The 55,382-nt window shown below is 60.9% G+C and carries 59 protein-coding genes and 1 tRNA gene (2 of these 60 running past the window's edge); 37 read left to right on the plus strand and 23 right to left on the minus strand.

All coding sequences use genetic code 11. The features are described 5' to 3' along the window. From B5E56_RS05290 to B5E56_RS05305, 4 genes are all read right to left on the minus strand, one after another. A protein-coding gene (locus B5E56_RS05290) for a DUF2812 domain-containing protein (protein ID WP_087266199.1) crosses the window boundary here: on the minus strand, window positions 1-1,052 show its 5' portion. The gene continues 79 nt to the left of window position 1, outside the view; the window shows 1,052 of its 1,131 coding nt (coding positions 1-1,052); it begins with the start codon at window positions 1,050-1,052; the stop codon falls past the left edge of the window. After that, window positions 1,049-1,945 (minus strand): hypothetical protein, encoded by an 897-nt coding sequence (locus tag B5E56_RS05295; RefSeq protein WP_087388933.1) that lies wholly within the window; start codon window positions 1,943-1,945, stop codon window positions 1,049-1,051. Before B5E56_RS05295 ends, B5E56_RS05290 begins: the two co-directional genes overlap by 4 nt. A 90-nt stretch (window positions 1,946-2,035) precedes the next feature. Beyond that, window positions 2,036-2,290 (minus strand): DUF2812 domain-containing protein, encoded by a 255-nt coding sequence (locus B5E56_RS05300; RefSeq protein ID WP_087388934.1) that lies wholly within the window; start codon window positions 2,288-2,290, stop codon window positions 2,036-2,038. Beyond that, window positions 2,287-2,610: a PadR family transcriptional regulator gene (locus B5E56_RS05305; RefSeq protein WP_087187117.1), complete on the minus strand. Its 324-nt coding sequence runs from the start codon at window positions 2,608-2,610 to the stop codon at window positions 2,287-2,289. The genes B5E56_RS05300 and B5E56_RS05305 overlap by 4 nt, the downstream gene beginning before the upstream one ends. A gap of 168 nt (window positions 2,611-2,778) precedes the next feature. On the opposite strand from B5E56_RS05305, the gene B5E56_RS05310 reads away from it, so the two are divergent. Together B5E56_RS05310 and B5E56_RS05315 are read left to right on the plus strand one after the other, a co-directional pair. Next, a tRNA-Leu gene (locus tag B5E56_RS05310) sits at window positions 2,779-2,866 on the plus strand. Between the two features lie 71 nt (window positions 2,867-2,937). Then, window positions 2,938-3,366, plus strand: coding sequence for a PaaI family thioesterase (locus B5E56_RS05315; RefSeq protein ID WP_087187116.1), 429 nt, complete (start codon window positions 2,938-2,940; stop codon window positions 3,364-3,366). 41 nt (window positions 3,367-3,407) lie between these two features. On the opposite strand, the gene B5E56_RS05320 is transcribed toward B5E56_RS05315, so the two are convergent. The 4 genes from B5E56_RS05320 to B5E56_RS05335 form a co-directional block, all read right to left on the minus strand. Beyond that, window positions 3,408-4,568 carry a DUF4358 domain-containing protein gene (locus B5E56_RS05320; protein WP_087388935.1) on the minus strand — a complete coding sequence of 387 codons (1,161 nt, stop codon included), beginning with the start codon at window positions 4,566-4,568 and terminating at the stop codon, window positions 3,408-3,410. After that, on the minus strand, window positions 4,565-6,610 hold the full coding sequence (locus B5E56_RS05325) for a sensor histidine kinase (RefSeq protein ID WP_087388936.1): 2,046 nt from the start codon (window positions 6,608-6,610) through the stop codon (window positions 4,565-4,567). Before B5E56_RS05325 ends, B5E56_RS05320 begins: the two co-directional genes overlap by 4 nt. After that, window positions 6,585-7,283 (minus strand): response regulator transcription factor, encoded by a 699-nt coding sequence (locus tag B5E56_RS05330; protein WP_087388937.1) that lies wholly within the window; start codon window positions 7,281-7,283, stop codon window positions 6,585-6,587. Before B5E56_RS05330 ends, B5E56_RS05325 begins: the two co-directional genes overlap by 26 nt. Window positions 7,284-7,430: 147 nt before the next feature. After that, window positions 7,431-8,375, minus strand: coding sequence for a S1 RNA-binding domain-containing protein (locus B5E56_RS05335; RefSeq protein ID WP_242958777.1), 945 nt, complete (start codon window positions 8,373-8,375; stop codon window positions 7,431-7,433). Between the two features lie 134 nt (window positions 8,376-8,509). Here B5E56_RS05335 and B5E56_RS05340 point away from each other — a divergent pair, with 134 nt between their 5' ends. The 8 genes from B5E56_RS05340 to B5E56_RS05375 all read left to right on the plus strand — a co-directional run bounded on the left by B5E56_RS05340 (window position 8,510) and on the right by B5E56_RS05375 (window position 14,466). Then, window positions 8,510-8,704: a DUF951 domain-containing protein gene (locus tag B5E56_RS05340; RefSeq protein WP_087266101.1), complete on the plus strand. Its 195-nt coding sequence runs from the start codon at window positions 8,510-8,512 to the stop codon at window positions 8,702-8,704. Beyond that, window positions 8,701-9,765: a histidinol-phosphate transaminase gene (gene hisC, locus B5E56_RS05345; RefSeq protein ID WP_087388938.1), complete on the plus strand. Its 1,065-nt coding sequence runs from the start codon at window positions 8,701-8,703 to the stop codon at window positions 9,763-9,765. The genes B5E56_RS05340 and hisC overlap by 4 nt, the downstream gene beginning before the upstream one ends. Window positions 9,766-9,767: 2 nt before the next feature. Further along, window positions 9,768-10,109: a DsrE family protein gene (locus B5E56_RS05350; RefSeq protein ID WP_087187109.1), complete on the plus strand. Its 342-nt coding sequence runs from the start codon at window positions 9,768-9,770 to the stop codon at window positions 10,107-10,109. A gap of 142 nt (window positions 10,110-10,251) precedes the next feature. Then, a complete protein-coding gene (locus B5E56_RS05355) occupies window positions 10,252-11,100 on the plus strand; it encodes a sigma-E processing peptidase SpoIIGA (RefSeq protein WP_087388939.1) in 849 nt (282 codons plus the stop codon). Window positions 11,101-11,112: 12 nt separating this feature from the next. Beyond that, a complete protein-coding gene (gene sigE, locus B5E56_RS05360) occupies window positions 11,113-11,835 on the plus strand; it encodes an RNA polymerase sporulation sigma factor SigE (RefSeq protein ID WP_087187107.1) in 723 nt (240 codons plus the stop codon). Window positions 11,836-11,906: 71 nt separating this feature from the next. Beyond that, window positions 11,907-12,347 carry a MarR family winged helix-turn-helix transcriptional regulator gene (locus B5E56_RS05365; RefSeq protein WP_087266093.1) on the plus strand — a complete coding sequence of 147 codons (441 nt, stop codon included), beginning with the start codon at window positions 11,907-11,909 and terminating at the stop codon, window positions 12,345-12,347. Between the two features lie 119 nt (window positions 12,348-12,466). Then, a complete protein-coding gene (locus B5E56_RS05370; protein ID WP_087388940.1) occupies window positions 12,467-13,870 on the plus strand; it encodes an MATE family efflux transporter in 1,404 nt (467 codons plus the stop codon). Window positions 13,871-13,887: 17 nt separating this feature from the next. Next, on the plus strand, window positions 13,888-14,466 hold the full coding sequence (locus tag B5E56_RS05375) for an AAA family ATPase (protein WP_087388941.1): 579 nt from the start codon (window positions 13,888-13,890) through the stop codon (window positions 14,464-14,466). A gap of 52 nt (window positions 14,467-14,518) precedes the next feature. Here B5E56_RS05375 and B5E56_RS14710 read toward each other — a convergent pair whose 3' ends face one another. After that, window positions 14,519-14,695, minus strand: a complete 177-nt coding sequence (locus tag B5E56_RS14710) for a hypothetical protein (RefSeq protein WP_164475006.1) — start codon at window positions 14,693-14,695, stop codon at window positions 14,519-14,521. A 211-nt stretch (window positions 14,696-14,906) separates the two neighbouring features. Between B5E56_RS14710 and B5E56_RS05380 the strand changes: the two genes are divergently transcribed. From B5E56_RS05380 to rbr, 11 genes are all read left to right on the plus strand, one after another. Further along, on the plus strand, window positions 14,907-16,190 hold the full coding sequence (locus B5E56_RS05380; protein ID WP_087388942.1) for a dihydroorotase: 1,284 nt from the start codon (window positions 14,907-14,909) through the stop codon (window positions 16,188-16,190). A gap of 30 nt (window positions 16,191-16,220) precedes the next feature. Continuing rightward, window positions 16,221-17,147, plus strand: coding sequence for an orotidine-5'-phosphate decarboxylase (gene pyrF, locus B5E56_RS05385; RefSeq protein WP_087187103.1), 927 nt, complete (start codon window positions 16,221-16,223; stop codon window positions 17,145-17,147). 12 nt (window positions 17,148-17,159) lie between these two features. Further along, window positions 17,160-17,414: a hypothetical protein gene (locus B5E56_RS05390; protein WP_087271580.1), complete on the plus strand. Its 255-nt coding sequence runs from the start codon at window positions 17,160-17,162 to the stop codon at window positions 17,412-17,414. An 18-nt stretch (window positions 17,415-17,432) separates the two neighbouring features. Beyond that, complete coding sequence (locus B5E56_RS05395; protein WP_087388943.1) at window positions 17,433-18,212, plus strand: dihydroorotate dehydrogenase electron transfer subunit; 780 nt, start codon at window positions 17,433-17,435, stop codon at window positions 18,210-18,212. Further along, a complete protein-coding gene (locus B5E56_RS05400) occupies window positions 18,205-19,122 on the plus strand; it encodes a dihydroorotate dehydrogenase (protein WP_087271574.1) in 918 nt (305 codons plus the stop codon). The genes B5E56_RS05395 and B5E56_RS05400 overlap by 8 nt, the downstream gene beginning before the upstream one ends. 33 nt (window positions 19,123-19,155) lie before the next feature. After that, a complete protein-coding gene (locus tag B5E56_RS05405) occupies window positions 19,156-20,316 on the plus strand; it encodes a bifunctional histidine phosphatase family protein/GNAT family N-acetyltransferase (protein WP_087388944.1) in 1,161 nt (386 codons plus the stop codon). Between the two features lie 12 nt (window positions 20,317-20,328). Then, a complete protein-coding gene (locus B5E56_RS05410) occupies window positions 20,329-22,293 on the plus strand; it encodes a YgiQ family radical SAM protein (RefSeq protein ID WP_087388945.1) in 1,965 nt (654 codons plus the stop codon). Window positions 22,294-22,431: 138 nt separating this feature from the next. After that, window positions 22,432-23,979: a stalk domain-containing protein gene (locus tag B5E56_RS05415; protein ID WP_158098670.1), complete on the plus strand. Its 1,548-nt coding sequence runs from the start codon at window positions 22,432-22,434 to the stop codon at window positions 23,977-23,979. A 174-nt stretch (window positions 23,980-24,153) separates the two neighbouring features. Further along, window positions 24,154-24,537: a Fur family transcriptional regulator gene (locus B5E56_RS05420; RefSeq protein ID WP_087187096.1), complete on the plus strand. Its 384-nt coding sequence runs from the start codon at window positions 24,154-24,156 to the stop codon at window positions 24,535-24,537. A 73-nt stretch (window positions 24,538-24,610) separates the two neighbouring features. Then, on the plus strand, window positions 24,611-24,997 hold the full coding sequence (locus B5E56_RS05425; protein WP_087187095.1) for a desulfoferrodoxin family protein: 387 nt from the start codon (window positions 24,611-24,613) through the stop codon (window positions 24,995-24,997). A 52-nt stretch (window positions 24,998-25,049) separates the two neighbouring features. Then, complete coding sequence (gene rbr / locus B5E56_RS05430; protein WP_087187094.1) at window positions 25,050-25,583, plus strand: rubrerythrin; 534 nt, start codon at window positions 25,050-25,052, stop codon at window positions 25,581-25,583. Between the two features lie 347 nt (window positions 25,584-25,930). On the opposite strand, the gene B5E56_RS05435 is transcribed toward rbr, so the two are convergent. The 10 genes from B5E56_RS05435 to B5E56_RS05480 form a co-directional block, all read right to left on the minus strand. Next, on the minus strand, window positions 25,931-26,425 hold the full coding sequence (locus B5E56_RS05435) for a GNAT family N-acetyltransferase (protein ID WP_087388947.1): 495 nt from the start codon (window positions 26,423-26,425) through the stop codon (window positions 25,931-25,933). Between the two features lie 98 nt (window positions 26,426-26,523). Beyond that, window positions 26,524-27,360: a DegV family protein gene (locus B5E56_RS05440; RefSeq protein WP_087187092.1), complete on the minus strand. Its 837-nt coding sequence runs from the start codon at window positions 27,358-27,360 to the stop codon at window positions 26,524-26,526. 126 nt (window positions 27,361-27,486) lie between these two features. Then, window positions 27,487-28,845: an alpha-amylase family glycosyl hydrolase gene (locus B5E56_RS05445; protein ID WP_087388948.1), complete on the minus strand. Its 1,359-nt coding sequence runs from the start codon at window positions 28,843-28,845 to the stop codon at window positions 27,487-27,489. A 21-nt stretch (window positions 28,846-28,866) separates the two neighbouring features. Beyond that, entirely contained in the window at window positions 28,867-29,616 is a 750-nt protein-coding gene (gene trmD, locus B5E56_RS05450) for a tRNA (guanosine(37)-N1)-methyltransferase TrmD (RefSeq protein ID WP_087326882.1), read from the minus strand. Further along, window positions 29,609-30,109 carry a ribosome maturation factor RimM gene (gene rimM / locus B5E56_RS05455; RefSeq protein ID WP_087388949.1) on the minus strand — a complete coding sequence of 167 codons (501 nt, stop codon included), beginning with the start codon at window positions 30,107-30,109 and terminating at the stop codon, window positions 29,609-29,611. The genes trmD and rimM overlap by 8 nt, the downstream gene beginning before the upstream one ends. A 99-nt stretch (window positions 30,110-30,208) precedes the next feature. Next, window positions 30,209-30,439, minus strand: coding sequence for a KH domain-containing protein (locus B5E56_RS05460; protein ID WP_087271545.1), 231 nt, complete (start codon window positions 30,437-30,439; stop codon window positions 30,209-30,211). Between the two features lie 18 nt (window positions 30,440-30,457). Further along, a complete protein-coding gene (gene rpsP, locus B5E56_RS05465) occupies window positions 30,458-30,697 on the minus strand; it encodes a 30S ribosomal protein S16 (RefSeq protein ID WP_007489428.1) in 240 nt (79 codons plus the stop codon). 68 nt (window positions 30,698-30,765) lie between these two features. After that, window positions 30,766-32,124 (minus strand): signal recognition particle protein, encoded by a 1,359-nt coding sequence (gene ffh / locus B5E56_RS05470; protein WP_087187087.1) that lies wholly within the window; start codon window positions 32,122-32,124, stop codon window positions 30,766-30,768. Window positions 32,125-32,128: 4 nt separating this feature from the next. Then, window positions 32,129-32,497: a YlxM family DNA-binding protein gene (gene ylxM / locus B5E56_RS05475; RefSeq protein ID WP_087187086.1), complete on the minus strand. Its 369-nt coding sequence runs from the start codon at window positions 32,495-32,497 to the stop codon at window positions 32,129-32,131. A gap of 111 nt (window positions 32,498-32,608) precedes the next feature. Further along, window positions 32,609-33,376, minus strand: a complete 768-nt coding sequence (locus tag B5E56_RS05480; protein WP_087388950.1) for a formate/nitrite transporter family protein — start codon at window positions 33,374-33,376, stop codon at window positions 32,609-32,611. A gap of 141 nt (window positions 33,377-33,517) precedes the next feature. Between B5E56_RS05480 and B5E56_RS05485 the strand changes: the two genes are divergently transcribed. Then, window positions 33,518-34,780, plus strand: a complete 1,263-nt coding sequence (locus tag B5E56_RS05485) for an Ig-like domain-containing protein (RefSeq protein ID WP_087388951.1) — start codon at window positions 33,518-33,520, stop codon at window positions 34,778-34,780. A 43-nt stretch (window positions 34,781-34,823) separates the two neighbouring features. On the opposite strand, the gene B5E56_RS05490 is transcribed toward B5E56_RS05485, so the two are convergent. Next, window positions 34,824-35,963, minus strand: a complete 1,140-nt coding sequence (locus B5E56_RS05490; protein WP_087388952.1) for an MFS transporter — start codon at window positions 35,961-35,963, stop codon at window positions 34,824-34,826. Between the two features lie 307 nt (window positions 35,964-36,270). Here B5E56_RS05490 and B5E56_RS05495 point away from each other — a divergent pair, with 307 nt between their 5' ends. Next, the gene (locus B5E56_RS05495) at window positions 36,271-37,320 is read left to right on the plus strand and encodes a D-alanine--D-alanine ligase (RefSeq protein WP_087388953.1); all 1,050 of its coding nucleotides are present in this window, start codon (window positions 36,271-36,273) and stop codon (window positions 37,318-37,320) included. A 40-nt stretch (window positions 37,321-37,360) separates the two neighbouring features. Continuing rightward, window positions 37,361-38,752, plus strand: a complete 1,392-nt coding sequence (gene murF, locus B5E56_RS05500; RefSeq protein ID WP_087388954.1) for a UDP-N-acetylmuramoyl-tripeptide--D-alanyl-D-alanine ligase — start codon at window positions 37,361-37,363, stop codon at window positions 38,750-38,752. A 54-nt stretch (window positions 38,753-38,806) separates the two neighbouring features. Here the strand turns inward: murF and mtnA are convergent, their stop codons facing one another. Next, a complete protein-coding gene (mtnA, locus tag B5E56_RS05505) occupies window positions 38,807-39,796 on the minus strand; it encodes an S-methyl-5-thioribose-1-phosphate isomerase (RefSeq protein ID WP_087388955.1) in 990 nt (329 codons plus the stop codon). Window positions 39,797-39,884: 88 nt separating this feature from the next. Between mtnA and abc-f the strand changes: the two genes are divergently transcribed. The 11 genes from abc-f to B5E56_RS05560 all read left to right on the plus strand — a co-directional run bounded on the left by abc-f (window position 39,885) and on the right by B5E56_RS05560 (window position 50,741). Then, entirely contained in the window at window positions 39,885-41,786 is a 1,902-nt protein-coding gene (abc-f, locus tag B5E56_RS05510) for a ribosomal protection-like ABC-F family protein (protein ID WP_087388956.1), read from the plus strand. Continuing rightward, a complete protein-coding gene (locus B5E56_RS05515; RefSeq protein ID WP_087388957.1) occupies window positions 41,783-42,418 on the plus strand; it encodes a YdcF family protein in 636 nt (211 codons plus the stop codon). Before abc-f ends, B5E56_RS05515 begins: the two co-directional genes overlap by 4 nt. Window positions 42,419-42,430: 12 nt before the next feature. Next, complete coding sequence (prfA, locus tag B5E56_RS05520) at window positions 42,431-43,495, plus strand: peptide chain release factor 1 (RefSeq protein WP_087187078.1); 1,065 nt, start codon at window positions 42,431-42,433, stop codon at window positions 43,493-43,495. 40 nt (window positions 43,496-43,535) lie between these two features. After that, window positions 43,536-43,793, plus strand: a complete 258-nt coding sequence (locus tag B5E56_RS05525; protein ID WP_087187077.1) for a hypothetical protein — start codon at window positions 43,536-43,538, stop codon at window positions 43,791-43,793. 147 nt (window positions 43,794-43,940) lie between these two features. Beyond that, on the plus strand, window positions 43,941-44,966 hold the full coding sequence (locus B5E56_RS05530) for an L-threonylcarbamoyladenylate synthase (RefSeq protein WP_087388958.1): 1,026 nt from the start codon (window positions 43,941-43,943) through the stop codon (window positions 44,964-44,966). Between the two features lie 106 nt (window positions 44,967-45,072). Beyond that, window positions 45,073-45,321: a hypothetical protein gene (locus tag B5E56_RS05535; RefSeq protein WP_087388959.1), complete on the plus strand. Its 249-nt coding sequence runs from the start codon at window positions 45,073-45,075 to the stop codon at window positions 45,319-45,321. 33 nt (window positions 45,322-45,354) lie between these two features. Beyond that, window positions 45,355-45,837, plus strand: a complete 483-nt coding sequence (locus B5E56_RS05540) for an RNA polymerase sigma factor (protein WP_087388960.1) — start codon at window positions 45,355-45,357, stop codon at window positions 45,835-45,837. After that, the gene (locus B5E56_RS05545; RefSeq protein ID WP_087388961.1) at window positions 45,830-46,558 is read left to right on the plus strand and encodes an anti-sigma-I factor RsgI family protein; all 729 of its coding nucleotides are present in this window, start codon (window positions 45,830-45,832) and stop codon (window positions 46,556-46,558) included. The genes B5E56_RS05540 and B5E56_RS05545 overlap by 8 nt, the downstream gene beginning before the upstream one ends. A gap of 351 nt (window positions 46,559-46,909) precedes the next feature. Then, window positions 46,910-47,503, plus strand: a complete 594-nt coding sequence (gene coaE / locus B5E56_RS05550) for a dephospho-CoA kinase (RefSeq protein ID WP_087388962.1) — start codon at window positions 46,910-46,912, stop codon at window positions 47,501-47,503. A gap of 26 nt (window positions 47,504-47,529) precedes the next feature. Beyond that, window positions 47,530-48,939, plus strand: coding sequence for an aminopeptidase (locus B5E56_RS05555; RefSeq protein ID WP_087388963.1), 1,410 nt, complete (start codon window positions 47,530-47,532; stop codon window positions 48,937-48,939). A 152-nt stretch (window positions 48,940-49,091) separates the two neighbouring features. Continuing rightward, window positions 49,092-50,741: a stalk domain-containing protein gene (locus B5E56_RS05560; RefSeq protein ID WP_087388964.1), complete on the plus strand. Its 1,650-nt coding sequence runs from the start codon at window positions 49,092-49,094 to the stop codon at window positions 50,739-50,741. Window positions 50,742-50,786: 45 nt separating this feature from the next. Here the strand turns inward: B5E56_RS05560 and B5E56_RS14390 are convergent, their stop codons facing one another. Together B5E56_RS14390 and B5E56_RS05580 are read right to left on the minus strand one after the other, a co-directional pair. Then, on the minus strand, window positions 50,787-52,232 hold the full coding sequence (locus B5E56_RS14390; protein WP_143383135.1) for an SH3 domain-containing protein: 1,446 nt from the start codon (window positions 52,230-52,232) through the stop codon (window positions 50,787-50,789). A gap of 12 nt (window positions 52,233-52,244) precedes the next feature. Further along, window positions 52,245-52,658 (minus strand): S-layer homology domain-containing protein, encoded by a 414-nt coding sequence (locus B5E56_RS05580; RefSeq protein ID WP_087388967.1) that lies wholly within the window; start codon window positions 52,656-52,658, stop codon window positions 52,245-52,247. A 182-nt stretch (window positions 52,659-52,840) separates the two neighbouring features. On the opposite strand from B5E56_RS05580, the gene B5E56_RS05585 reads away from it, so the two are divergent. Both B5E56_RS05585 and B5E56_RS05590 read left to right on the plus strand, forming a co-directional pair. Next, the gene (locus B5E56_RS05585; protein ID WP_242958779.1) at window positions 52,841-53,689 is read left to right on the plus strand and encodes an undecaprenyl-diphosphate phosphatase; all 849 of its coding nucleotides are present in this window, start codon (window positions 52,841-52,843) and stop codon (window positions 53,687-53,689) included. Between the two features lie 49 nt (window positions 53,690-53,738). Beyond that, on the plus strand, window positions 53,739-55,382 hold the 5' portion of the coding sequence (locus B5E56_RS05590; RefSeq protein ID WP_087388968.1) for a DNA translocase FtsK. The gene runs 1,014 nt beyond the window's last position; 1,644 of the gene's 2,658 nt are visible here — the first part of the coding sequence; the start codon lies at window positions 53,739-53,741; its stop codon lies off the right edge, out of view.

Raw genomic sequence — 55,382 nt, forward strand, 5'->3', positions numbered from 1 at the left:
GTAAGGTTCAGTTTTTCCGCCTCGATGTGGACCACCCGGTCCCCCTGCCGGAAGATCAGGCCGTTGCCTTCGTCCCAGTGGTAGGTCCAGGCCTGGTCGTAGCCCAGTTCCGCCTGGGTCAGCGCTGCAGGGTCGTGCAGGTGGAAATAGCGGTCCAGGCGGCCCTGGTCGCCCTCGATGGCCCGCAGATCGTCACAGATGATACCGGCCAACCAGCTTGTGCGGCAGTCATAGGATTCCACCCACAGATCCCCATCTTTCTCTGAGAACCGGCGATACTCTGCTGTCTGTCCGAACACGGAGTCTCCAGTGGTCAGGGTGCTGCCTCCTTCAAAGGTTGTATGGCTGTCGGAGATACTTATGAAAAGGCTGATCCCGATGCCCAAGGCTATGAGCGCATAGCACAGGGGTGCAGCGCCCCGGAATCGGGCAGTGCTCCGGCTGGGAATCGGTATGGGAGCGTTATGTTCCACTGCCCGGCGGCATTTCCTCCGGTAGCGGACCACACGCAGCCCCAGATACAGTACCAGGGCGGCCCATGCCAACAGAAGCAGCTGAGCTAACATAGCCCCGTTGGAGAAAAACATCTCCCACACCCGGGGCTGATCCCGGAACAGGTTGATTGCCCCATAGACCGACCAATAGATCACCAAGTAAAAAAAGGTATTGGCCTGATTCCGAAGGCTCTTTTTTAAAACCTCTTCCCATTCCATGCTGCCGTCGGTCTGAATGGGGGCGGGATGGGTACCGGGTTTGGCCTGGAAATAGAACAGACCGCCTGCCTCATCCAACAGATCCCAGCCTGCCTCATTACACAGGGCCAGATAATCCGCCCGGGACTGTTCGTCCTTCCGGCTGCTGCTCTTCCACCGAGCGGGCTCCACCCAGCAGCGGCGGGGCTGCTCTGAGCGGTGGAAGGCGGCGGTGAAAATGCCCAGCTCCGCCAGCTCCCAGCCGTTGTCTGCCAGCTGGTCCAGCTCCGCCTGAGCGGCTTTGGCGTCCTCGACAGTGTAGCGGAACCAGCGGATACAAGTTTGTTTCTCCTGTTTCATGCCGTGGAAGCCTCCAAATGAATGAGTACCTGATCCAGCCACTGGCTGGCGGGTGGTCCGCTCTCCACCCACAGGATCGTATTACCCCGGCGGAGCACGTAGCTGTCCCCGTCAGTCCATACGCCGTCATAGCCGGGGAGGGGGGACATATTCTGTTTTGTCAATGCGTTCTGCACATCGTTGGCCAGCCAGTTCCAGGGCAGCACCCAGCCCTGGCCCTCCAGCGCAAGCGTGTAATCTGTCCCATCCGGCGACCACCACTCGGTCCATTCCGTGTGGGCGGCCAGGAAAGTGGCGCTGTCCTCCCGGAAGGTGGCCTCCGCTGTTGGCAGGAGCCGCTGTTCTGCCAGGGGAGGAGCCACCTGGAGCCGGGCGGTCAGGGGAGACAGGGGCAGCAGACTGACTGCCAGCAGAACCGCCGCACCCCCGGCCATGATCCAGTTTCCCCGCCGGGCCCGCCGGTACTCCGGACCCTGTTTGAGCAGGCCGTAGAGGAGAGCGCCGATGACACTGCCAACCATCCATGCACGGGAGTATACTCCGGCATTCACATCCAGCAGCAGAGCCAGGAGGAAAAGGGGGATCAGCAGGCAGCCCAGCACCACCAGCAGGCGGGCCGCCATGGCGCTTTTAGGTCCTGGCGTGGGGAAGGGGAGGCCTGCACTTGCCGCCTGCCGCCACTGGATCAGCCGCAGCAGCAGCCGTCCGGACCACAGCAGTCCTCCGGCCAACAGGAGGGGCAGACACAGAAAGACCAGCGCCGCAGTGTTGTACCTGGTAAGAATCCATACCCAGAAGAGCAGGGCCGTCCCTGTACCTGTCCAGTTGGTGGCCACGCCCAACAGGGGCAGCAGCAGAAAACAGATCAGGCAGACCGCCCAGCCGAACATCATACGGTGAAGGGATTTTTTCCGGAACCGCCGGTACTCCAGTTCACCGTCTGTCTGGATGGGAGGTGTGCCCGCCGGGGCCTCATAGATGTTTCAGTAGCCGGTCTGGGCCGCCTGATACCACCCGGCGTCGGCCAGCAGACGGAGGTAGTCCGGCCCATCCTCCCGAGCGGGGTCGTACCAGTCCAGACTGTAGGTCACCGGCTTCTCCGCCGGAACAAAGCGGGCCAGCAAGTTGAGCCACAGCTTTTCCAGCCGCCAGCCTTCTTCAGCCCGGCGGTTGAGCATAGCCTCCGCCGCCTTGATGTCCATGACAGGATAGGCAAAGAGCGTCCATTTCCGCTTCATGTCGTTTCCTCCTCACGCAATACCTGTTCCATATCCGCCGCCTGCTGGCGGATGCGCTGGTACTCGTCCTGAAGCACCTTGTCTCCCTGGGGGGTAAGCTGATAGTATTTCCGGTTGAGTTCCGTCCGGGTGAGCAGGATCAAACCATCCTTTTCAAATCGCTCCAGCAGGGCGTACAGGGTACCGGCTCCCACGTTCACCCGGCCATTGGTGAGGGCGGTGATGGACTGCATGATACCGTAGCCGTGGCGCTCCTGCCGCAGGACCAGCAATACATAGAACATCTGCTCCGTCAGCGTCTCCAGCTTCTTGCGTGCCAATGGTAACCACCCCCCTTTGTCAGCTTCATTATATAGCGATATTCGATACAAAGTCAATAGCGAATATCGATATAAAAAGAAATTTAAAAAAAGTGAAAAAGAGTGTTGACAACCTGGATTCGACGTGGTAATATATATCTCGCGCTGAACGACAGCGCAACGCCAAATGCGCGAGTGGTGGAATTGGCAGACTCGCTAGATTCAGGTTCTAGTGTGCATTACGCACGTGCGGGTTCAAGTCCCGCCTCGCGCACCAGATGAAAGGACATCCGAAAGGATGTCCTTTTGTTTTTACTCTGATGATGTCGCAGGAAAGGAGATTGATCTATGCCTGAGCTGAATGAGATCCGGAGCCGCTTTGCAGGGGACCGTTTTGCCACCGAGGCCGCCGGCGCTGCCATCCGGGAGGCCGGGCCCGGACGGGCGGTGTGCGTGATGCCCATCCGGCCGGTTCACCTGAACGCCAACTCCGCCCCTATGGGAGGCGCGGTGTTCACCTTGGCCGACTTTGCCTTTGCGGTGGCTGCCAACGGATTCAGTGACCGTATCACCGTTACCCAGCAGGTGTCGGTCAGCTTTCTCTCCGCCGCCCGGGGGAGCACCCTGATCGCTGAAGCCAGATGCCTGAAGGCCGGCCGTACCACTTGCCTCTATGCCGTGGAGGTGACTGACGATCTGGGGGCCAAGGTGGCCTACCTCACCGTCAACGGCTATACCGTGGGGGCCGCCCCCGGGGCCGGGAAAAATCCTGTCTGAGCGCAAAAAAATGGCTGCCGCCGGCAGCCATTTTTTGCGTTTCAGCGTCTCCGGGTGAGGTGCCGCCAGGTCCAGTAAGTACCCTCCGCCTCCTGGACGGCGTCGTAGTCCCACTGGTGGTCGGTCTGCCGGAGAAAATCGCTGGTCACATTAAAGTAAGTGTGGTGCCCCAACTCATTGGCGGCGGGTACATCCACAAAGCCGCCCAGAGGATCGTCCCAGGTGGTGTCCACTGCATACCAGTCCCCATCCAGCTGTACCAGGTTCCAGGCGTGGTCCTGCCGGGAGTCGCTGGAGGCCCCGATCACCGTGACGCAGGGGATATCCAGCAGGTCCATAAACAGCTGGAACGTGTTGGCGTACCCCATGCAGATGGCCTGCCCCTCCACCAGAAGGCCGTAGGGATGGCTGCGGTTGGGGGAGGAATGGGTCTCGTCATAGGCGGCGTGGTCAATGATCCAGTCGTGGACCGCCAGTTCCTGCTCCGCCGGGGACATATCGTTGTCAATCTCCGCCTCCAGCACCTGCCGGCATATCTCCAGAATGGCGGCGTCCTCTTCGGACAGGGCGGAGGTATCCCCAGTGCGGTAGGCCTCCACCACAGGGGCGGTGTCGTAGAGGGGCATCTCCTCCTCATTGGGAGGATCAAAGACCACATAGCCCCGGCTGTCCCGCTCCACCGTATAGGGGCGGGCCGCTGTCTGGGTGGTATCGCCGTCAAAGCGGGTCAGGAAGGCATCCTTGGCGGCCTCGGGATCGGGGCAGATGGCCAGCAGAAGCCAGCTGCCCTGCCGGAGCAGCAGAGCGTCCTCCACCAGGGCAGCCTGGTCGGGGGCGTAGCCTGTAAAGTCGGCCTGGCGGCCTTCCAGATAGGCCAGCAGCAGCTCCTCCGCCGACCCGGCATCCACGCCGTCAGCCAGCTGGATCACCGCCAGCTCATAGGCCTGGAGCCCTTCAGAGTAGGCTGCTACGGCGTCCACCCAGTCCTCCCGGTCCAGGCCGTAGGCCGCCGTCAGATAGGCCTCCAGCCCCTCTGGGTCAAGTTCGCTGGAGAGGGGCGTCAGGCCATTGGAGAATTCCTCCGGCTGGGACTCTGCCACCACGCCTCCCAGATCGATGGCGGAGGCGCCTGTGGTGGGTTCCTTGGGGGCGCAGCCCGCCAGCAGCAGAAGGGACAGCAGAAGCAAAGTCACTCGTTTCATGGTGACACCTCCGGTTGGGGTCTGGTCTGGGTCAGGGGGAAGGTTACTGACGCGGTGAACAGATCGGCCTGAGTGCGGATGGAGAAGGAACCGCCGCAGGCCTCGGTAAAGGTACGGGCAATGGACAAGCCCAGGCCGCTGCCCCCATCGGTGCGGCTCTGGTCCCCCCGGACAAAGCGCTCGGTGAAGTCCACGCCGTAGGGAAGCTCCTCCCGGGAGGTGTTCTGAATGACAGCGGCGGCCCTGTCCCCCTCCACGGAGAGGGTGAGGTAGATCCGGGAGCCGTCCAGAGCATATTTCAGGGCATTGCCAATAAGGTTCTGGAACACCCGGTACAGCCGGTCCCCGTCAGCCATAATCCACACCGGCCCGTCGGGCAGGGTGGAGCGGAGAACAAGGCCGGAGGCCTGGATGTCCTCGTCCAGGTCGGCCAGAGTTTGGCGGAGCAGCTTGGCGAAGTCCAGGGGCCGTATGGTGACCGGCAGATTGCCGGTGGCCGCCTTGCTTACGTCAAACACGTCCTGCACCATGGCCTGGAGCCGCAGAGTCTTTTGATAGAGCACCAGAATATAGTCCCGGACATGGTCGGGCAGGTCCTCCTCCTGGCGCAGCAGCTCGGTGTAGCTCACCATGGAGGTGAGGGGGGTCTTGAGGTCGTGGGACACGTTGGTGATGAGCTCCAGCTTCAGCTTTTCACTCTTCATCTGCTCAGACAGGGCGTCTTTCAACCGTACCTCCATCTGGTCCAGCCCCTCCACCGCAGCCCGCAGGTCAGAGTCTTGGGGCAGAGGTGCGGCTGAGGCTTGACCAGTCCCAGCAGCCTGGATGCGGGAGAGCAGGGTATCCACGTCGGCGGCGGTGCGGCGGTTCTGGCTCATAAGCCACAACTGGGCGGCGATGAGGAAGAGCCCTGCCAGGGCCAGCAGCAACAGGAGAAAGAAAATAGGGAGGCGGGACATGGTGGGGCCGAACAGAAGAAAAAAGACCACGATACAGCCCAGAATAAAGGGCACAGCCGCCAGGAACTGTAGGGCAGAGCGGCGCATCATCCGCTGTCCAGCGGGCCAGGACAGCTCCCCGCCCCGGTACAGCCGGGCCAGAAGGGCGCACAGGCTGTTGGCGGTGATGTGGCCGAAGTTGTATCGCAGGTCGTTGAGATAGAGGTAGGCCCACCATAGGGCCACCGGTACCGACAGATAGAACCAGATGGTGTAGTACCGGGCGGTATACAGGCTCACCAGACAGAAAAAGGCGGCGATGCAGGCCAGAAAGAAGGGAATGAGCAGCACCAGCTTGACCTCTAGCCAGATCTTCCCGGTGAACCATGCAATGGCCTGGTCTGCCCGCACCTTGTGTTTGTGCCACAGGATGGACCAGAGCAGCAGCACAGCTCCCACCGCCAGCGGGACCACCACGAACAGGATCAGGGGAAACTGCAGGCGGGCGGCATAATCCATTGTGGAGTAGAGGCCGCTGTCGGTTATGACATCACCGGTCAGAGCAGCGGTGTCCGCAATATAGGCCACCGGTTCTTTGGCCACAGCCATAGTGATGGTGAGCCCGGCGTAGGACTGGGGGACCGGTATATTGTGGTAGCCGGGCAGGTTCCACTGATCTTCCCCCCGATAGTAGCCGTCGCCGTAAATGTCTATTTCCTGGCCGTCCTTTTGAATGGTGACGGTCTCCCCGTCGAAATAGAGCAGGAAGTTGTATCCCTCCGGCAAAGCGTCGGGGGAGAGGCCGTCGGCGTTGGTGGTCACCGTCTGACCGTCTTTGGTTACCTTGTAGAGCAGATTTTGATCGCTCAGCTGGTAATGTTCCTGCCAGTCCGGGTCGGCAAAGCTGTAAAACCACTGTGAGATGGTGCGCCGAAAGTCGGCGGTATTCTGATAATCGGACTGGAAAGCGTCGCTGATGCCGTGCCAGCCCAGGGTGTGGACTGCTGAATAGCCGGCGGCCAGGGCCAGTATGAGCAGATTGACGCCGAAAAACAGGGCCCAAAAGGCCAGGGCGGGCTTAATGCTTCTCGATTTTGTATCCAATGCCCCACACCACCTTTAAATATTCCGGCTCTTTGGGATTGAGCTCGATTTTTTCCCGAATGCGGCGAATATGTACCATCACCGTGTTTTCTGCGGAATAGGGCTCCTCGTTCCACACCCGGCGGTAGATCTCCTCGGCGGGGAACACCCGGCCCAGGTTGCGCATCAGCAGGTCCACGATCTTCAGCTCGGTGGCGGTGAGCCGCACCGGCACGCCGTCAGCCAGCAGCGTCTTTTGGTCGGGCAGATAGCATAGCCGCCCGGTGACCAGTTCCGCCTTCTGGCTGGGAGCGTTCACGTCTCCCAGTTGGGTGTACCGCCGCAGGTGGCTGCGTACCCGGGCCACCAGCTCCTGGGGGTGGAAGGGCTTGGCGATATAGTCGTCTGCCCCCATGGACAGGCCCAGGATCTTGTCGGTATCCTCCCCCTTGGCGCTGAGGATGAGAATGGGCAGGTTGCGCTGCTCCCGGATCTTGAGCACGGCAGACAGCCCGTCCAGCTTGGGCATCATCACATCCATCAGGATGAGCCGCAGAGACGGGTCCATAGCCAGATCCAGGGCCTGGAGGCCGTTGTAGGCCTTCAGCACCCGGTAGCCCTCTTTTTCCAGCAAAATCGCGATGGCGCGGACGATTTCAGCGTCGTCGTCCACCACAAGAATGGCTTCATTCATATTGATCCCTCCATGGGTACAGCATAGCAGAGGTTTCTTTCAAAGTCGGGGAGGAAACCTTTCGTATTTCTTACGATTTTATCATACCCAAGGAGGGATGGGCAATAACAGAAGCCCCCGGACAGCAAAAGCTGTCCGGGGACTTGCTCAGTCGGCAAAGATGGTCTCTGCGCCCACCTTCACGCAGCCGGGGGGTGCGTATTTCCAGTGGTCCAGCCGCCCCTCCCGGATGAAGTAGTGGAGGGGCTGGGGGTCTCCCAATGGAGGCAGGGGCTCAATGGCCAGCAGCTTGATCTTCATCCGCTCGGGCAGGATGGCCTTGATGTACACCGACACCCGAGCGCCCTCGGTGAGGCGGCAGTCCTGCTCCGCCAGTCCGGACAGGTTGGGGGTCAGTTCCACGAACACGCCATAGTCCTTGACCCCACGCACCACCCCAGGCACCGTCATGCCCGGCTGGAAGGGGGCCACGTTCTCTGCCCAGGTGCCCAGCAGCTCCTTGTGGGTCAGGTAGATCCGGCCCAGGGCCGGGTCCAGGTCCAGCACCGCCGCCAGAATGTCCTGCCCCACCCGGAACCGGACGGCGGGGTGGGGGATGCGGGACACCGAAATATTTTCCACCCCAATGAGTGAGGGTACCCCGCAGCCTATGTCCACAAAGGCGCCAAAGGGCTCCAGATGGGTGACCCGGGCGGAAATGACCTGACCGGACTTCCAGTGCTCCAGCAGGTAGGACAGCGCCTTCTGCTGGGCCCGCCGCCGGGAGAGCAGGGGGCGGGGCTCCCCGTCGGATTCCTCCATAGAAGTGACTGTAAAGCAAACTGGCTTGCCAACTCTGGAGAGGATGGCAATGTCCCGGGTGACCCCCTCGGCAATGCCCAGGGCGGCCTCCGTCCGGGGAATGAGCCCCCGATAGGGGCCTACGGCCACGACGAGATCGTGCTCCGGCGTACACAGCAGGGCGGTCCCCTCCAGCACCGCCTCCGACTCCATAGCCTGCCTGAGCCCTTGGGCGTCGGCGCAGGCAGCCTGATTTTCCGGGGTGTGGAGCAGCCGCCCCTCGGGTGGAAAACGGTTCGTCAATCTGACCAAATCCTTTCTGCGTTGGGGTGATTTTTTTCTTACCAGACAATGATATGCAATGGGGAACCTTGAATTGACAGAGGAGGACCGGGAATTTATAATATTCTTTACACGGATAAAGTGAAGCAAAAGGGGGAGAACCCATGGACATCCATGTAGGCGACGTGCTGGAGCTGAAGAAAGAGCACCCCTGCGGCAGCCGGCGGTGGCAGGTGCTGCGGGTAGGGATGGATTTCCGTCTGCGATGCGCGGGATGCGGCCATGAGCTGATGATCCCCCGGAGCAAAGCGGAAAAAAGCATTAAGAAGATCATTCGGCCGGGGGAGGACGAGACATGAACCAGTATTGGAGCGCGCGGGCCAGAGCACTGACCCCCTATGTGCCGGGGGAGCAGCCCCGGGACCGGAAATTCATTAAGCTGAACACCAATGAGAACCCCTATCCGCCCTCTCCCATGGCCCTGGCCGCCATCCGGGAAGCGGCCTGCGACACCCTGCGGCTCTATCCCGACCCGGATTGCACCACCCTGCGGGAGCTGCTGGGGGCCACCTACGGCCTGAAACCCTCCCAGATCTTTGTGGGCAACGGTTCCGACGAGGTGCTGGCTATGTGTTTTCAGGCCTTCTTTGACCCGGACCGGCCCATCCTCTTTGCGGACATTACATACAGCTTTTATCCCGTCTATGCCGACCTGTACGGCCTGACCTACCGGGAGGTGCCGCTGGACGAGAATTTTGCTCTGCCTCTGGAGTCTTTCCTGGAGCCCAACGGCGGCGTAGTGATTGCCAATCCCAACGCCCCCACCGGACGGGAGCTGTCCCTGTGCGGCATCCGGGCGGTGCTGGAGGCCAACCCCGATGCTGTGGTGGTGGTGGACGAGGCCTATGTGGACTTCGGCGCCCACTCCGCCGTGGAGCTCATTGACCGATACCCCAACCTGGTGGTGGTGCAGACCATGTCCAAATCCCGGTCCCTGGCCGGACTGCGGGTGGGCTTTGCCATGGGCAACGAGGAGCTGATCGCCGCCCTCAACTGCGTGAAGAACTCCTTTAACTCCTATACCCTGGATCGCCTGGCCCTGGCGGGAGCCGAGGGGGCCCTGCGGGACCGGGATTATCTGCGGGCCACCTCTATGAAGATCCAGAACACCCGGGAGTGTACTGCCGCCCACCTGAAGAAGCTGGGCTTTATTGTTACCGACTCCGCCGCCAATTTCCTCTTTGTCTCCCATCCCGATGTGCCCGCCAAGACCCTGCTGGACGGCCTGCGGGAGCGGGGTATTCTGGTGCGCTGGTGGAACAAGCCCCGCATCAGCAACTACCTGCGGATCACCATCGGCACCGACGAGGAGATGAAAGCCCTGCGCGCCGCTATGGCGGAACTGGTGGGGGGAAACTGACCATGGATGAGAATCACCTGCATATTTTGTGGACCAACGCCGACCCTACTGTCTTTGACAAGATGGTGCTGATGTACGCTGTCAACAGCCTGGTCCGGGGCTGGTGGGAGAAGGTGACCGTCATTATCTGGGGAGACACGGCGGCCCTGGCCGCCCATGACCCGGCGGTGCGGGAGCGCATCACCCTGGCCATGGAGCAGGGGGTGGCCTTCTCGGCCTGCGTCACCTGCGCCCGGGAGCTGGGAGTGGAGCAGGAGCTGCGGGATATGGGCCTGGAGGTGATCCCCTGGGGTCCGCCCCTCACCGAGCTTATCAAGAGCCGGGCGCCCCTGCTCACCATCTGATTCCATCAAATCCTGTCATAAAATGGCCCGCCGCGGAGTGTAAATCCGCGGCGGGCCATTTTTGCGCCCTGTCCCCAATCTGACCTTTTTTATGGAGACAGGCAGGTATAATAATGCCTGCACGCTGGAAGGGGGGAGGGGCATGAGGGTGGTCTATCTGGACCAGGTGTTTCTGCTGAACTTTGTGGTGGACTATCTGCTGCTGCTGGCCGCCGGCCGGCTGGCGGGGGAGGTGCTTCGCCGGGGCCGTCTGGCCCTGGGGGCCGCCCTGGGAGCCATCTACGCCGGGGCGGTGTTTCTGCCGGGGCTGGGCTTTCTGGTCCACCCCCTGTGCAAGGTGGGGGCGGGGGTAGCCACGGTGCTGGTGGGCTACGGCGGCAGCCGACGGCTGCTGCGGGCATGCCTGGTGTTCTTTGTGGTGTCCGCTGCCTTTGGCGGAGGTATCTTTGCCCTTCAGATGCTGGGCAGCCGCAGCCTTACTATGGCCAATGGGGTGTTGGCATCTCCCCTTGACCTGAAGCTGGTACTGCTGTCGGCGGCGGGGTGCTATGGGCTTGTTACCCTGCTCTTTCAGCGTGCCGCCCGCCACAGCTCCCGGCGGGAGCTGGCCCCGGCAGTCGTGGAACTGGGGGGACGACGGGCGGTCCTCACCGCATTGGTGGATACGGGCAACACGCTTACCGACCCGGCCACCGGCAGGCCGGTATTGGTGGCAGAGGGGGAGAAGGTAAAGGCCCTGTTTCCGCCGGGGACCGCCCCCTGTCAGGCGGAGCTCCGCGACCCTTCCGCTGCTCTGGAGCGGCTGAGCAACGCAGGCCTGCGGTGCCGGCTGTTATCCTATCAGGCCGTGGGGGTAGAGTGTGGGCTGCTGCTGGCCCTGCGAAGTGACAAGGTAAAGGTGGGCGGGGAGGACTACGGTCCTCTGTTGGTGGCGCTGTCGCCCACCGGGCTCACCGACGGGGGCGGCTACTGCGCCCTCATCGGAGCATAAAGGAGGATGGCTATGAAGAGCTGGAAGACGCGCTGGTATGGGCGCATACAAAAGCTGCTGGCGCGGCTGGGGCTGAGGCTGCCGGGCAAAATCATGTACATCGGGGGGAGCGACACCCTGCCGCCCCCACTGTCCCGGGATGAGGAGGCGGAACTCATCCGCCGCCTGGATGAGGGGGACGAGGGGGTGAAATCCCAGCTTATCGAGCGCAACCTGCGGCTGGTGGTGTATATCGCCCGCCGGTTTGAAAATACGGGGGTAGGTATTGAGGACCTCATCTCCATCGGCACCATCGGGCTCATCAAGGCCATCAACACCTACCAGCCTGCCAAAAACATCAAATTGGCTACTTATGCCTCCCGATGTATCGAAAATGAGATTTTGATGCATCTGCGCAAGACCACCAATCTGAAAAGCGAGGTATCCTTTGACGAGCCGCTAAATACCGACTGGGACGGCAACGAACTGCTGCTCTCCGACATTCTGGGCACTGACAGCGATCTGGTGATGAAACCCATCGAGGAGGATGTGGACCGCAAGCTGCTCTCCGACGCTCTGGAGCGGCTGGAGGAGCGGGAGCGGCATATCATCACGCTTCGCTTCGGCCTGGACGGCAAGCCGGAGCGCACCCAGAAGGAGGTAGCCGACAGCCTGGGCATCTCACAGTCCTACATCTCCCGGCTGGAAAAGCGGATCATCGCCCGGCTCAAGCGGGAGATTTTACGGCTGATGTGACCAGCCGCCTTGACAAACCGCAGGAAAGGGTATAATATGTAACTAGTTACTTATTTGGATGAGGTGGAAGCATGACGGGAAGGATGCCCTTTGGCCTGAAGATCGCAGTCATCAGCCGGGAATTCCGCAGGCGGATGGATGAGAAGGCAGCTGACATGGGTCTGACCTGGGCCCAGCTGCGGGTACTGGGATCGGTGAGCCGTCTGGAGGCGGCCGGGAAAGAGGAGATCCACCAAAACGACCTGGAGCACATTGAGCACGTGACCCATCCAGCCATGACCAAGATGCTCCAGCGGCTGGAGAGCAAGGGCCTGGTTCGGTGCGTGCCCAGTGAGAAGGACCGGCGATATAAGAAAATTACCTGTACCGAGCGCTCTGCGGGAATCCATGAGACCATTCTGGAGCAGGACAGGGAGGTATTGGAGGAGCTGTGCCGGGATTTTACGCCCCAGCAAAAGGAAATGCTGGGGGAGGCCATTGATCTGATCTTGAGCAACATCGATCTGGAGTGACCCTTTCCGTCAGAAAAAGTGAATTCCCAGGCAGTGTGCTGAGGAGATAACTCAAGCGCGCTGCCTGCTTTTTTATCGCTAAATAAGTAACTAGTTACCTAAAAGGAGTGCAAGTCAAGATGGAAAAAGAAGTACCAGAGCGCGAGAGTCCCTTTGCCACGGAGCCCATTGGCCGGTTGATCCTGAAATTTGCCGTTCCCAGCGTCATTGCCCTGCTGGTCAATTCCCTGTACAACATCGTGGACCAGATCTTCATCGGCTGGGGCGTGGGCTACCTGGGCAACGGCGCCACCAATGTGGTGTTTCCCATCACCATCATTGCCCTGGCACTGGCTATGATGATCGGCAACGGCGGCGCAGCCTTTCTGAGCCTGAAGCTGGGTGAGGGCAAGGTGGACGTGGCCAAGAAGGGCGTGGGCAACGCGGTTGCCCTGGTGACCGTGGTCAGCATCGTCCTGGCTGTGGTGTTCCTGCTGTTCATCGACCCGATCCTGACCCTCTTCGGCGCAACCGACCTGCTGCGGTCTCTGGCCTTGGAGTATGGCTTCATCATTGGCCTCGGTCTGCCTTTTATGATGATATCAGCCGCCATCAATTCCATGATCCGTGCGGATGGCAGCCCCAAATACGCCATGTTTTCCATGATCATCGGTGCGGTCCTCAACGTGATTCTGGACCCGGTCTTTATCTTTGTTTTTCATATGGGGGTACAGGGTGCTGCCATCGCTACGGTGATCGGGCAGGTGGCCTCCTTTGTGGTGTCGGCGGTCTATCTGCCCCGGTTCAAGACCGTCCATCCTGATGCCGCCTCCTTCCGCCTGAACGGCCGGACCTGCGGCAATATCCTTACCTTCGGCCTGAGCAGCTTTATCACCCAGTTTGCCATCACCATTGTTATGGCGCTGACCAATAACCTGCTGGCGGTTTATGGTGCTACCTCTGTTTATGGTGCAGAGATCCCTCTGACCGCCACCGGTATTGTGATGAAGGTCAACCAGATCATGATTGCTATTCTGCTGGGCATCGCCACCGGTACCCAGCCAATCATCGGTTTCAACTACGGTGCCAAAAACTTCAAGCGGGTGAAAAAAGCCCTGGAAATTTCCCTCATCGCCTCTGAGGTGGTGTCCATCGTAGCCTTTTTGATTTTCCAGTTCGCGCCCATGAGCGTAGTCATGCTGTTTGGCTCCGAGGAGGGGCTTTATAACGAGTTTGCTGTAAAGGCCTTCCGCATTTTCCTGATGCTCTGCCCCCTTACCGGGTTCCAGACGGTGGCGGCAGTCTATCTCCAGGCGGTAGGCAAGCCTGTTAAATCCTCCATTCTCTCCCTGGCCCGTCAGATCATTTTCTTTGTGCCCGCGGCTTTGATCCTGCCCCTGTTCCTGGGGGTGGAAGGGGTGCTGTGGACCGGCCCTGTAGCCGACGGCCTGGCCTTCCTGCTCTCTCTGGGCCTGCTGATCCATGAGCACAGCCACCTGAAGCGGGAGCACCGGCTGCAATCCGAAGCGCCTGAGATCGCATAAAAAGGAGTGGATCAATCATGAAAAAACGGATCATCACCATCAGCCGTGAATTTGGCAGCGGCGGCCGTACCATTGGCAAAAAGGTGGCCGAGGCTCTGGGCATTGCCTGCTATGACAGTGAGCTGATTGAGAAGATTGCGGCGGAGAGTGGTTTTCACAAAAATTATATCAAGGAGGCGGGGGAGTATGCCCCCGGCGGGATACTGGCCTCCGCCTTTGCCCACGGTACCGCGGGCCCCACCAACGAGGACTATATCTGGAAGATCCAGTGCAGGATCATCATCGAACTGGCGGAGAAGGAATCCTGCATCATTGTGGGCCGGTGTGCCGACTATATCCTTCGGGACAAGGCCGACTGCCTGCGGGTATTTATCCACGCGGATATGGCCTTCCAGGCCAAACGGATCGTGGAGGTGTACGGTGAGCGGGAGGCCTCTCCGGAGCAGCGGCTGAAAGAGAAGGATAAGCGCCGGGCGGCCTACCACCGGTTCTATACCGATATGAAGTGGGGCCACGCCCAGAACTATGACCTTACCCTCAACAGCGGAACCCTGGGCATCGACCGCTGTGCGGAGCTGATCCGGCAGCTCTACTGAGTAATTGCAGCAAAAAAGACCGCCAACGGCGGTCTTTTTTGCTGTTTTTGGCTTAAAAGCCCATGGTGTCGGCCAGATCATCCTTCATCTGGTCCATCTTCCGGGTGGCCTTTTTGGCCATGCGGCGCATTTTGGGATTCTGCATCCCCTTGGCGGCTACCGCCATGCCCATAGCGGCCCCGGCCAGAATGCCAAGGCCCATGCCGCCTAAAAAGGTGTGATTAGTCATTTGCTCAGCTCCCTTCCTTGGATGTCCGTATTTATTATTGCCCGGAATGCTGAAAAATCCATTGCTAAAATATGCGATTCAAGTTATAATGAAGGGCGAAGAACAGAGTGGCTTGCAGGAGGGGACGGGGGAAGGACCTGTACCCTTTTTTGCTGTGCAAATGTGGGTTTCGGCCACAGAGCCGGCCCGCGGAACGGAAAGGAGTGATCCAGTGAAACTGTTGATTCGTCAGGGACGCCTGGTGGACCCTGTGGGGGGCATCGGCGGTGTCATGGATATCCTGATGGAAGACGGAAAGGTGACTGTCATCGGCAGCAACATCAATGAGCCGGGCGCTCAGATCATCGATGCGGCAGGACTGACCGTGTGCGCCGGACTGGTGGATATGCACGTCCACCTGCGGGAGCCCGGATTTGAGTACAAGGAGACCATCGAGACCGGCGCGGCAGCCGCCGCCCGGGGCGGCTTTACCTCCATCGCCTGTATGCCCAACACCAGGCCCACGGTGGACTGCCCCGAGCAGGTGGACTTTGTCCGCAGAAAGGCGGCGGAGGCCTGCGGGGTCCATGTCTGGCCCATCGGCTCGGTGTCCAAGGGACAGCGAGGCCAGGAACTCACCGATTTTGAGGCTCTGAAAGGTGCGGGAGTAGTGGCCCTGTCCGACGACGGTGTGCCCATCCAGAACGCCAACCTGATGCGGGACGGCCTCATTATGGCCCACCGGCAGGATCTCACCATCCTGTCCCACTGTGAGGACGCGGATATGGTGAAAAACTACGCCGTCAACGAGGGACGGGTATCCCGCCAGCTGCGGCTGAACGGACGGCCCGCCATCGCCGAGGAGTTGATGGTAGCCCGGGATGCCATGCTGGCCGAGGAGACCGGCGCGGCGGTCCACATCTGCCACATCTCCACCGCAAAATCGGTGGCCATTGTCCGGCGGTACAAGCGCAAGGGCGTACAGATCACCTGTGAGACCTGCCCCCAGTATTTCTCCCTCACCGAGGATGAGATTTTGGCCCAGGGCACCATGGCCCGTGTCAACCCGCCTCTGCGGACCTGGTCCGATGTGGAGGCAATCATCGAGGGCCTGAAGGACGGCACCATCGACGCCATCGCTACCGATCACGCCCCCCACTCCGCCGAGGAGAAGGCCCGGCCCCTCACCGAGGCCCCTAGCGGCATGGTGGGCCTGGAGACTGCCCTGGGCGTTACCCTGACCTATCTGTACCACACTGGGGAGCTGCCCCTGTCCGATATTCTGCGGAAAATGACCATCAATCCTGCCTGCATCCTCCGTCTGCCCACCAAGGGCCGGCTGGCCATCGGCGCTGATGCCGACGTGGTTATCTTCGACCCGGATGAGGTGTGGACGGTGGACCCGGAGCAGTTTGCCTCCAAGGGCCGCAACACCCCCTTCGCCGGCAAGGAGCTGAAGGGAAAGATCAAGTACACCATCGTGGGCGGAAAGATCATTTATCAGGATGAGAAATAAGAGATTTTAAGAGATAAAGGAGAATGAACTATGTCCTTCGATCGTCTGCAGGAAGCCATCATTGCCAAGAAAAACCCCACTGTGGCGGGTCTGGACCCCAAGCCGGAGTATGTGCCCGCCCACATCCGCAAGGAGTGCTATGACAAGTACGGCGAGACCCTGGAGGGTGCCGCCGAGGCCATTTACCGCTTCAACTGCGGTCTGATGGACGCACTGAAGGACATCGTGCCCGCCGTCAAGCCCCAGTCCGCCTATTATGAGCGCCTGGGCTGGCGGGGTATGGAGGTGCTGGAGCGCACCATCCGCTATGCCAAGGAGCAGGGCCTGTATGTCATCGCCGACATCAAGCGCGGCGACATCGGCTCTACCGCCGAGGCCTATTCCGACGGCTGGCTGGGCAAGACCAAGGTAGGGGAGCAGATGCTCAGCGTCTTTGATGCCGACTGCGTCACCCTCAACGGCTACATGGGCGCCGACAGCGTCAATCCCTTCCTCAAGACCTGCAAGGAGATGGACAAGTGCGCCTTCATCCTGGCCAAGACCTCCAACCCCGGCTCCGGCGAGCTGCAGAACGTGTCCGCCGGTGAGGGCGACACCGTGTACGGCCTGATGGCCGACCTCATTGAGAAGTGGGGCGCGGGCACCGAGGGCAAGTATGGCTATACCATGGCCGGTGCGGTGGCAGGCGCCACCTATCCGGAAGAGCTGCAGAAGCTGCGCGCCCGGATGCCCCACACCTTCCTGCTGGTGCCCGGCTATGGCGCCCAGGGCGGCACTGCCGAGGATGTGCAGTATGCCTTCCAGAAGGACGGCCATGGCGCCATCGTCAACTCCTCCCGCGGCATCATCTGCGCCTGGCAGAAGACCGGGAAGGACGGCATGGATTACCAGGAGGCCGCCCGCAACGCCGCGATCGCCATGCGGGACGACATCGCCCGCTTTACTACCATCGCGTAATCGGAGCGGCCTATGTCAGAGCAAGAGAGAGAGAAACAAGGTGTCCGTGAGGACGAGGTCAGCAAATGGAAGATCGGCCAGCACCGGGAATGGAACTGGCAGGAGATCCTTCAGCAGCAGATCGCGGCGGGACTGGTGGCAGCGGAGCCCTTCCGCTGCCCCACCTGCGGTACCATGCGCCGCAACCGGATCTGTCCGGTGTGCGGCAGCATCATGGATCTGAAGACCATGACTGAGACCGTCCACGGGGACGAGTCTGCCAAATAAGTGGAAATGAGGGATAGTATGCCCATTGAACAGATCTGTACCATCGTTGAGGCGGCCAAGCTGAACGAGTATGCCTATTCCTTCACCCTGGAGGTGGGGGATATGGTGAAAAAGGAGGGCCTGATGGCCGGTCAGTTCCTCCATATCGCCTGCGGGGAGGGTTTGCTTCTCCGCCGGCCCATCTCGGTTTGCATGGTCCAGGAGGACGAGCCCCAAGACACTGCCCGCGTGGTCTTTGAGGTGCGGGGTGAGGGTACCAAGTGGCTGGCTCAGCGCCAGGTGGGGGACAAGGTGAATGTGCTGGGCCCTCTGGGCAACGGCTTTACCGTTACCCCCAATGACCGGCTGCTGCTGGTGGGCGGCGGCATCGGTGTGCCCCCGCTGCTGGGTCAGGCAGCCTTTACCGCCAAGAACTCCACCGCTATACTGGGCTTCCGGTCTGCCGACCGGGCCATGCTGGTGGAGGATTACCGGGACTACTGCGAGGCGGTTTACCTCTGCAGTGACGACGGTTCCCTGGGCCGCCACGGCTTTGTGGACGCCCAGCTGAAGGATATCCTTGAAAAGGATAAAAACTTTACAGCTGTTCTGGTCTGCGGCCCCAAGCCCATGCTGAAGAATGTGGCCAAGGTAGCGGCCGAGTACGGCGTGCCCTGCCAGGTCTCCCTGGAGGAGCGGATGGCCTGCGGCGTGGGTGCCTGCCTGGGCTGCGCCGTCCAGATGGCCGACGGCACCATGAAGCACGTCTGCAAGGACGGCCCGGTATTCGACGCCAAGGAGGTGGACTGGAATGTCTAAGGTGGATCTGTCCGTCGATCTGGCGGGCGTCAAGATGAAAAATCCGGTGGTGGTGGCCTCCGGTACCTTCGGCTTCGGCCGGGAATACGGCCAGTTCTATAACCTGAATGAACTGGGCGGCATCTGCTGTAAGGGCCTTACCCTTCACAGAAGAGAAGGCAATCCGCCCCCCCGGATCGCCGAGACTCCCATGGGTATCCTCAACTCCGTGGGTCTGCAGAACCCCGGTGTGGACGCCTTTATCGAGCACGAGCTGCCCGAGCTGAAGAAGCACGATCTGGCTATCATCGCCAACATCTCGGGCAACACGCCTGAGGAGTATGGCATCATGTGCGAGAAGCTGTCGGCAGCGGGTGTGGATATGATCGAGGTCAACATCTCCTGCCCCAACGTGAAGGCGGGCGGTCTGGCCTACGGCACCAAGCCCGAGCTGGCTGCCGAGGTCACCAAGATGGCCAAGAGCCATTCCACCATCCCTGTGATGGTGAAGCTGTCTCCCAACGTCACCGACATCACCGAGATCGCCCGTGCGGTGGCTGATGCCGGCGCTGACGCTCTGTCCCTCATCAACACCCTGCGGGGTATGCGCATCGACCTGAACACCCGCCGCCCCATCCTGAAGATGAACACCGGCGGCCTGTCCGGCCCTGCCGTGCTGCCTGTGGCGGTGCGGATGGTATGGGAGGTAGCCTGCGCCGTGGATCTGCCCATCCTGGGCATGGGCGGCGTGGCCAAGGGAGAGGACGCGGCCCAGCTGATGCTGGCGGGCGCCTCCGCCGTGGCGGTGGGCACCGCCTGCTTCGCCGATCCCTACGCCCCCATCAAGGTGCGGGACGGCCTGGCGGCAATCGCCTCTGCCCAGGGCCTTGATAAGGTTTCTGACCTGACAGGCGGCGTGCGCCCCTGGTAATGCTTTTATCCTGATCCGAAGAGGGTGCCTACTGTGACTAAGGTTTATATCATCCGCCACGCGGAGGCGGAGGGCAACCTGTACCGCCGGGTTCACGGCTGGTACAACAGCCTCATTACTGACAACGGATACCGGCAGATTGCCGCCCTCCGTGGACGGTTTGCCGACGTGCATATCGACGCGGTGTACTCCAGCGATCTGTTTCGTACCATGACCACCGCCACGGCCATCTATCCCAGCCACGGCCTGGAACTGAACACCACCCCGGCCCTGCGGGAGATCGGCGTAGGAGAGTGGGAGGACAAGCCCTGGGGTGACCTGGAGCGGCACGATGCCATGCGGCTCATCCGCTTCAACCATGCTTCCCCCGAGTTCCAGGTGGAGGGGGGCGAGACCTTCGCCCAGGTTCAGGCCCGGATGAAGGGCGCGGTGCTGGATATCGCCGCCAAGCATCCCGGCCAGACGGTGGCTCTGTTCTCCCACGGCTCTGCCATCCGCTGTCTCCAGGGTGCCATCCGGGGCCTGGGTCCCGGTGAGATGGACAGCCTGGGTCACAGTGACAACACCGGTGTCACCTGTCTGGAGGTGGAGGGAGACCAGATCTCCATCGTCTATGAGAACGACAACTCCCACCTGCCGGAGGAGATCTCTACCCTGGCCAGACAGAAGTGGTGGAAGTCCCGGGAGGGGAGTATTGCAGACGCCAATATGTGGTTCCGTCCTCTGGACTTGGAGCGGGAAGAGGAACTCTATCTGGCGGCCCGGCACGACGCCTGGATCGATATCCACGGCAGCGAGGTCCCCTTTGACGGGGCGAGCTTCTGCAAGGATGCCCGTCACTGCTGGGAACAGGACAAGGAAAAAGCCTTGACAGTTGCCATGCAGCGAGATGAGGTGGCGGGCGTGCTCCAGCTGGATCTGGCGCGCTTTGCCGATGAGGGCATCGGCTACATCCCCTTTGTGTACATGAATCCCCAGCACCGGAAGCGGGGGCTGGGCGTTCAGCTGATCGGCCAGGCGGTGTCGGTATTCCGCCCCCTGGGCCGTACCCGCCTGCGGCTGCGCTGCGCTCCGGAGAATGCGGTGGCTCAGCGCTTCTATAAGAAGTACGGCTTTGAAAAGGTAGGGGAGGAGCACGGCAGCGTGACCCTGGATATTCTGGAAAAATACATTGGCTATGAGACCAAGGACTGACTGAGGAACGATATGAATGGATTTTTGCCCGTCTCTAAGGCGGATATGGAAGAGCGTGGTTGGGACGGGTACGACTTTCTCATCATCACCGGCGACGCCTATGTGGACCATCCTTCCTTTGGCTGCGCCATCATCTCCCGTGTGCTGGAGGCCGAGGGCTACCGTGTGGCCATCCTGGCCCAGCCGGACTGGCGCAAGGTAGAAGCCTTTACAGCACTGGGGCGGCCCCGGCTGGGGGTGATGCTGTCTGCCGGCAATCTGGACTCCATGGTGGCCCACTATACTGCCGCCCGGAAGCGCCGGCACGACGACGCCTATTCCCCGGGCAATCAGGCGGGGCTGCGTCCCGACCGGGCCTCCATTGTGTATGCCAACAAGGTGCGGGAGGCCTTTGGGGATATTCCCCTGATCATTGGCGGCTTGGAAGCATCCCTTCGCCGCTTTGCCCACTACGACTACTGGGAGGACAAGGTACGCCGCTCGGTGCTCTTTGACAGCCAGGCTGACCTGCTGGTGTACGGCATGGGTGAGACCGCCACCCGGGAGATCGCCGCCCGGTTGGCCTCCGGTACCCCGGTGGGGGAGATCACTGATGTAAAGGGAACTGCCTTTATTGCAAAAGATCCCTCCGCCTGCGCCTATCCCAAGGTGGAGTGCCCCTCCTATGAGCAGGTTTCTACCGATAAGCGGCAGTATGCCGTGGCCAATATGATCCAGTATGAGGAGCACGATCCGGTGCGGGGGAAAGCCATCCTCCAGCGCCATGGGGACCGGCTGCTCATCGTCAATCCCCCCGCCATGCCTCTTACTACGGCGGAGCTGGACTTTGTGGCCGAGCTGCCCTACGTCCGGGAACCTCACCCCATGTACGACGACATGGGGGGCGTGCCGGCCATTGAGGAGGTGCGCTTCTCGGTGGCCCACAACCGGGGGTGCTTCGGTGCCTGTAATTTCTGCTCCCTGGCCTTCCATCAGGGGCGGATCATCACCTCCCGCAGCCACGAGAGTGTGCTGAGAGAGGTGGAGGGGCTGACCCATCACCCCGGCTTCAAGGGCTATATCCACGACGTGGGCGGCCCAACCGCCAACTTCCGGCGGCCTGCCTGTAAGAAGCAGATGAAGGCCGGACTGTGCCGGGGAAAGGCCTGTCTGGCCCCAGAGGCCTGTCCCAACCTGGACGCCGACCACACCGACTACCTGATGCTGCTGCGGAAAATCCGGGCGGTGCCGGGGGTGAAAAAGGTGTTCATCCGCTCGGGCATCCGCTTTGACTTTATGCAGAAGGATAAGAGCGGGGAATTCTTCGCCGAACTGGTGAAGTACCATGTGTCCGGCCAGCTGAAGGTGGCCCCGGAGCACTGCGTCAACTCGGTGCTGGACTACATGGGTAAGCCCCATATCGAGGTATACGAGAGATTCAAGCGGAAGTACGAGTCCCTGAACCAGAAGTACGGCAAGGAGCAGTATCTGGTGCCCTATCTCATGTCCTCTCACCCTGGCTGTACGCTGAACGACGCGGTGGAGCTGGCCCAATGGCTCAACCGCACCGGCCGTCAGCCTGAGCAGGTCCAGGACTTCTATCCCACACCGGGCACCCTGTCCACCTGTATGTACTATACCGGCATTGATCCCCGGACCATGAAGCCGGTATATGTGCCTAAGGACCCCCACGAAAAGGCCATGCAGCGGGCTTTGATGCAGTGGAAGCGGCCGGAGAAACGGGCCCTGGTACGGGAGGCCCTCCACCGGGCCCACCGGGAGGACCTCATCGGTTTCGGGAAAGACTGTCTGCTGCGGCCAGAGAAATATGGCAAGCCTCAGGAGAGCAAACAGACCTCCAACCGGGGCAGAACCGGCAAGGGAAGTAAAACGGCGGCCCAGAAGGGCGACAAACCCCAGGCCAAACCCACCCGCAAAGCCGGATGGGCGGTGGCCAAGCCAAAAAAGAATGCCCGTCCCCGCAAGGGAAAGGGATAACAGACAACCGGCAGAGCGCGCTCTGCCGGTTTCTTTTTGCCTGAAATACTATGCGGCAAGAGCATTGAAGCTTCCTTTCAGAATTGGTATACTAAACTTAAATACTCCCTCTGGGGAGAGAAGAGAGGATGTATGCCTGTGAAAAGACGCGTATTGTCCCTGCTGGCTGCGCTGGTGCTGATGCTGGGCCTGATCCCCGCCGCCTCCGCCGCACAGCCTGATCTGGTCATCACCATGCGGTACAATAGCCCCTGGTGCGTGATTGATGATACTGTGACTCAAATCGACGAGACCAGCAGTGCCGTGGTGCTGATGGCCGAGAATGGCCGTACCATGCTGCCTATCCGCCGGATGATTGAGGCCTTCGGCGGCACCGTGGAGTGGGTACAGGAGACCAATGGTGTGCGCTGCTCCCTGAACGGCACCTCGGTGGAGCTGGAGTTGGACTCCACCACCGCCCTGGTCAATGGGGAAGCGGTGACCATGGATGTGCCTATGCGGGCAAAAAACAACCGCACCTTCGTGCCGGTGCGCTTTGTCAGCGAGAATCTGGGCCTGACCGTGGAATGGGAGGGCAAGAACCAGATTGTGGTGGTAGCCAACGGCGAGGTGGATAAGAACAATCTCACCAGCCTGCCCCAGGTCCAGAAGCTGGTGGAAAAGACCACCCCCAAGGAGGACCCGGTGACCCTTACCTCTAAGAGCTACACGCTGGCCTCCGGCACCGTCAATGCCAACGTGATCACCGTCAATATGAAGGACCCCCGGGTGAGCGTCAAGTCGGTACTCGCCGGCGGCAAGCTCAATTCGCCTCAGAGCTTCCAGTCCATTGCCGCCAGTTCCGGGGCGGTAGCGGTGATCAACGCCAACTTCTTTGAGAGCGAAAAGACCATCAAGGACCCCATCGGCCACCTGATGGTGAACGGCCAGTTTATGTATGCCAGCTCCGGCCTGTCCTCTCTGGGCATCACCGATACCAACGAGATGCGCTACGGCCGGCCTCCCGTCTTTGTCCGCATTGAGACGGTAGACGGCGGCGCCTACCGCTGGTGGGACGCCTACGAGGTCAATATGCTCAAGCAGTTCAGCGGGCAGGCGGTGCTCTACACCCCCGCCCGGGGTACCTCTTTCCAGGTCACCTATCCTGGTTCCGCGTTGACCGTAGTCAACAATGTGACCACCAGCTTCCAGATGGTATCTGCCGGTCAGACGGTAGCCATCCCCGCTAACGGCTATGTGCTCTACTCCAGCGACACCGTCACCAACTACGACTTCTTCAATCAGTTTGAGGCAGGCCGCACTGTAGCCCTGCGGCCCTACCTCCAGCGGGATGATGAAGAGGGCTTCGATCTGACCGGTGTGCAGACCATGGTGTCTGGTTCCCCCCGGTTGGTGAAGGACGGCGTGAAGTTTACCGGCCTGGATAACGGCTTCAAGGAGGCCCGCTTTACTACCGCCGTCACCCCCCGTACCGCTGTAGGTACCACCAAGGACGGCAAGCTGCTGCTGGTCAACGTGAAGGCTGCCTCCATTGAGCAGATGCGGGATCTGATGCTGGCTCTGGGCTGTGTGGATGCCATCAACATGGACGGCGGCGGTTCCACCGCTATGTATTATAAGGGTCAGACCCTGGCCACCCCCGGACGTAACCTGACTTCTACGCTTCAGGTCTTTGTGTCCGAATAAATCGCCGGAAAGAGCGAGCTTGCCGCCTCTGCGGCAAGCTCGTTTTCTGTATAGGGAAGGGGAGACGAAAAAAATTTGAGAAAATGAAAAAAAGGACTTGCAAGAATTGGGGAAGTCTGCTATTATATCAATAACAGTAATAGTTACTGTTTACATTAGAAAGAGTGGTGACTAATGAACGGAAAGCGATACTCACGTCAGCGAGAGCTGATCTATGAGGCCCTGATGCACACGGACCAGCATCCCACCGCTGAAATGGTGTATCAATGGCTCAAGCCCACCAATCCCAACCTGAGTTTGGGAACGGTATACCGGAATCTGAATCTGCTGGTGGACGAAGGTGCTGCTGTGCGGATGGCTTTCCCGGTGGAGCGGTACGATGCCAACGTAGAGCCCCATCCTCATTTCCGCTGTGAAGTGTGCGGCGGGGTCTTTGATCTGGATCTGCCCTATGATAAAGGGCTGGACGAGAAGGCCTTGCTGGCCAGCGGCCATGATATTCGGTCCCATGAGCTGATTTTTCATGGGGTCTGCGTTAACTGCAAACCAAAACATTGAGTTTTTTCAGATAATATGGTAAGTTTATTTTGCACGAAAGTGCCCATACTGTGATTAGAAAGGATGTAATAACATGGAGTTCAAGCTGTATCGCTGCGCGCACTGCGGCAATGTGATTTTTAAGGTTGTGGATAAGGGTGTGCCCGTCATGTGCTGTGGCCAGAAGATGGAAGAGATCACCCCCAATACCACCGACGCGGCTCAGGAGAAGCACGTCCCTGTGGTGGAGAAGACCGCTCATGGCAGCGGGAACTCCGTGACCGTCAAGGTGGGCGGTGTGGAGCATCCCATGCTGCCGGAGCACTATATCTCCCTGATTGCTGTGGTGGACGGCGACACCGTGACCATGAAGTTCCCCAAGCCTGGCGACGCGCCCGAGCTGAAGACCTTCTGCCGGAGCGATAAGGTGGAGGCCTACGAGATCTGCAATCTCCACGGCTTCTGGAAGGGCGAAGGCTAACATATTCGCTTTATAAGAGACAACCTGATTTTAGAAAGGAAGGTATGATTATATGGAACTGAAGGGTAGCAAGACCGAAGCCAATCTGTGGAAGGCATTTGCGGGAGAGAGCATGGCCCGCAACAAGTATACCTATTTTGCCAGCAAGGCCAAGAAGGAGGGCTACGAGCAGATCGCGGCCATCTTTGAGGAGACCGCCGGCAATGAGAAGGAGCACGCCAAGCTGTGGTTCAAGGAGCTGGGCGGCATCGGCGACACCATGGCCAACCTGAAGTCCGCCGCTGCTGGTGAGCATGAAGAGTGGACTGAGATGTATAAGGAGATGGCCGAGACCGCTCGCGAGGAGGGCTTTGAGAAGCTGGCCTTCCTGTTCGAGGGCGTCCTGAAGATCGAGAAGGAGCACGAGGAGCGCTACCTGACCCTCCTGAAGAACCTGGAAGAGGGCGTTGTGTTCAAGCGGGGCGACGAGTATATGTGGAAGTGCCGCAACTGCGGCCACATCCACTTCGGCAAAGAGGCCCCCCAGGTGTGCCCCGTGTGCGCGCATCCTCAGGCCTACTTCGAGATCCGCGCCGTCAATTATTGATGTGACTCCGCGGGGGGCCTCTTTTGGGGCCCCATCGGAGATGGGGCGGCGCTTGCGCCGTACAAGCGTTTTTACCGCGTAAAAACCTTGAGCCCGGGTGGATTCACTCCACCCGGGCTTTTTATAATCAATGGGGTCCCCGCCCGGCTTGAGCCGGGTGGGGTGGCCCCCCAGGTGTGCCCCGTGTGCGCGCATCCTCAGGCCTACTTCGAGATCCGCGCCGTCAATTATTGATCGGTAAAAGGAAATGCAGCCCGGAAGATTTTCTTCCGGGCTGCGTTTTTTTACTTAGATATACAGGCCGATGAGGGCATCGGTTCGTCCAGTGGGGGAGGAGTATTGGCAGGTCAGGGGCGCAGTCGGGCCATCATGTATTCGTCGGCATATTTGCCGTTCCGCACGGTGGTCATGCGCTTGAGCCCTTCCTTCTCAAAGCCCAGCTTCTCATACAGGTGGATGGCCCGCTCATTATCGGCAAATACAGTGAGCTCCACCCGTACCAGCATGAGCCAGTTGTCCGCCAGGTCCAGCAGCGTCTTTAAAAGGGCGGAACCAACCCCCATATTCTGATAGTCCGCATGAACGAACAGCCCCACGCTGCCCACATGGCGCATCCGGGGATTGCGCTCCAAGTGGAGACCCGCCGCGCCGATGACGGTGCCGTCCTCCAGCACTGCTACAAAGTGGTGGTCGTTGGGGCCCAGACCGGCCACAAAGGCATCGCTGTCGGCGGTGCGGCAGGAGGGGAGCCCCAAGGTGGTCTCAAAGACCCCGGGCATCCGGCGCAGGGCCGCGGTACCGGCGGCATCCCGGGGTTCGGTGGGACGAATGGTGTAGTTCATAATAATGCCTCCCAAACAGATTTGGATCATATTAGCATATCCGACCATAAAAAGCAACCGCCCGGGCTATGTGCCCAGGCGGTTTGCGGTACGTTGGCTTAGTAGGCGGCAATTACACCGCCGTCGTTGGCGTACACCGTGGAGATGCCGCCGGTCTCGCTGATGAGGATCTCAGAGAATTTGCACTGCTTCTGCACCAGTTCTTTTAGATGGAAGGCCCGGTCCAGGCAGTTGCAGTGGACAATGCACAGTCGTCGGCCGGCGTGATTGGGGTCGGCCGCCATCATGGCTGCCATTTTGCTCAGGGCCTGCTTAATAGACAGAGCCTGACCTTTTTTACAGATCTCACCCTGGGGGGTGGAGCCCATCAGCAGCTTGATGTGCAGGGTGCTGGTCACCAGAGCCTGGGTGCGGGTGAGTCGCCCGTTTTTCCGCAGATTGTCCAGAGTCTCCAGTACGAAGAGGGTATTCATCTCCTCGATATACTGGGAGGCCTTGCTCACCACGGTGGTAAAATCCAGTCCGGCCTCAGCCAGCTCCTGGAGCTTCAAGGCCACCAGTACCTCACCGGCAGAGGCAGAGCAGGAATTGAAGATGTGAATATTGGCCCCAGGGTGATCCTCCAGCCACAGATTGCGGGCCTGAGCCGCAGCATTGTGGGAGCCGGACAGCAGGGCGGACAGGGTGACTACATAGATATCGTCAGCGCCGCAGTCAAAGGCGTCCATATACTGAATAGGGGAGGGGCAGGCGGACTGGGGAGCAGTGGGACAATCCCGCATCATTTGCAGCAGGGCTTTCTGATCGAAGGATTCGTCATCCACAACGGTCTCATCCCCCACGCGGATGGTGAGGGGGACCTTGATAAAACAGTCCTCCCGCAGCTCAGCAGGGGTAAGGTCGCAGCAGCTATCAACAATGATCTTAAAACTCATAACAAAAACCCTCGAATATAATTATCAAAATGATATTTGCCATTGCCGCTATTGTATCACCATCAGCGGGAAAAGTAAAGGGAGAAAGTGTGAATATTCTGGAACGGGCAAAAGGATGGGGCAGATTTACCAGGTAAAGCGGTCGGGGGCGCCTACCAGAATACGGGCTCCGCAGGGGGGCACGGGCAGCCAGGTGCGTCCGCCGTCGTTGTTGAAGACCTGGTTTTCATTGAGCACATCCTGGAGCACCGGCTCCTGGTGGGGGAACTCCACATGGACCTCCTGGGGTTCCAGGTTGAGGACCACATAGACACGCTGGCTGTCGGTAGCCCGGCGGAACACCAGCTGCTGGTTCTTGATGACCACATTTTCGTACTGACCCTCCTGAAGGGCGGGGAAAGCGGCCCGGATGGCGGCCAGCTTAGCCAGGTGGGCGCACAGACTCTGGTCCAGGGCCATCATCTCCTTCAGGTCCAGACAGGGGCGCAGGGGGGCATCAGAATGCTTGGTGCGCTCCCCCTTGATGGCCCACTCACTGCCGTAGTAGAGGGAAGGTACGCCGGGCATGGTGTACAGCAGGGTGTACAGGTTGCTGATGTGGGCCGGGTCCTTCAGCTTGGAGGCCAGCCGGTCCACGTCGTGGTTATCGGCGAAGTTGTACAGGGTAATGTTGCGGTAGATGCCGCCGGGGCCGCACTGACGATGGAGAGAGTGGGCGATTTCAAAGTAGTTCTTGTCGTTGTGGGAGGACCACAGGCCCTTCCAGCACTCGTAGTTGGTGACGCTATCCAGCATCTCCGGGTTGGCCCACCGGGCGTAGTCACCGTGGATGATCTCGCCCATGAGCCAGAAATCCGGGTCTTTGCCCTTGACGAAGCCCTTGAGGGTGCGAAAGAAGTCAAAGTCCACGCAGTCGGCGGCGTCCAGCCGCAGACCGTCAATGTGGAATTTGTCCATCCACATCCCCACCGCGTCCAGCAGGTGGCGCACCACGTCGGGGTTGCGGAGATTGAGTTTTACCAGCTCATAGTGGCCCTGCCAGGCGGTGTACCAGAAGGGGTCGCCCATAGGGGAGGGGCCGCCGAAGTTCAGGTCGTGGAACCAGCCGCAGTAGGGAGAGTCCTGGCCATGCTCCTGCACATCCCGGAAGGCCCAGAAGCCCCGGCCTACGTGGTTGAACACCCCGTCCAGCACCACACGGATGCCGTTGGCGTGAAGCTCATCACACAGGGCGGCGAAGGAATCGTTGTCTCCCAGGCGGCAGTCGATCTGGAAGTAGTCGGTGGTGTCGTAGCCGTGCTTCACCGACTGGAACACCGGACCCAGGTAGAGGGCATTGACACCCAGTTCCTTCAGGTGGGGGATCCAGTCTTTCAGCTTGTCCAGCCGGGGCACCGGGGCGCCGCCGGGGTTGTACTCCGGTGCACCGCAGAAACCAAGGGGGTAGATGTGGTAGAACACGGACTGATTGACCCAATGACTCATATTTGACTCCTCCAGTCTCAATTAAGATTGTGTTTCTTCTTCCTCCAGCTCACGCAGCAGCTTCTGGTCCTCCTTGGAGGACAGATCCAGCTTCTCATACAGGTCGGGCCGCCGCTGGCGGGTGCGGAGGATGGATTGCTTCCGCCGCCACTGGGCGATTTTCTTGTGGTCGCCGGAGCGGAGAATAGGGGGGACCTTCCGGCCGTGCCACTCCTCGGGCCGGGAGTACTGAGGATATTCCAGCATCCCGTTCCAGTGGCTCTCATTTTCAAAGCACTCAGGATCGGCCAAGACGCCGGGCACCAGCCGGGCCACCGCGTCGGCCACCACCATGGCGGCCAGCTCGCCGCCGGTGAGCACGAAATCCCCGATGGAGATCTCCTCGTCCACGCACTCCTCAATAAAGCGCTGGTCGATGCCCTCGTAGTGGCCGCATACCAGGATCAGGTGGTCGTAGTCATCCCGGAGGCGGCGGGCATCGGACTCGGTAAAGGTCTTGCCGGCGGGGGACATATAGATGGTGTGACCCGGGCCGTAAGTGTCCACGATGTGCTTCCAGCACTGGTAGAGGGGATCGGCCTGCATCACCGCCCCCCGGCCGCCGCCGTAGGGGTAGTCGTCCACCTGCTTCTGCTTGTTGAGGGTGTAATCCCGGATCTGGTGGGCTTCAATGCGGATGATGTCCCGCTCCTGGGCCCGGCCCAGGATGGACTCATTCATCATGTCGCCCACAGTCAGATCGAAGAGGGTCATGATATCAATGCTATACATCGGTACGCATCCCCTCGATGAGGCGGACCTTGATATAGCCGCCCTCCACGTTGGTCTCCGCCAGGAACTCATCCACCGCGGGGATCATATACTCGTGCTCCCCTTTGACCACATAGACCTCGTGGGCAGGGGGGGTGAGCACATCGGCCACCACGCCGATCTTCTCGCCGGTAGCGGCGTCGATGACCTCCAGCCCCATCAGGTCGGCGATAAAGTGGCGGCCGTCGGGCAGCTCCACGCCGGTGCGGTCAATGAACACCGTCCTGCCTTTCAGGGCCATGGCGGCGTTCACGTCGTTGACCCCCTCCAGGAAGGCCAGCACATTGCCCTTGTGGATGCGGGCGGAGCGGATCTTCACCGGCTTGCCGTCCACATACAATACATCAAACTGGCAGAGAAATTCCGGAGAATCGCACCAGGGGACGATCTTGACCTCGCCCTGGATGCCGTGGGTGTTGACGATCTGACCTGCTTCTAAAAATTGATTTTTCATCGGTATCACCCCGAATCGTACAAAATCTGCAAGATATGAAAAAGCCGACCGACCACAGGGTCGGTCGGCTTTTTCATATCCGGGGGGAGGCCCCCGGAGTTAGTCGACGATATCGACGGAAACCTTGGTGCCCTGGCGCTGGGCCACGGAGCGCATCAGCGTGCGGATCTCCTTGGCGATGCGGCCCTGGCGGCCGATCACCTTGCCCATATCCTCGGGGGCCACCCGAAGCTCCAGGACGGTCTCGCTCTCACCTGCGTGCTCGGTGACCTCCACGGCGTCGGGGTGGTCCACCAGATTGCGGGCGATATAGGTGAGCAGTTCCTTCATGCCAGCCGTGCCCTCCTATCAGATGGCGCCAGCTTTTTTCAGCAGAGCCTTCACGGTCTCAGTGGGCTGAGCGCCGGTCTTGATCCAAGCCTGGGCGCGCTCGGCGTCCACCTTGATCTCGGCGGGCTGGGTCAGAGGATTGTAAGTGCCGATCTCCTCGATGAAACGGCCGTCACGGGGATAGCGGGAGTCAGCCACCACGATGCGGTAGAAGGGAGCCTTCTTGGCGCCCATACGACGCAGTCTGATCTTAACCATTGTATCTTCACCTCCATGTAATCGTAAAGCATATCTATGGAAACGCGACGTGGCGCGTTTACCACCGTTTAGAAGGGCAGACCAGGCATTTTGCCCAGCTTACCCAGTTTCCCCAGCTTGCCAAGACGCTTCATCTGCTTGCCGGAGAACTGTTTGCTCATCTGCTGCATCATGTCGAACTGCTTGAGCAGACGGTTGATGTCCACCACCTGGGTACCGGAGCCGGCGGCGATGCGCTTTTTCCGGCTGTTGTTCAGCAGGGAGGGGTCCTCCCGCTCGGCAGGGGTCATGGACAGGATAATGGCTTCGGTGCGGGCCAGGGACTTCTCGTCCACGTTAGCACCTTCCAGAGCCTTGGCGTTGACGCCGGGGAGCATCCCTGCAATGTCGGACAGGGAACCCATGCTCTTGATCTGCACCAGCTGATCGTAGAAGTCCGAGAGGGTGAAGCGGTTTTTCCGCAGCTTCTGTTCCAGCTCAGCGGCCTTCTTGGCGTCAAAGGTCTGCTGGGCTTTCTCGATGAGGGAGAGCACGTCGCCCATGCCCAGGATACGGGAGGCCATCCGGTCGGGGTAGAAGATGTCCACCTGGTCCAGCTTCTCACCCTGGCCCACGAACTTGATGGGCTTGCCGGTGACCGCTTTGATGGAGAGGGCTGCGCCGCCCCGGGCGTCGCCGTCCAGCTTGGTGAGCATGACGCCAGTGATATCCAGAGCCTCGTCAAAGGCCTTGGCGGCGTTTACCGCGTCCTGACCGATCATGGCGTCCACGATGAGCAAGATCTCGGTGGGGTCAATGGCCGCCTTCATGTCCTTGAGCTGTTCCATCAGCTCCTCGTCCACGTGGAGACGACCGGCGGTGTCGATGAATACGATGTCGTTGCCGTGCTTCTTGGCGTGCTCAATGCCCGCCTTGGCGATGTCGATGGGGTCGATCTGACCCATCTGGAACACAGGCACGTCTACCTGGGAGCCCACAACCTCCAGCTGAGTGATGGCGGCGGGGCGGAAGGTGTCGCAGGCCACCAGAAGGGGCCGCTTGCCCTGCTTTTTCAGAAAGCCCGCCAGCTTGGCGCCGTTGGTAGTCTTGCCGGCGCCGTTGAGGCCGCACAGCATCACAACCGTGGGGGGCTTGGGAGAGATGGTCAGCTTGGTGCTTTCGCCGCCCATCAGATTGGTCAGCTCTTCGTTGACGATCTTGACGATCATTTGAGCGGGAGTCAGGCTCTCCAGTACGTCGGAGCCCACGGCCCGCTCGGTGACAGAGGCCACAAACTGCTTGACCACCTTGAAGTTTACGTCGGCCTCCAGCAGGGCCATCCGGATCTCCTTCATGGCCTCCTTTACGTCGGCCTCGGTGAGACGGCCCTTGCCCCGCAGCCGCTTAAAGGCGGCGGACAGCTTTTCGGTCAGTCCTTCAAATGCCATGGGGTCACTCCTGTTTCAGCTGATCCAGAACACTGCGGATGCGGTTGCACTGGATCTCAACCTCGTCGTCCTGCCAGCGCTGGTCGTTGCGCTGGGCGATGGCGTTCACCGCCTCTTCTACCTCCAGGAACTGCTGCTGCATCTTGTGGAAGCGCTTGATGATGCCGGTTTTGTCCTCCAGCTCGGTGAGGATGGCCTCGGCCCGGACGATCACGTCCCGGACGCCCTGGCGGGTGATGCCGTAGTTCTCGGCGATCTCAGCCAGAGAGAGGTCCTCATTGTAGTAGAGGTCATAGAATTCCTTCTGTCGGTCGGTGAGCATATCTCCATAAAAATCATAGAGCAGAGCCATGCGGTAGGCCTGGTTCTTCATGGTACACCCTCCTTCAGTAAGTCGTTCTGTAAAGGAAGTAAAGTTTCAAAGCTTTACAACAGAGGTGATGATACACGATTTTCCTCCGTTTGTCAAGGGGGAAAGGGCGCTTTATTTTTCTTTTTCTTCGGCGGCATACCACAGGGGCCAGCCCAGCAGCACCGCGCCTCCCAGCAGGTTGCCGATGGTGACCCACAGCAGGTTCCAGCCCATGGCGGCCCAGTCTGCCGTATGGGTGTACAGAGCGTAAAGGGCAAAGTAAGCCATATTGGCGATGGAGTGTTCCAGACCGGTGAGGACGAAGGTGGTGATGGCCAGGGCGATGACCAGGGCCTTACCCGTCTCGCTCTGGAGGCGGAAGCCGGCGAACACCCCGATGCACACCAGGAAATTGCACAGCACGCCCCGGAGCAGCAGCACATACCAGGGCAGAGACAGTTTGCCGGGCACGATGACGGCCAGATAGGCCCCCAGCAGGTCGGCGCTGGCCCCGGAGCCCACCAGCACCAGGCAGAGCACCAGAATGCCTGCCAGGTTGCCCAGATAAGACATGATCCAGACCCGCAGAGCCCCGGCGGGGGAGACCTGATTTTCATAGAGGGAGACCCCCATCACCAGGTTGCAGCCGGTAAAAAGCTCGCCGCCCAGCAGAACGATCAGGGTAAGGGCTGCCGAGAAGGTGACGGCGCCCAGCAGCTTGGCCACAGGCAGGGCTCCGCTGTAAAACCAGGCGGAGCACAGGCAGGACAGCAGGGCCCCCACAAAAATAAAGGCCCCGGCCAGGGCGGCCCGGGTCAGATAGCGCAGAGGCGCCTTGCGGGCCAGAGCCAGCTTGCCGGCGCCTGCCTGAGCGATTTGTTCCACAACAGCACGGTTCATGGGCAGATTCCTCCACAGGGACAAATTATTTTCAATATTGTACCGGAGATTCTGGTTTCGCACAAGAGGGCGGCCCACATTTTGTATAATTCCACCACACCGGCAAACACTAACCTTACATCAGATAAGGAGGTACTATCAGTGAAAACCCGCATCCTGATTGCCGCAGCGCTGACGGCCGCCCTGCTCACCGTGGCCCTGCCTGCCTCGGCGCTCTTTCTGGACCAGGAGGAGACCAGCCCCACGGTGCTGGACGTGGTGAAGAACGGCATGGCCACCGAGACCATCGCCTTCCAGTCCTCGGACTTTGTGGTGGAGGGGGAGGGCGCTCTGGACGCCATCGTGATCACCCAGCTGCCCCAGGAAGGTGTGCTCACCCTGGGAGGCCAGATGGTGGGAGAGGGGGATGTGATCGCCATGACCGCCGTGGACGGCCTGCGTTTCACTCCTTCTGTCGCTCCAACCGCTCTGGAGACCAGCTTTACCTTCCAACCTCTCTTTGCCGACGGTGAGCCGGGACAGGAGGTTGGGGTGGAGGTCCATCTGCTGACCGAGGCCAACGGCGCCCCGGTGGCGGAGAATCTGGAGCTGTCCACCTATAAAAATGTGGCGGTCACCGACCGCTTTTCCGCCGTGGACCCGGAGGGCGACCTGCTGACCTACCGGCTGGTGAAGAAGCCCGCCCGGGGTTCGGTAACCATCGGGGAGGACGGCCAGTTCGTCTACACCCCCTATGAGAATAAGACTGGCAAGGATTCCTTCACCTATATTGCCATGGACACGGTGGGCAACGCCTCCGACCCGGCTACAGTCAAAGTAAAGATCGAAAAGCCGGACACCAAGGTGACCTACGCCGATCTCAGCGGTCACCCGGCTCACAAGGCGGCCATCCGCCTGGCGGAGGAGGGTGTCTTTGTCGGCGAGTGCATGGGAGGGGAATACTTCTTCCAGCCTGACGCCGCTGTCACCCGCAGCGAATTTGTGGCCATGGCTATGAATGCTGCCGGGGTGGAGTCCCTGGAGGGGGTGTCCCGCACCGGCTTTGCCGACGACGAAAGCATTCCCACCTGGGCCAAGCCCTATGTGTCCTCCGCCCTGAAGTGCGGTCTGGTCCAGGGCACCACCGATGATGAGGGCCGGGTGGTGTTCCGGGCCGATGATTCCATCACCACCGCCGAGGCGGCGGTGCTGCTGGACCGGGTGCTGTCCGTCACCGACGTGGACGCCCAGACCTTTGCCGCCGACGCTCCCGCCTGGGCGGCCCAGTCGGCGGCCAACCTGTCCACCTGCGGGGTGCTGCCGGCGGAGGCCGGCCTCACGGAAACTCTGACCCGTGGAGAGGCGGCCCAGCTGCTGTGCGCCGCCCTGGATCTGCTGGACAGCCGGGACACTGGCTGGTTTTAAGGGGAATATGAGAAAAACGGCCGCCATCGGCGGCCGTTTCCCTTTATGCACGGGGACGCAATTTATACCATATCATAAAAAGAAGTAACCCGGCAAGGCAGATCCCGCCGCCCAGCCAGAAGGACCAGTCCAGATTGATTTCCGCCAGAGCGCCAAAAGCCAGGTTGGTACACACCCCGACCCCGCCTATGACCATGGCATGGATACTCAGGGCGGTGGCCCGGTGTTCTGTGACGACCTGCCTGTTTTGCAGCTCCATCAGGAAGGGCTGGCACAGGGTATTGCACAGCCGCAGAGTGAGAATGGCACAGATGGAGGGGAGAGGGGCAGCGGTCAGAGCCAGGGCGATACAGGCCAGTACCCCGCCGCCGTAGAGCAGCACCGCCGTTCCCACGGTGCCTGTCCGGCGGGTGAGTCGGGCGGACCAGATTCCCGCCATGCCCAGTACTGTGGCGGCAATATAGAGGACGCCAATGGCCCAATCGGGCAGGCCGGCGCGGGCATACTGAAGCTGATTTAAAAAGGTGGTGATGGTCTGGTGGGCCTCGGAGAGGAGGGCCGCCGACAGGAGAAAGAGGAGCAGACGTCGATTGGTCAGCGTCTGGCGCAGGATATCCAGGGTCAGCCGGGGAGAGAAGGGCGCGGGTGTCTTTACCTCGGTGAGTCCCAGGGCGCACAGGGCGGCGGCGCCATAGCTGAGGACAGTGAGGCCCCCCGCCAGGGCGTAGTTGTCTCCGACAAACAGGGAGAAGATGAGGGCGGCGATGAGCAATCCGGCGGTCTGGAGGCTGTTGTACCACCCAAAGATCTGCTGGCTGTCCTGCCCGCCTCTGGAGAGGTAGAGAATGCTGGTGTCCACCCCGGACATCCCGGCTACCACCACGCTGAGCATGACCCGCTCCAGCAGGAAGCCGCCGAAGCCGTCTGCCTGCCAGAACACGATTTTGGACAGGAAATAGAGAAAACAGCACCCGATCATGGTGCGTTTGTACCCCAGCCGGTCGGCCAGGATCCCCCAGGGCACCTCCAGCAGGATGCACAGCGCCAGGGAGAGACTCTCAATGAGGGTGATCTGGGCGATAGACACGCCCTGCGCTTCCCGGTAGAGGGTGGCCACAGGGCCATAAAAGACCATGCCCTGCAAGAGGGCGATGGCGTACATACACCTTAAATTCCGTTTCATGAAAAAGATCCAGTCCTTCCTGAATTTCTGCATCAAAACAAGGCGCTGGATCACAGCGCCGGGATGTTAGGATGCACCTCAGGTGGGATTGGACCGATACAGCATAGTTGCTTCACTCCATGAAAGGAAGTTCCAGGTTCAATGTAGCAGAATGGCGGAGGAATGTCAAGCGGTAGGGTGTGACCACCGGAAAAAGAAAGATTTCATGCACAGATAGTCGAAAGGTAGTTGAGTATAGAGGTAAAGCGTGCTATAATATACCATTAGCGCGTATCATATTGTATCAAACTGGCAACTGAGGTGTATTATGAAGATCGTAGTTTTGGCCGGGGGTCTGTCCCCGGAGCGGAACGTGTCCCTTTCCACCGGCACCATGGTGACCGAGGCCCTGCGGGCTCTGGGCCATCGGGCGGGACTCATCGATATGTTTTTCGGCCTGGAGCAGGGCCGTGCAGACGAGTCTTTCTTTGATGCGCCGGTGCCCGAATCCTTTAAAAAGATCAGCCGGGAGGCCCCTGACCTGGAGCAGATCAGGGCCAGCCGTCCCGGCGACAGCAAGAGCGTGTTTGGCCCCGGTGTGCTGGAGCTGTGCCAGATGGCCGATCTGGTGTTCCTGGCCCTCCACGGTACCTGCGGCGAGGACGGAAAGGTCCAGGCTGCCTTTGACCTGATGGGCATCCCCTACACCGGTGCGGGCTACCTGTCCAGCGCCATCGCCATGGACAAGGACCTGACCAAGCGGATGGTGGCTGACGTGGTAAATACCCCCGGCTGGAAGACCGTGGAGTACAAGGCGGAGGATATTGAGGGCCTGGTCAAGACCGCCCGGCTGCCCCTGGTGGTAAAGCCGGTGGCCAGCGGGTCCTCCATCGGTGTGTCCATCGCCTATACCGCCGACGAGCTGCGCAAATCCCTCACCAACGGCCTGACCCTGGGAGGCCGCACCGTGCTGGAAGAGTATGTGAAGGGCCGTGAGATCCAGGTGGGCATCCTGGACGGCAAAGCCCTGCCCTCCATCGAGATCATCCCCAAGGAGGGCTTCTACGACTACGCCAACAAGTACCAGCCCGGCGCGGCGCTGGAGGTGTGCCCCTCGGAGATTCCGGCGGAGTGGGAGGAGAAGCTCCGCGCTGCTGCCCTGCGGGTGTATGAGACCCTGGGCCTGTCTGTCTATTCCCGGGCCGACTTCATCGTCACCAGCGACGGTGAGCCCTGGTTCCTGGAGATCAACACCCTGCCCGGCATGACCCCCACCAGCCTGCTGCCCCAGGAGGCCGCCGCGGTGGGCATCGATTACAACAGCCTGTGCCAGCGCATTGTGGAGGCCTCCCTGGAGGCCAGAAAACAGGGTCGGTAAACCGGCATCCGGAACGAGAGAGATTGAAGGAGACAATAACATGGAGCCGATGACCATACGAGAGATCATGGAAGCGGTAGGCGGCAGCCTGCTGGGTGAGTTCGGAGATCTGAACCGGGCGGTGAGCCGGGTGGAGACCGACAGCCGTACCATCCATCCCGGTTCTCTGTTCATCCCCCTGGTGGGAGAGCGCTTTGACGGTCATGCCTACATCAACGCCGCCCTGGAAGGGGGCGCTGACGGGTGCTTCACCCAGCGGGAGCGGGACAGCTATCTGCCCGGCAAGTTCTATATTAAGGTAAAGTCCACCCACCGGGCCCTCCGGGATCTGGCCAAGTATTACAAGCAGAAATTCGCCATCCCCGTGGTAGCCATCACAGGCTCGGTGGGCAAGACCACCACCAAGGACATGGTGGCAGCGGTGCTGGGGGAGAAGTACAACGTCCTCAAAACCGAGGGTAACCTGAACAACGACATTGGGGTGCCCATGACTCTGCTGCGGCTCAAGCCGGAGCATCAGATCGCCGTACTGGAGCTGGGCATGAACCACGCCGGGGAGATCGACTATCTCTCCGCCATTGTGGAGCCCGACATGATCCTCATGACCAACATCGGCGACTCCCACATCGAGCACTTCGGTTCCCGGGAGAAGATTCTGGAGGCCAAGAGCGAGATCTTCCACCACGCCAAGCCGGGCGCGCCCGCCGTCATCAACGGCGACGACCCGCTGCTGAACACCCTGCCCGGCAAGCTGGACCACCCCTTCATCCGGGTGGGCTCCGCCCAGGGGCTGGACTACCGGGCAGTGGATCTGGCCAGCGACGGCAAGAGCCGGATCAGCTGTAAGGTGGAAACGCCTGACGGTGATTTCCCGGTGGAGATCCCGGCTCTGGGTGACCATATGATTTATCCTACCCTGATGGCGGCGGCGGTAGGCCAGCACTTCGGCCTGACCGCTCAGGAGATCGCCGACGGAGTGCTCCACTTCGCCCCCACCAAGATGCGGATGAACATCCTCACCCGTGGGGATGATATCACCATCCTCAACGACACCTACAACGCCAATCCCCAGTCCATGCGGGCGGCGGTGGAGGTGCTCTCCAACGCCAAGGGGGAGTACAAGGTTGCGGTGCTGGGCGATATGTTTGAGTTGGGCCCCCTGGCTCCCGCCCTCCATGCCGGCATCGGCGAGTACCTGGCCAAGGCGGGCATCCACTGCCTGGTAGCAGTGGGCGAGCTGTCCAAGCATATTTACGATGCCGCCAAGGCGGCAGGTGTGCCGGTGTGCTGGCACTGCGCCGACAAGGCAGAGGCCAAGCCGGTACTGGACAGCGTGGTGCGCCCCCACGCTACCATTCTGGTAAAGGCCTCCCGGGGCATGGCCCTGGAGGAGCTGGTGGAGTACCTGCTGACCATCACCAAAGAGGCGTAATGGCGAAAAAAAGACCTTCCCCCCACCGGGGGGAAGGTCCTGATGCTATCTGTGTTATCCAAACAGCTTCTGCAGATTCTCCTTGAAGGGCGGATAGATGACGCCCTTCTCGGTGATGATGCCGGTGACCAGGCTGTGTGGGGTCACGTCAAAGGCGGGGTTGTAAACCTCCACCGTGGCTGGCGCGGTCTGGACTCCGTACAGGGTACGCACCTCGTTCTTGTCCCGCTCCTCAATGGGAATACGGTCGCCATCCGGGATCGTCAGATCGATGGTGGAGCAGGGGAGGGCCACATAGAAGGGAACCCCGTGATGATGGGCGTGCACCGCCACCGAGTAGGTGCCAATCTTGTTGGCGAAGTCTCCGTTGGCCGCCATCCGGTCGCAGCCCACCACCACCATGTCGATCCTGCCCTTGGCCATCAGGCTGGCAGCCATGTTGTCGGCAATGAGGGTGGCGGGGATGTGGTCGGTGACCAGCTCGTAGGCGGTGAGCCGGGCACCCTGGAGCAGGGGACGGGTCTCATCTGCGTAAACCATATCCACTTTACCCTGCTCGTGGGCGGCCCGGATGACTCCCAGAGCGGTACCGTAGCCGCCGGTGGCCAGGGCTCCGGCGTTGCAGTGGGTAAGGATGTGGGCGTGATCAGGCACCACAGAAGCGCCGTAAAGGCCCATGGCCTTACACATAGCCACATCTTCCTGATGGATGGCAATGGCTTCCGCAATCAGGGTTTCCGGATCGCCGCCGCAGGCTTCGGCTTTGCGGGCCATCCGGTCCAGAGCCCAGAACAGATTGACCGCCGTGGGACGGCTGGCGGCCAGGACGGCCTTGGCCTCGGTCAGGTCCTCCCCGGCCAGAGCGGCCAGGCAATAGGCGTAGGCGGCGGTGACGCCGATGGCGGGGGCTCCCCGCACCACCATGGTGCGGATGGCATCGGCCACCGGCCGGTAATCGGTGTAGGGGAGCCAGGTCTCTTCCACCGGAAGCTTTGTCTGATCAAGTAAGTAAAGGGTATTTCCTTCCCAACGGATCGCGTCCATAGAGAACTCCTCCTTGTGATGCGGCCCCGGCGGACCGGGGCATTTTGTTCCAACCGATTGTACCACACACACCATTTGGAGGCAAGCAATGATCGATATCTCCGTCTCGAACCTGTCCAAAGAATTCGAGGTAGGCAAAAAAATATTGGACGGCCTTACCTTCCAGATCGACCAGGGGGAGCGGGTGGGCCTGCTGGGCAAGAACGGCGCCGGCAAGACCACCCTGTTCAAGATCCTCACCGGCGAACTGGACTGGGACGATGGCGAGGTCCACATCGCCCCCGGCAAGGGAGTGGGGCTTATCTCCCAGATCCCCGTCTATCCGCCGGAATACACGGTGGAGGATGTGCTCCAGACCGCCTTCGGGCGGATCCGGGCCATGGAGCGGGAGATGGCGGAACTGACTGAGCGCATGGGCCGGGACAGCGACCCGGCTCTGCTGCGGCGGTACGATGCCCTCACTGCCGCCTTTGAGGCGGGGGGCGGCTACGATACCATCACCTCCCTGAATAAGGTGTGCAATGGCCTGGAAATTTCCCAGGATATGCGCAGTCAGCTCTTTTCCTCCCTGTCCGGCGGCGAAAAAACCCGGGTCAACCTGGCGCGGCTCATTCTGGAGGACACCGATATCCTGCTGCTGGACGAGCCCACCAACCATCTGGACCTCCGGGCCACGGAGTGGCTGGAGGAATATCTGGACAAGTATAAAGGTACTGTCCTTGCCATCTCCCATGACCGCTGGTTTCTGGACCGGGTGGTCAAGCGGGTCATTGAGATCCAGGACGGCAAGGCGGAGTTCTACGAGGGCAACTACTCCTTCTATGTGGTGGAGAAAGAGCACCGCTATCAGGAGCAGCTGAAGCGGTACGAGAAGGAGCAGGCCAAGATTGAGCAGCTGGAGAAGGCCGCCCAGCAGCTGCGGATCTGGGCCTACTCGGGCAACGACAAGATCTTTAAGCGGGCCCAGTCCATGGAGAAACGGATTGAGCGCCTGCGTACCACCGACAAGCCCGCCAAGGAGCGCCGCCTGGACATGAAGTTCGGAGAGCGGGAGTTCCGCGGGGACGAGGTGCTTACCATCAAGGAGCTGAAAAAGTCCTTTGACGGGCGCACCCTCTTTGACCACGTCAATCTGGAGGTGGTGGGAGGCGAGCGCATCGCCCTGCTGGGGGACAACGGCACCGGCAAATCCACCCTGCTGAAGATTTTGCTGAAGGAGGAGGAGCCCGACTCCGGAAAGTTAAAGATGGGGCCAACTGTAAAGGTGGGTTACCTGCCCCAGATCATCCACTTCTCCCACCCGGAGCGCAACCTGGTGGACACTATGATCTACGATCAGGACTGCTCCACTCAAACCGCCCGCAACCGGCTGGCCGCCTTTAACTTCCGGGGAGAGGACGTGTTTAAGCCGGTGTCCGCCCTGTCCGGCGGCGAACAGAGCCGCCTGCGGCTGTGTATGCTCATGGATGAGCAGATCAATCTGCTTATCTTGGACGAGCCCACCAACCATCTGGACATCGCCAGCCGGGAGTGGATTGAGGAGGCGGTGGCGGAGTACGAGGGCAACCTGCTCTTCGTATCCCATGACCGCTATTTCATCAAGCAGTTCGCCACCCGCATCTGGATGCTGGAGGACGGGCACATCACCGACTTCAAGGGTACCTTTGAGGAGTTCCGGGCCGCCCGGGAGCGGGCCAAGGCCCAGGCTGCCGCCCCGGTGAAGGCGGAGCCGGAGAAGCCCAAGAAGGAGAAGCCCAAGCGCCCCGGCGGCACCAAGGAGCTGGAGAAGCAGGTGGCCGCGGCGGAGCGGGCGGTAGCCAAGGCGGAGGAGCGGCAGTATGAGCTGTCTCTGAAAGCTGAAGAGGTGGCCTCCAACTACCTGGAGCTCCAGAAGGTGTATGAGGAGCAGAAGGCGCTGGAGGACGAGATCGCCACCCTGTACACCAAGTGGGAGACCTTGGCCGCGGAATTGGAAGAGGCCAGAGGATGAGACGAAAGAAACAGTATTACCGCCCCTACGGAGGGCGCAGAAAGCCGGTATGGCTGCTGGCTCTGCTGGCGGCGGTGCTGGCCGCTCTGCTGAGTTTTGCGGTGCTGCTGGGCGTGGTGCTGTCTGGCGCCCACGACAGTATCACCGGCGAACCCAAGGTGATGGTGATCCTGGGCTGCAAGGTGGAGTCCTGGGGGCCGTCCATCCTGCTCCAGGACCGGCTGGACAAGGCTCTGGACTACCTGGAGGATCACCCGGACCTGACCATCGTGGCCTCAGGCGGGCAGGGCCCCGACGAACACCAGAGCGAGGCCCAGTGTATGTACGATTATCTGACCGACCACGGGGTGGACTCAGACCAGATCCTGCTGGAGGACCAGTCCCACAACACCTGGGAAAACATCCGCTTTACCCAGGCGCTGCTGCGGGAGAAGGAAGTGGATACCAGCCAGATGCTGGTGGTGTCCAACGGCTTCCACCTGACCCGGGTGAGGATGCTGTGGGACAGGGCATGGGAGGGGGATTACACCCTGTCCACCCTGGCGGCCCCCAGTTCCCACATTCCATCCCGGCTGAAGATGTACATCCGGGAGCCGTTGGCTCTGGTCAAGTCCTATTTCTTTGACAGGTGATATGATTTGGATATGCAGCAAAAACTAAGCGCCCTGGACCTGCGTTTTGCCAGTATCGAGGCCCAGCTGGGAGCGGGTGAGACCTATAATGACCCGGCCCTGGTGGCTAAGCTCAATAAGGAGCAGCGGGAGCTGGAGCCGGTGGTCACTGCCTGGCGGGCCTATACCCGCCGTCAGCAGGACCTGAAGGACGCGGAGGAGCTGATGGGCGATCCCGACATGAAGGAGCTGGCCCAGGAGGAGTATCAGCAGGCCAAGGAGGACATCGCACGGCTGGAGGATGAGATCCGCATCCTGCTGCTGCCCCGGGATCCCAACGACGACAAAAACGTCATTGTGGAAATCCGGGCCGGAGTAGGAGGGGAGGAGGCGGCCCTGTTTGCCCACTCCCTGTTCCGGATGTACTCCATGTACGCCGACGCCCGCCGCTGGAAGGTGGAGGTAGACTCGGTGAATGAAACCGAGCTGGGCGGCGTCAAGGAAATCTGCTTTACCATTGAGGGAGACGGGGCCTACTCCCGCCTGAAATTTGAAAGCGGAGTACACCGGGTCCAGCGGGTGCCCGAGACCGAGTCGGGCGGGCGCATCCATACCTCCACTGCCACCGTGGCGGTGCTGCCCGAGGTGGACGAGGTGGACTTTGAGCTCAATCCCGCCGACATCGAGATGCAGGTGTTCCGCTCCTCCGGCGCGGGCGGCCAGCACGTGAACAAAACCTCCTCCGCGGTGCGGCTCATCCACAAGCCCACCGGCACCGTGGTGGAGTGTCAGCAGGAGCGCAGTCAGTTCCAGAACCGGGACAAGGCCATGCAGATCCTGCGCTCCCGGCTGTATGAGGAGAAGGTACGGGAGCAGGAGGAGTCCCTGACGGCGGAGCGCCGCAGCCAGGTGGGCACCGGAATGCGGAACGAGCGCATCCGCACCTACAATTTCCCTCAGGGACGGCTCACCGATCACCGCATTGGCCTGACCCTGTATAAGCTGGAGAATGTGATGAACGGCGACCTGGACGAGATCATCGATGGACTGGTTACCGCTGACCAGGCCGAGCGACTCAAACACAGCCAGGAGGAATAAACGGGAGGCATCCCGGAATCCTAGAAAAGGAGCACTGACCATGGAACTGATCATTCATTTCAATACCCTGCCGGAGGGGCTGACCCTGGATCTGGTACGGGACGATCTGGCGAACCTGCTGGAGGACGACGGCTGGCTCACCGGCTCGGGCGCCGACTATCTGGAGCTGGAGCTGGAGGACGAGAAGGTCAACCCCAAATACGGCATTCTCACCGTGAAGGGCTATCTGCAAAAGGCCAAATTCGCCCCCGATACCACCATTGAACTGGCGGGCACCCCGGTGGGCATCTACGAATAACAAAGGAGACTTGGGTATGAAAAAGGCCATTGGCATCCTGCACATCCTGTCCGGCGCCGCCCTGCTGGCGGCAGGTATCCTGACGGTGGTACAGAGGGACCGCCGTCGCCGCCGCTGTCATCGGTTTTGAGAAAGCGGTGAGGAAGGATGCATACCCTGCGTTTAAATGATAAGCAGATCGGGGAGGCGGCGGACATCCTCCGCCGGGGCGGTCTGCTGGGTATCCCCACCGAGACGGTGTACGGCCTGGGGGCCAACGGGCTAAACAGCGAGGCGGTAGGTCACATTTTTGCGGCCAAGGGCCGTCCCCAGGACAACCCGCTGATTCTTCATATCCCCACCGCCGACTGGCTGGAGCGCTACTGCGAGGACATCCCGGAGGCGGCCTATGCCCTGGCCGACAAATTCTGGCCCGGTCCTATGACCATGATCCTCAAGCACAAGCCCATTGTGCCTGCCGCTGTTACCGCCGGACTGGACACAGTGGGGATGCGCTGCCCGGCCCATCCGGTGTGCCGGGCTATCATCGCTGCCGCGGATGTGCCGGTAGCTGCCCCGTCGGGCAATACTTCCGGCCGGCCCAGCCCCACCAATATGGCGGATATGCTGGAGGATATGGACGGCAAGATCGACGGCATTGTGGACGGCGGCCCCTGCTCCGTGGGGGTGGAGTCCACCATCATCGACCTGACCGAGCAGCCGCCCAGGCTGCTGCGTCCCGGCGGCATCACTCTGGAGCAGCTGAAGAGTGTACTGGGCGAGGTGGCGGTGGACCCGGCAGTGACCCGGCTCATGGGTGCCGGGGAGCAGCCTAAGGCTCCCGGCATGAAGTACCGCCACTACGCCCCCAAGGCGCCGGTGACGGTGGTTCAGGGCGCGCCTGAGACGGCGGCCCGATACATCCAGACCCATATGGACCCCGGCGACGGGGTGATCTGCTTTGACGAGTATACCCATCTGTTTGAAGGCCACCCCCTGGAGCAGCTGGGCCCCAGCACCGACGTGCCCGAGCAGGCCAGACGGGTGTTTGACGCCCTGCGTTGGTTTGACGGCACCGACGTGACACACATCTGGGCCCAGTGCCCCGACGCCACCGGCATTGGTCTGGCGGTGGCCAACCGGCTCAACAAGGCGGCCGGATTCCATATCATCCGGGCTGATCAGCCCGATTAACGAAGATGGCCGTGTTTTCACGGCCATCTTTTTTCAAAGTGTTGAAAGGATTCCGTCCTTTGGTTCGTATTCAAGGTGAAACCCAATGAATCAAGGAGGAATCACCATGAAGAAAATCCTGATGGGTACCGCCATTGCCGCTCTGGTGCTGACGGTGGGAGTGACCGGCGCCTTTGCCGCCGGGGGGCGAAATTACGTGGACGCCAATGGTGACGGGATCTGTGACAACCGGGGGAACTACTGCCGGTTTGTGGATACCGACGGCGACGGTGTGTGCGACTACCAGGGCACAGGCTGCCGCCATACCGGCGGGTACGGCTGTCATGGCCAGGGCCGGGGCCATCACGGCTGGTAACAGGTCCGGCTGAGCAGGAGGGGAGGTGAGGGTGTGCGGAGCGAAGAGGAGACCAACCAGGCCGTGGAGCGGTATGGAGATACCGTCCGGCGGCTGTGCATGATCCATCTGAAGAATGAGGCGGACACCCAGGACATCTTCCAGACGGTGTTTTTAAAGTATCTGCTCCATGACAAGCCCTTTGAAAGCGGCGAGCATGAGAAGGCCTGGTTCATCCGGGTGACCCTCAATGCCTGCAAGGACCTGCTCCGCAGCTTTTTCCGCAGAAATACCGTGCCTCTGGAGGAATTGACCGGCCAGGCCGACCAGCTTACCGGCCAGGGGCAGGAGGTGCTGGCCGCCGTGCTGGCGTTGCCCCAGAAGGAGCGGCAGGTGGTATACCTCCACTACTACGAGGGCTATACCGCCCCGGAGCTGAGCCGCCTGCTGGGTAAGAACGTGAACACCATCTACACCACTCTGGCCCGGGCCAGGGCGTACCTGAAGGAAACGCTGGGGGGTGAGGACCATGGATGAGCAGATCCGGGAGGCCTTTGGGCAGCTTCACGCCGGAGAAGCCATGAAGGAAAATACCCGGGCCGCCCTGGACCGGGCGCGGAGCCGCCGCCACCGGCCTGTGGGCTACCTGGCCGCGGCGGCGGCCTGCCTGGTGTTGCTGCTGGTGGGACTGGGTGGATACCGTTACTACTTTATACCAACCACCTATCTCAGCGTGGACATCAATCCATCCCTGGAACTGGGGATCAACAGGTTTGATAGGGTAGTGACCGTCCGCGCCTGGAATGAGGACGGTCAGGAGCTGGCCGACAGCCTGGACCTGAGATTGATGGACTACCAGGAGGCCCTGGAACAGCTGGTAGCCAGTGAGAGCATTGCTGACCGGCTGGCTGCAGGTGAGCTGTTGTCCATCACCGTGGCGGGGGAGGACGAGGTCCAGTGCAGCCGGCTGCTGGCGGGGGCGGAGGACTGTACTGCCGGGCAGGAGAATGTCCAGTGCCATCATGGGGATGCGGAAGCGCTGGAGGAGGCCCACCACGCCGGGCTGTCCCTGGGCAAGTACCAGGCGTTTCTGGAACTTCAGGCCCTGGACCCCACTGTGACGGCGGAGGATGTGGCGGGGCTGACCATGCGGCAGATCCGGGACTGGATTGGATCGCTGGAGCAGGGAAACGTTGTAGAGAGTGCCCCGACGGGGAACGGCCACGGCCATCACCACGGCTGGTCCGAGCATGAATAGCGATAAAATCGGGACGGCGAATAAAGCTTCGCCGTCCCGATTTTTCGGCTTTGGAAAAAATCGTTTTCCAAAGGGGCGGAACTTGTGGTATACTAATTAGGCTGCGGATGTGGAGAAGCCGCCACAATTTACAAATCGCTCACACACCCCTTGTGCAGTGTGGTATAATAAGCGCAAAAGCCGCAGATATGCGGCTGTGCATTTCATGCACCTGCTCTTTGCGCAGCAAAGGGCAGGTTGCGCTTGTTACACCATGACTGAGCCGGCAGAGCCGGCTTTCGCCGGATATCTGGCGGGCAAGCGGTGAAGCCGCTTGCTGTCATGGTATACTAACTGCTGGAGGCGAAGGACATGAAACGCATCGGCATCACCGGCCCCACCGGAGCGGGTAAGACCACCGCCCTCAACGTATTGACCGAACTGGGTGCCCATATCATTGACGCCGATCAGGTGTATCATGACCTGCTGGCCCACAGCGCTCCCATGGGGGACGCCCTGACGGCCCGTTTTGGTTCTGCCATTCTGGATGAGACGGGACAGGTGGACCGGAAGGCCCTGGGCAGTGTGGTCTTTGCCGATCCCACAGCTTTGGCAGATCTAAATGCCATTACCCATCGATTTATTATCGAAGAGATCGACCAGCAGGCCGCCCAGGCAGAGACGGACGGACGGCCGGCGGTAGCCATCGATGCCATCGCCCTCATCGAAAGCGGCGTAGGGGAGACCTGCGACGCGGTGGTGGGCATTCTGGCTCCCAGGGAGATCCGTGTCCGCCGCATCATGGCCCGGGAGGGTATCCCGGAGGACTACGCCCGCAAGCGGGTGGATGCCCAGCAGGGGGATGATTTTTTCCGTACCCACTGCACCTATATCCTGGAGAATCAGGGCACGGCGGAGGAATTTGCCCAAAAGGCCCTGGCTCTGTTTCAGATGCTGATCCCATAACGTTTATCATAAAGGAGGACTCTCACATGGAAGAGAAACAAAAGGCCGCCGGTGAGCTGCGGCGGGAAGCCCTGCTCTATCAGCCCAAGAATGGCTATGACCGCCTGAATCCCGCGGAGGAGGCGGATCTGAACGCATATTGCGAGGACTACAAGAAGTTCCTGGACGCCGGCAAGACCGAGCGGGAGTGCGTGGACGAGACCGTCCGCCTGGCCCAGCAGCACGGCTTCAAGCCCTTTGTCCGGGGTATGGCCCTCAATCCCGGCGACAAGCTGTATCGGGTGAACCGGGGCAAGGCCATCATGCTGGCCGTTATCGGTACCAAGCCCCTCAGCGAGGGCGTCAACATCGGCGCCGCCCACATCGACTCCCCCCGGCTGGACCTGAAGCCCAACCCCCTCTACGAGGATTCCGAGCTGGCCTTCTTCAAGACCCACTACTACGGCGGCATCCGCAAGTATCAGTGGGTGACCATTCCCCTGGAGCTTCACGGCGTCATCGCCCTGAAGGACGGCTCCACCGTGAAGGTGGCCATCGGCGCCGGCGCGGACGAGCCCCGCTTCACCATCGACGATCTGCTGCCCCACCTGGGGTCCGAGCAGTCCAAGAAGCCTCTGGGCGAGGCCATTCCCGGCGAGAGCCTGAACCTGCTCATCGGCAGCCGTCCCTTTGCCGGTGACGAGGGCTCTGACCGGGTGAAGCTGGCTGTTCTGGACCTGCTGAACCAGAAGTACGGCATCCTGGAGGAGGACTTCATCTCTGCCGAGCTGTCCGCCGTGCCCGCCTTCAAGGCCATGGATATCGGCTTTGACCGCTCCCTCATCGGCGCCTACGGCCACGACGACCGGGTGTGCGGCTTTGCCGCCCTGGCTGCCCTGTTTACCCTGGGCACCCCCGCCCGCACTGCCGTGTGTATGCTGGCCGATAAGGAGGAGATCGGCTCCGAGGGCGTGTCCGGTATGCAGTCCGCCGCCTTCGATACCTTCATGAGCGATCTGTGCGACGCCCAGCGGGTGACCCTGAAGGCCTGCTATGAGAAGTCCTTCTGCCTGTCCGCCGACGTGACCGCCGCCTTCGACCCCAACTTTGCCGACGTGTATGAGAAGCGCAACAGCGCCAAGGTCAACTACGGCATGGGCCTGTGCAAGTACACCGGCGCCCGGGGCAAGTCCGGCGCCTCCGATGCCTCCGCCGAGCTGGTAGCCTACACCCGCCGGGTGCTGGACGCCGCCGGTGTGGTGTGGCAGATGGCCGAGCTGGGCAAGGTGGACGCCGGCGGCGGCGGCACCGTGGCCTGCTATATGGCTGAGCGTGACATCGACACCATCGACGCCGGCGTGCCTGTTCTGTCCATGCACGCCCCCTTCGAGACCGTGTCCAAGCTGGACTGCTATATGACCTACAAGGGCATGAAGGCAGTTTACGAGGCCCAGTAACTAAAAAGAACGAAAAGGGAGCGCCCGGCCATCAGGCCGGGCGCTCCCTATTTGCTTGCCCGGACGGCAAAAAAGAACTGGCATGGATTGATATACAAGGATAAATATGGTACAATCTTCCTACAATTTAAAACAGAAAGGAAGTTGACACCATGAAAAGGCGCAGAATCTTATCCTGGTTGCTTTCCGTGCTGATGCTGGCGGCGATCTTTGTGCCTGCCGGAAGTATCGCCCAGGCGGCGGGCAGCGAGATTTCCGTGTATGTGGATGGGGAGAAGCTGACCTTCGATCAGCCGCCCATCGCCCAGAACGGGCGGGTGCTGGTGCCCTTCCGGGCCATTTTCGAGAAGCTGGGCGCTACAGTGGAGTGGGTACCAGAATATCAGGGAGTGGCGGCCCAGAGGGGCGATACCCTGATTGCCATGCAGTTGGGGAAAAATGTGCTGGCAAAGCAGGTGGGCGACGGTCAGGCCCAGTACTTCGAGTTGGATGTAGCTCCTATAGCTCTCAACGGCCGGACCCTGGTGCCCGTCCGGGCGGTGTCTGAGTCGTTGGACTGCAACGTGCAGTGGGACGGGGCCAACAACCGAGTGGTCATCACCTCCGGCGGCCAGTCGGCTGCCGCCGACCAAAACCGGGTGTACAAGGACATCACCTACAAGGAGGTCCGGAGCAGGGCGGTGTTTGACGGGGACATCCTCTACTTCTCCTTCGGGGGGCAGACCACGCTCTACCGGTATGACGGCGTCTCCGTCACCTCCTTCAACGCGGCGGTCTATCCCGCTGAGATCATTCCCTACGACGGGAAGGTCTACTACCATGGGAGCGGCAGCAATCAGGCCGTCTACCGCATCGATCCCGCCACCGGCGCCCGGTCCATCGTATTCAATCAGGACGGGAAACTGGAGATCGCGCAGATGATGATTTACCGGGACTATCTGGTAGTCACCGGCGAGAACGAGAACTCGGTGTACGCCGTGGACCTGAACACCGGCAGCAGCAGGCAGCTCTACCACAACGATGGGCTGTCCAATTACATCAATATGACGGCTGCGGGCGGCAAGATCTATCTCAGCGACTACTTCTATTCCAATGCCGCCTGGTCCCACTCCATCATTGAGGCCGATCCGGCCACCGGCGCCAGCCGGACTCTATATGACAACGTGGGGAGCGATCTCTTCTGCGCAGCGGACGGCTCGGGCATCTACTTTGATGACGACGGCGCCTATTACTTCCACAACGCCTCCACCGGCGTCCGTCAGAGTGTCAGCGAGAGCAGCTACAACGCTGCCGAGAATGGTTTCCGGCAGGCCAACGTCTATACCTGGACGGCGGATTGGCAGTATGGTCACAGCCAGACCAAGGTGGTGCGGGTCAACCGCAGCACCGACCTCCAGGAGGTGCTCTATCAGGGCAGCTACCAGTGCAGATGCCTGGCCAACAACGACTCCAAGGTGGTCTTTCTTGAGAGCCAGAGCGGCTTTACTGCCGGGTCCAGCTCCTGGGGCGCTACCTCCATCTATATTATGGACAGTAACGGCAGCAACGTGAAAGAGATATTCAACAACGGTACCAGTACCTCCGGCGGCAGCAGTTCCGGCAGCGGCGGCTCCGCCGTGGGCTCTGAGCCCTGCGCCGTCTGCGGCGGAGACGGAATGGTGACCTGCCCCTATTGCAGAGGCACCGGTCAGGGGCAGTCTATCTCCGTCATGGGGATCGAGACCCCTCAGAAGTGTACCTACTGCGGCGGAACCGGCCAGAGGCTGTGCAGCGGCTGTGGCGGTTCCGGTGTCAAAAACTAGATCAGATCAAAGAGAGAGGCAGGACGAAATGTCCTGCCTCTCTCTTTATCCAGGTGTGGTGCTGCGGCAGCGGGTGACCTCAAAGCCGCCGGTGGAGGTGCGTCCTCCCGCCAGAGTGCGGGTGGCGTAGTCGTTGAAATGCCACCACTCCGACTCCAGGGGCGTCATGCCCGCCTTGCGGAAGTAGTCCCGCAGGGCGATGGCCGGGTCATTCATGGTGGAAGCCAGGGTTGTTTCGCCGGGACCGGTGGTGGAGGCCGCCGCCATGCTCAGTTCATGGATGGGGGTGGGCATTTCGTACTCCTGATAGTCCACCGGTACCAGATAGGTGTGGCCGCCGGTGGTACGGGTCTCGGTGCGGGATACCTTCACCAGGCTTACATCCACCGCAAAACCCTTCTGATGGTTGGAGTAGCCAGTGTTGATGAAATAGGTCATGGACCAGGGCTTTGTGGTGATGCCCGCCTTGACATCAGGATCACGCTCCGCCAGGGCGGTCAATGCCTTGACCACCGCCTGCTGGGTGGCATAAGGCCGGTAGGCCTCGTATAGCTTCAGACTGTTGCCCTGGGCCAGGGCCTTCTGCTGGGCAGCGCAGATCTTTTTGGCGGTGGCGTAGAGCACCGGCATGAGGAACTGCTCCTCATCAAAGCGGGGGTTATACACCTTGCCCTGGTAGAGGGCCTGGCCGGTGATACCGGGGATATCTTTACCCGAGCTGGTGTACCGGGAGGCATAAGCGTTGGTGGCGTCATATACGATAGAAGGGACCACGTCGGGCAGATTGATCATGCACAGGCGATGGTCCACCCAGCCGGTTCCGTAGCCGGAGGATACCCTCCACCAGTTTCCTTTTTCTTCTAAGATAGTAAAGGAAGTACCGGCGGGCAGCACCGCGGCGGCCCCGGCATAGGGATCGGCGGCGGGCTGGGCCTCGGAAAGCTGAGTCGTGGCCTGGGCCTGAACAGGGGAGGGCAGGGGACTGGCTTCCGGAGTGGGCGAGACGGACGGCTCCGCGGCTGGTGTCTGCGAAAGGGCCGGCTCTGGTGCGGAAGAACCAGAGGGCTCCGGTTCAGCGGAGAGGGCAGGTGTTGGAGCAGGTGTGGGAGAAGGCGTCACAACAGGCGTGGGGGAGGGGGTGGCTGTGGGGGTAGGTGTGGGCGCGGGAATGGCGGCCCACAGGCCCTGTTCTACCGCGGCATAGCCGGTGGCGCCGTAGACCGGCAGCTCCAGCCCGCCGGTCAGCTTGGGGACGTTCCGGTCCAGGGTATGGTCCTCATCCCACACAGGTATGGTTGGGGTGGGGGTTGGTGTAGGCTCCGCGCTGGGGGTGGGAGAAGGCTCCGGAGTGGTCGAGGGGATGGGAGTCTGCGTGGGGGAGGGCGAGGGTGAAGGAGGCGTTGAGGAAGGTTCCGGCTGTGGGGCGCCGCAGGCGGCCAGACCGGCCAGCGGTGCCAGGGCGCACAGCAGAGCGGCAGCGCGTCTCATCATACCCATTCTCCTTTATTGTTCCAGCGTCTCAACCACACGGCTGAGCACAGTGGCGGCCTCGGCCCGGGTGGAGGCGGCCAACGGCATCAGAGCATTGCCGCTGCCGCCCTGGAACAGCCCGGCGGCGGAGGTGCGGGCGGCGGCTTCCAGGGCCCAGAAGGCAATGTCGCCGTCATCGGCAAAGCCCAGGCCGTTTTCGTCGGGCAGGTCCAGGCAGCGGTCGATGATGGTCATCATCTCCTGCCGGGTAATGGGTCGATCAGGGGCAAAGATGTTTTCATCGGAGCCAGCCACCAGGCCCAGTCGGACGGCCTGATGGATGTAGTCGGCGGCCCAAGTGCCTTCCACGTCAGCAAAGAGGGGCTCCTCCACACCTTCGGGTGCCTGAGGCAGAGCATTCTTCTGCGCCAGGGCAGTGTACAGCATAGCGGTAAATTCCGCAATTTTTTCAACTGGTGGGAAAAAGGATGGAAAAACTCCGCCGGATATGATATGATAAAAACTAACCGCCCTGACGCAGTATACCGCGTACAGGGGCGATGTACCGGGGACGAACTCATTTTCAAACGGGTTTCGATTCCCAAAAATCGTGAATGGAGGAAGTCGTTTTGAGCTATTTGATGGCCATCCTCATGGGGATCATCCAGGGTGTGGCGGAGTTTCTGCCCATCTCCAGCTCCGGCCACCTGGCCCTGTTCCAGCAGTTCTTCGGTATGGAGAACATAGAAGAAAAGTACATGATGTTTACGGTTATGCTCCACTTCGGTACCCTGATCTCGGTGCTGGTGGTCTACTGGAAGGAAGTGGTGGAGATGATCCGGGAGTTCTTCCTGGGCATCGCCGCCCTGGCAGGGAAGGACACCGGTACTCCGCCGCCTCCCGCCCGGCGGATGGTAATGCTCATTATCATCGCCACCCTGCCCCTGTTTATAATGGTGCTGCTCCAGGATGCGGTAAACGCTCTGTTTGCCAGTTCCATTATGGTGTCCATTGCGCTGCTGGCCACCGGCTTTATCCTTTTTTTCTCTGACCGGCTGGCTCATGGTCGCAAGACCGCCAAGAACGCCACCGTGGTGGACGCTCTCATCGTGGGCTGCGGCCAGGCGCTGGCGGTGATCCCCGGCCTGTCCCGCTCCGGTACCACCATCTCCGTGGGTATGCTGCGGGGCTTTGACCGGGCCTTTGCCGTCCGCTTTTCCTTCCTCATGTCCCTGCCCGCCATTGTGGGCGCCAATATCCTGGAGCTGAAGGACGCGGCGGAGAGCGGCTTTGTAACCTCTGAACTGCCCATGTACCTGGTGGGTGTGGCGGTGGCTGCCGTGGTAGGCTATTTCGCCATTCGGTTGGTCAAGAGCCTGTCCGACAAGGGCAAGTTCGGCAAGTTCGCCTACTACTGCTGGGCGGTGGGCCTGGGCAGCCTGATTGCCGGAATTGTAAAGACTGTGGTGCTGAAATAAGCACTGCCGCTGTAAAGCGGAAAACCCGACCCTGAAAGGATCTGATACCATGGCCACAGCAAAAAAGAAAAGCACGGGAGGAAAGCGTACCACTGCAAACCGGTCTACCTCTTCCCGTACAACTGCTAGCCGGAAAAAAGCCGCCTCCCGTCCGGTGCGCCGGGAGGTGGGGGCTGTGGTGTGTCTGCTGCTGGCCATCTTCGCCGCGCTGGGCTACTTCCACATCCAGGCCATCTTCATCGACTTCTTCTGCGGGCTGGTGAAGGGGCTGATCGGCTACGGCTATCTGCTGCTGCCTCCCATGCTGTTGGTGGCCAGCGGTATTCTGGCCTTCCATCGGGGCCGCCCGGTGCGGCTGCGGGTGTGGTGCGCTCTGCTGCTGCCGGTGCTGGCAGGCGGCTTCTTCCACCTGCTGCTGGCCCAGGCTGCCTATGCCTGGGATATGAAGCTGCCGGAACTGCTCTGGAAACAGGGCGAGGCTTTGGCCAGCGGCGGTGTGATCAGCGGTGTGATTGCACTGGGTCTCACGGCTGTGTTCAGCAAGATCGGCGCCGGTATCATTTTTGTGCTGCTGGCTGTGATCCTGGTTATGGTGTGCTTCCATATTTCTCCCACCGATGTGGTGGACAGGCTTCGCAGCCGTCCGGAGTACGAGGAGGAGGAGATCCCCGAGCCCCGTCCCCGCCGGAAGAAAGCCGAGCGTGAGCCGGAACCTGTCCGGGAGGGCCGCAGACAGCAGCCCCAGATCGACATCCCGGTGGACGACGGTCCCCTGGTGGGCAAGAAGCGGGAGCCCAAGCCCATTGAGAAGAAGGAGCGCTTCTTCAACCGCAAGCCTTCGGTGCCCACCCCCGACCAGGTGCTGACCGGCACTACCCAGGCCCAGACGGAGGCGCCGGAGGAGGAGGCTCTGCCCTTTGCCGCCCCGGCAGAGATCCGGCATGAAGCCGTCCAGCCCCAGCCTGTGGTCCAGCCGGAGCCGGAACCCATTCCGGAGACTCAGCCTGTGCCTGAGATCGTGCGGGAGCCCGCCGTGCCCCCCACCTCCGCCAAGGCCCGCCAGAAGGAGGAGACCGCCCAGGCTGCCGCCGAGGTGGCCCAGGACATTGCCCGAAGCCTGGAGGAAGAGCCTGTGGCTTACCAGTATCCCCCTGTCTCGCTGTTGACGGAAGGGGAGGGGGTATCCAGCTCCGATGTGGCGGGGGAGCTGCGGGTCAATCAGGCCCGTCTGTCTGATACCATCCGCTCCTTCGGCATCGACGCCAGCATCTCCAACGTGACCCGGGGCCCCTCGGTGACCCGGTATGAGCTGGAGCTGGATCAGGGCGTGCGGCTCAACAAGCTGACCAACCTGGCCGACGACATCGCTCTGGCTCTGGGCGCCACCGGCGTGCGTATCGCCCCCATCCCCAACCAAATCTCCATGGTGGGCATCGAGGTACCCAACCGCTTGGTGTCCCCAGTGTACATCCACGACGTCATCGATTCCCGGGAATTTAGGGACAACCCCTCCAAGGTATCCTTTGCCGTGGGCAAGGACATCGGCGGCAACAATATTGTGGGCAATATCGCCAAGCTGCCCCACCTGCTGATCGCCGGTACTACCGGCTCCGGTAAGTCGGTGTGTACCAACTCCCTCATTATCTCCCTGCTGTACAAGGCCACCCCGGAGGAGGTCCGCCTCATCATGGTG

Source organism: Flavonifractor sp. An112, assembly GCF_002161085.1.
Lineage (GTDB): Bacteria > Bacillota > Clostridia > Oscillospirales > Oscillospiraceae > Flavonifractor > Flavonifractor avicola.

Excerpts from the sequence above, each read along its gene's own strand:
- B5E56_RS05445 (WP_087388948.1), bottom strand. The coding sequence starts at position 28,845 with ATGAGTCATTGGGTCAATCAGTCCGTGTTCTACCACATCTACCCCCTT.
- B5E56_RS05300 (WP_087388934.1), bottom strand. The coding sequence starts at position 2,290 with ATGAAGCGGAAATGGACGCTCTTTGCCTATCCTGTCATGGACATCAAG.
- rimM (WP_087388949.1), bottom strand. The coding sequence starts at position 30,109 with ATGAAAAATCAATTTTTAGAAGCAGGTCAGATCGTCAACACCCACGGC.
- B5E56_RS05410 (WP_087388945.1), top strand. The coding sequence starts at position 20,329 with ATGAATGGATTTTTGCCCGTCTCTAAGGCGGATATGGAAGAGCGTGGT.
- B5E56_RS05420 (WP_087187096.1), top strand. The coding sequence starts at position 24,154 with ATGAACGGAAAGCGATACTCACGTCAGCGAGAGCTGATCTATGAGGCC.
- B5E56_RS05560 (WP_087388964.1), top strand. The coding sequence starts at position 49,092 with ATGAAAAGGCGCAGAATCTTATCCTGGTTGCTTTCCGTGCTGATGCTG.
- B5E56_RS05535 (WP_087388959.1), top strand. The coding sequence starts at position 45,073 with ATGAAGAAAATCCTGATGGGTACCGCCATTGCCGCTCTGGTGCTGACG.
- B5E56_RS05435 (WP_087388947.1), bottom strand. The coding sequence starts at position 26,425 with ATGAACTACACCATTCGTCCCACCGAACCCCGGGATGCCGCCGGTACC.
- mtnA (WP_087388955.1), bottom strand. The coding sequence starts at position 39,796 with ATGGACGCGATCCGTTGGGAAGGAAATACCCTTTACTTACTTGATCAG.
- trmD (WP_087326882.1), bottom strand. The coding sequence starts at position 29,616 with ATGTATAGCATTGATATCATGACCCTCTTCGATCTGACTGTGGGCGAC.
- B5E56_RS05495 (WP_087388953.1), top strand. The coding sequence starts at position 36,271 with ATGAAGATCGTAGTTTTGGCCGGGGGTCTGTCCCCGGAGCGGAACGTG.
- B5E56_RS14390 (WP_143383135.1), bottom strand. The coding sequence starts at position 52,232 with ATGATGAGACGCGCTGCCGCTCTGCTGTGCGCCCTGGCACCGCTGGCC.
- B5E56_RS05330 (WP_087388937.1), bottom strand. The coding sequence starts at position 7,283 with ATGAATGAAGCCATTCTTGTGGTGGACGACGACGCTGAAATCGTCCGC.
- B5E56_RS05350 (WP_087187109.1), top strand. The coding sequence starts at position 9,768 with ATGGATGAGAATCACCTGCATATTTTGTGGACCAACGCCGACCCTACT.
- B5E56_RS05525 (WP_087187077.1), top strand. The coding sequence starts at position 43,536 with ATGGAACTGATCATTCATTTCAATACCCTGCCGGAGGGGCTGACCCTG.
- B5E56_RS05425 (WP_087187095.1), top strand. The coding sequence starts at position 24,611 with ATGGAGTTCAAGCTGTATCGCTGCGCGCACTGCGGCAATGTGATTTTT.
- prfA (WP_087187078.1), top strand. The coding sequence starts at position 42,431 with ATGCAGCAAAAACTAAGCGCCCTGGACCTGCGTTTTGCCAGTATCGAG.
- B5E56_RS05370 (WP_087388940.1), top strand. The coding sequence starts at position 12,467 with ATGGAAAAAGAAGTACCAGAGCGCGAGAGTCCCTTTGCCACGGAGCCC.
- abc-f (WP_087388956.1), top strand. The coding sequence starts at position 39,885 with ATGATCGATATCTCCGTCTCGAACCTGTCCAAAGAATTCGAGGTAGGC.
- B5E56_RS05440 (WP_087187092.1), bottom strand. The coding sequence starts at position 27,360 with ATGAGTTTTAAGATCATTGTTGATAGCTGCTGCGACCTTACCCCTGCT.
- B5E56_RS05530 (WP_087388958.1), top strand. The coding sequence starts at position 43,941 with ATGCATACCCTGCGTTTAAATGATAAGCAGATCGGGGAGGCGGCGGAC.
- B5E56_RS05340 (WP_087266101.1), top strand. The coding sequence starts at position 8,510 with ATGGACATCCATGTAGGCGACGTGCTGGAGCTGAAGAAAGAGCACCCC.
- B5E56_RS05365 (WP_087266093.1), top strand. The coding sequence starts at position 11,907 with ATGACGGGAAGGATGCCCTTTGGCCTGAAGATCGCAGTCATCAGCCGG.
- B5E56_RS05460 (WP_087271545.1), bottom strand. The coding sequence starts at position 30,439 with ATGAAGGAACTGCTCACCTATATCGCCCGCAATCTGGTGGACCACCCC.
- B5E56_RS05545 (WP_087388961.1), top strand. The coding sequence starts at position 45,830 with ATGGATGAGCAGATCCGGGAGGCCTTTGGGCAGCTTCACGCCGGAGAA.
- B5E56_RS05580 (WP_087388967.1), bottom strand. The coding sequence starts at position 52,658 with ATGCTGTACACTGCCCTGGCGCAGAAGAATGCTCTGCCTCAGGCACCC.
- sigE (WP_087187107.1), top strand. The coding sequence starts at position 11,113 with ATGAAGAGCTGGAAGACGCGCTGGTATGGGCGCATACAAAAGCTGCTG.
- hisC (WP_087388938.1), top strand. The coding sequence starts at position 8,701 with ATGAACCAGTATTGGAGCGCGCGGGCCAGAGCACTGACCCCCTATGTG.
- ylxM (WP_087187086.1), bottom strand. The coding sequence starts at position 32,497 with ATGAAGAACCAGGCCTACCGCATGGCTCTGCTCTATGATTTTTATGGA.
- B5E56_RS05295 (WP_087388933.1), bottom strand. The coding sequence starts at position 1,945 with ATGATGTTCGGCTGGGCGGTCTGCCTGATCTGTTTTCTGCTGCTGCCC.
- coaE (WP_087388962.1), top strand. The coding sequence starts at position 46,910 with ATGAAACGCATCGGCATCACCGGCCCCACCGGAGCGGGTAAGACCACC.
- murF (WP_087388954.1), top strand. The coding sequence starts at position 37,361 with ATGGAGCCGATGACCATACGAGAGATCATGGAAGCGGTAGGCGGCAGC.
- B5E56_RS05490 (WP_087388952.1), bottom strand. The coding sequence starts at position 35,963 with ATGAAACGGAATTTAAGGTGTATGTACGCCATCGCCCTCTTGCAGGGC.
- B5E56_RS05395 (WP_087388943.1), top strand. The coding sequence starts at position 17,433 with ATGCCCATTGAACAGATCTGTACCATCGTTGAGGCGGCCAAGCTGAAC.
- B5E56_RS05390 (WP_087271580.1), top strand. The coding sequence starts at position 17,160 with ATGTCAGAGCAAGAGAGAGAGAAACAAGGTGTCCGTGAGGACGAGGTC.
- B5E56_RS14710 (WP_164475006.1), bottom strand. The coding sequence starts at position 14,695 with ATGACTAATCACACCTTTTTAGGCGGCATGGGCCTTGGCATTCTGGCC.
- B5E56_RS05480 (WP_087388950.1), bottom strand. The coding sequence starts at position 33,376 with ATGAACCGTGCTGTTGTGGAACAAATCGCTCAGGCAGGCGCCGGCAAG.
- B5E56_RS05320 (WP_087388935.1), bottom strand. The coding sequence starts at position 4,568 with ATGAAACGAGTGACTTTGCTTCTGCTGTCCCTTCTGCTGCTGGCGGGC.
- B5E56_RS05555 (WP_087388963.1), top strand. The coding sequence starts at position 47,530 with ATGGAAGAGAAACAAAAGGCCGCCGGTGAGCTGCGGCGGGAAGCCCTG.
- rbr (WP_087187094.1), top strand. The coding sequence starts at position 25,050 with ATGGAACTGAAGGGTAGCAAGACCGAAGCCAATCTGTGGAAGGCATTT.
- B5E56_RS05355 (WP_087388939.1), top strand. The coding sequence starts at position 10,252 with ATGAGGGTGGTCTATCTGGACCAGGTGTTTCTGCTGAACTTTGTGGTG.
- pyrF (WP_087187103.1), top strand. The coding sequence starts at position 16,221 with ATGTCCTTCGATCGTCTGCAGGAAGCCATCATTGCCAAGAAAAACCCC.
- B5E56_RS05375 (WP_087388941.1), top strand. The coding sequence starts at position 13,888 with ATGAAAAAACGGATCATCACCATCAGCCGTGAATTTGGCAGCGGCGGC.
- B5E56_RS05315 (WP_087187116.1), top strand. The coding sequence starts at position 2,938 with ATGCCTGAGCTGAATGAGATCCGGAGCCGCTTTGCAGGGGACCGTTTT.
- ffh (WP_087187087.1), bottom strand. The coding sequence starts at position 32,124 with ATGGCATTTGAAGGACTGACCGAAAAGCTGTCCGCCGCCTTTAAGCGG.
- B5E56_RS05400 (WP_087271574.1), top strand. The coding sequence starts at position 18,205 with ATGTCTAAGGTGGATCTGTCCGTCGATCTGGCGGGCGTCAAGATGAAA.
- rpsP (WP_007489428.1), bottom strand. The coding sequence starts at position 30,697 with ATGGTTAAGATCAGACTGCGTCGTATGGGCGCCAAGAAGGCTCCCTTC.
- B5E56_RS05515 (WP_087388957.1), top strand. The coding sequence starts at position 41,783 with ATGAGACGAAAGAAACAGTATTACCGCCCCTACGGAGGGCGCAGAAAG.